The organism is Spirosoma fluminis, from assembly GCF_054778895.1.
This window is the reverse complement of record NZ_BAAGZD010000044.1, coordinates 31058-87626: the sequence shown is the minus strand read 5'-3', so window position 1 is coordinate 87626 and position 56569 is coordinate 31058. Positions and strand designations below refer to the sequence as shown.

Sequence of the window (56569 nt, the reverse complement as noted above, 5' to 3'; positions counted from 1 at the left end):
CGACTGCTCTGGCCAGCAATTGATTTATTCTCGTCGGCCCGCCGGAACAGGTACGGCATCACGGCTTCAACGGGACCGTAGGGAACGTACTTCGCTACGTTATAGCCCGCGTTAGCGAGATTGTAAGAGATATTGTCACTCATGCCCAACAGCTGCGCGAAATAAATATGCGTGTCGTTAGGAGCAATCCCTAGCCGACTCATTTGCTGCATGCAGTACTGGCAACTGTATTCATTATGGGTACCCAGGCAGATTGAGACGACATCCCGGTTTTCGAGGCAGTAATCAACAGCTGCGTTGAAATCCCGATCGGTGTCCTCCTTTGTGGCCTGGATTGGATCCTGATATTCACCTTCGTGAGCCCGTAGCCGCTCTTTTTCCAGATAAGCACCGCGTACTAGTTTGGCTCCAAGGTAATATCCCTTTGCGCGCGCTTCGTCAATATCCCGCCGGAGGTGATCAAGGCTTTCCCAGCGGTAAAATTGATACGTATTGTAAACAACGGGCCGTTCGTGGTTATACCGATCCATCATCTCGTAGGCGAGTGTGTCGATCGTATCCTGAATCCAGCTTTCTTCGGCATCGATGAAGATGCGCACATTCCGCTCGTAGCCACGGCGGCACAGCGTATCAACCCGCTTCAGGACCCGGTCGAACTCTGCTTTCTGCTCTTTATTCAACGAGTCGCCAATCTGAACGGCTTCGAGCAGATCCGTGGAGGCAAGTCCGGTGATTTTGAAGACAGAGAAAGGAATATCGGAGGATTCGCTGGCGCGCTCGATGGTGCGAAGGATTTCAAGCGTAGTTTCATCGAAACTTTTTTCGTTTTCCTCGCCTTCCACTGAGTAATCGAGGATGGTTCCGACGTGGGCGTTATGCAGTTGCTGGATGGTCTTTTCGGAATCGCTAATGCTTTCTCCCCCACAGAATTGCTCAAAAATTGTGTTCTTGATCAGGAATTTAATGGGAAGATGAAGTCTCAGCGCAATCTTTATGAAAAAAGTCCCTAAATTTACCAGCCATCCCTGATTCATCAACGCAAATAACCAGAAGGTCTTTCGAAGTTTGAAGTCCGACTGGGACGAGAAAGCAATCGAAGTGTCCTCAAATGAAACGGGTCGGAGGTCCGGTTTTACTTCTGCAAACCCCTGGACAGTGTCCGGCATTAGATTACTTCGGTTCGACATATCAGTGCTCCGTTTGGGCGGTGCTACTTCCATAGCGTTAGGTGCGCGTCGGTTAACGTGGCCGAAATATATAACGAAATTTCGGTCAATCGGTTAAACTTACCGGCGCGGCTTGTTCGATAAAGTAAAAACAGCTTTAGACAAATGAAGGAACCGGCTTGAAAAACAGCTGATTCCCTCTGCAAATATACCACAAAATACCAATTAAAAGTTCCCGATAGAGTATCCGTATTACTCGTCTATTACGCGTTTCTTATGAAGGTAGAATTAGCCGTAGAGCCGCTTGCCTCGTGGATTGAGACTAACGGCAAACCATTGATCATCGCTGGTCCCTGCAGCGCCGAGACCGAAGATCAACTAGTTGAAACCGCCCGCCAGCTGAAGGCGCTGGGCGCTGTTCATGCCATTCGCGCCGGGGTGTGGAAACCCCGCACCCGTCCGGGTAGCTTTGAAGGCATGGGCGAAGCGGCTCTGCCATGGATTCAGCGGGCTAAAGCCGAAACAGGCCTGCCATTTGCGGTTGAAGTCGCTACTCCAGAGCACATCGAACTGTCGTTGAAATACGGCGTTGATATTTTATGGGTTGGTGCCCGCACAACGGTCAACCCCTTTAACGTGCAGGAGATTGCAGATGCGCTACGTGGCGTCGATGTACCCGTACTGGTCAAAAACCCGGTAAATCCTGATCTGGCGTTGTGGGTTGGTGCGTTCGAACGGATCGCGGGCGCTGGTATCAAAAAGCTAGGCGCTATCCACCGGGGGTTTGCCACGGGTGAAGCCAGCAAATACCGGAACGTACCGATGTGGCAGATGGCCATTGAGCTCAAATCGATCTTCCCGCAACTCCCGATCATTGGCGATCCAAGCCACATGGCCGGTAAGCGAGCGTATCTGAACGAGCTGGCGCAGATGGCGATGGACCTTAACTACGACGGTCTGATTGTTGAATCACACATTGATCCCGATAAAGCGTGGAGTGATGCTGCTCAGCAGTTGACGCCAGCCGCCTTCGGCGAGATGCTGGATCACCTGCAGATCCGTCAGGTTGAATCACAAAACCTGGAGTTTCAGGGCTTCATGGAGCAATCACGGCGCAGCATCGATAACGTAGATCGCCAGATTGTGGAGATGCTTGCGGCTCGTATGGCCCTCGTAGAACGTCTGGCCGAATACAAACGGGATAATAACGTTACGTTGTTCCAGCCTGATCGCTGGAAGGAGATTTTGAAAACCCGTACCGAAATGGGACAGCGGTTAGGGCTGTACCCTGAACTGGTGGAAGAAATCTACAAGATCATCCACATGGAGTCAATTCGGAAACAAACCGAAGTGATGAACAGCCAGACTGTTTAGTTAACAAGAGACTTTTTGAAAAGGGGAATTACCAACAAGGTGATTCCCCTTTTCATTTCAGGGTTAGCACAACCGTCGATTTGTTATAGCCCGCAAAGCAGCCTAACCCACCCTGAATGTTGCTGGGAATCAATACCGGTTCGGCAAACGGATTTCCGGAGGCCTGGGCCTGTCGACCAACGGCATACTGATAATTATAGTAGGCCCGGTCGGTACTCAGCAGGCCGACAACAACTTTTGCCGATTTAAAATTACCCAGGAAGCTACCCGATGCGTTAGTGTTGGGTGTTCTACTATTTATAAAGGCGCGCTCTGAGGCCATTTTAGACCCCTGGCTGTTGTCGTCGGTTTGTAAGCTGCTCGTATTCGTATCGAAACGAAGCGTTCTGAATTCCACACGGCGGGTCGTATCCGGTTTACTGGTTACGTACTGAAAGGTGCCTGCTAACTGGTAAAAGTTCGTTTCAGCGGCTGGGTCCTGCCAATGCGCCCGTACGAAATAGCGACGCTGCTGCCGGATAATCTGGTTGACGATGGTCGAGTCAAAGTCCAGACTTTCTAGTTTAACGGAAGCGGGTATTGTACAACTGCTTTCGGCCCGCTCGCCCCCAGCAGTCTGTACAACCAGCTTATAGGTGCGGCCTGCGATGATCGGAAACCGACTGGCCGCTACGCGGTAATAGTCACTGGAGCTGATCTTATTTGTTTGGGTATACAAGGCCACCGTCCGGCCGCCTTCCGATAGGGTAACAACCGCGCCCGGAATATTGTCGTACGCACTCGTGTTGCTGCTGTCACTCAACACGGTTTGCGAACGTGATACTTTTACTGCCAGCACGGTGTCTTGCGGAGAAAGAAAGCACATGACCACTAATTTAGAGGCTTGTCGATTCAATAGCTCCGGGTCTACCTCGTTACGTAAGCTTCCGCAGCTTGCCAGAAACAAGCCGCAGGTGAGTAGTTGAGCAGCTATACAAACGGTAATACGATTGGGCACGACTAAATACGTTAAAACTTGAAGTTATAACTGACCGCAGGAACAACCGGAAAAACCGAGTAGCGGAACAGTCCAGTGCGTTGACCACCGCCTTCGCTGACCGATTCGAGCCGGTAAAAAAATGGGTTACGGCGGTTGTAGAGATTATAAACGCTAAACTCCCAGGTCCGTTCGTGGTGTTTCTTAGTCTTGTGAAACTGAATCCCAATATCCATCCGGTGATACGGCTCCGCCCGGAACGTGTTCTTTTGTGCGCCATAATCCTGCACACTTCGGTTGTTTTGAAATAAACTCTGGATCAGTTCATTTTTCGACGTATAGGAAAATGTGGTACCGGGCTGATACGAGGTATATATCCCAACTGGCATGGTCAAGGCCTGCCCCGTACCATACACCCATGTTCCCGACAACGTAATGCGCTTGTTCAGTTCGTAAATGCCGACCAGCGAAATGTCGTGTCGGCGATCGTAGCGCGGGTAAAACGGGCGACCATTGTTCAGTTCCGAAAATTGCCACTGCGTCCAGGATAAGGTATAACCCGCCCAGCCTGTGAAACGACCCGCCTTTTTTTGCAGTAAAACTTCCGCCCCATACGACCAGCCCCGACCCGCCGTTACGTTATCTTCCCACCGAATTTTCTCCGCCGACGTTGGATCACCAATTAGTAAAAAGCTGGCTCCTTCCTTGTAGTTGATGATGTTATCCATCGTTTTATAATAGCCTTCGATCGTCAGGGCTAAACCTTTGTCTGAAAAATCCCTGGCAATTCCGACGGCTACTTGCTGCGACTGTTGCGGTTTAACCCGGTCGGTGGTAGGTACCCATAAATCAGTTGGTAAGCCAATGCCCGTGTTCGACAGCAAATGAATGTATTGATTCATCAGGGCATACGACGCTTTTACCGATAAGTTCGGTTTGATCGTATACGCTGCCGACAGGCGAGGTTCGGGCCGTAGGTAAGCGACGTCTTTTTGCTGAAAATGACTCAGCCGGATTCCGCCGTTTACGCGCCAGCGATCCGTTGGCCGCCAGGTATCTTCGGCGTAAATGCCTGACTCCAGGACGTCAATGTTCTCAATGTTGATGGTATACTGGTTGATGTTGGCGTTCTGGAGCACAACCGCGCTGGGTGTAAAGCGGTGATAAATACTTTGCAGCCCCATCCGGATCGAATGCTGTGGAGTCGGGTAAAAATCGACGTCGTACTTGAGCGAAAAGTCACGGATACCTGAGTTGTACCGGAGCGAGAACGTATCGTTTCCGCTGCTATTCGTCTCGTCCGATGAGATCTGAAATTTGTAGTCGCTGAAAATCAGCGATAAGTTCGAAAACAACTTCTGATTGAAGAGGTGGTTCCAGCGTAAGGTTCCGGTCGCATTGCCCCAGCTCAGACCAACATCAGTGCCGAGTTCGGCATCGCGGGCGTAGAACCGGTCACGGCCGAAGTAGCCGCTCAGATATAGTTTGTTCTTCGCGTCGAGGTCGTAGTTTGCTTTGGCGTTCAGGTCATAGAAATAATAACCTGCCGTGGTTTGGCCATCGGTTTGGGCGCGAACGAGTGGAGCGGCTACTACGTCCAGATACGTACGCCGGCCGGAGACCAGAAAAGAGCCCGAACGTTGGCCCGGCTTCTTATTCTTCGTTAATGGCCCTTCCAGGACGAGACGTGATGCAATCAGGCCAATACCACCCTCACCGTGGAGTTTCTCCCGATTACCATCTTTCATGTTCAGTTCGATAACCGAAGACAGTCGGCCGCCGAACCGGGCCGGAAAGCCGCCTTTGGTTAATTCAACGCTTTTGAGCGCATCGCCGTTAAACACCGAAAAGAAGCCGAACAGGTGATTGGCATTGTACACAATCGCGTCGTCGAGAATGACCAGGTTCTGATCGGGGCCGCCACCGCGTACATAGATACCGGTTTGCCCTTCCGAGCCTTTCTGAACACCGGGCATCAGCTGCAGCACTTTCAGGACGTCTTTTTCGCCTAAAAAAGCCGGAATTTTCTTGATCTGAGCTACAGGCACATCAATGCGGCTCATCTGCGGACTCTCGCTTACTTTTTCATCTGAGCGTCCGGCTTTCACCTCCACCTCCGACAAAACGCGACCGGGAGTAAGCGTTACGTTCAGCGTAGTGTTTGCTTGTAGCCTAATCAACGGATCGGCTGTTTCGTAGCCGACAAATGAAAAGGCCAGCCGGATGCTATCCTGAGCGGGTAAGGTAAGGGAGTAAAAACCGTACGTATTCGTCGTTGTTCCGGTCGATGTGCCCGGCAGATACACATTCACGCCAATTAAGGCTTCCTGACTGCCTTTTTCGCGCACAAAACCACTTATCGTAACGCGTTGCCGAGTTGGATTCTGGGCCAGTAGACTACCCATGAACAGATAATGAATAAGAAAAAGGACGCATAAGCCTATCCGCATAATCCTGAATAATTCTAACTCGATACTCTGGCCTGGTTAACTAGGCCAGAGCCCTGAATCAGCCAGTTATACAAGCACTGGACTGGTAAATAATATGTTGTATACTAAAACGGTGTAGTTTCTTGACAATTGTTCACCTTTCCAAATCAAGTTCAAACAAAACACTTGATTACAAGGTAATAAACGCAGGAAAAGCACTGTGAATGAAACGACTGACAGACCATGCTTCAATACGATAAACTTTCGCTGAATATACCGGAAACCACCAAACCTCGCGTTGTCATCATTGGCGGTGGCTTTGGGGGAATGAATCTGGCTAAAAGCCTGCGCAATACGGATGTACAGGTCGTCTTGTTTGATAAACAGAATTATAATGGGTTCTGGCCGCTGCTTTATCAGGTAGCAACCGCCGGACTTGAACCGGATGCTATCGCCGAACCCTTCCGGAAGATGTTTGATGGGCACGATGATTTTCATTTTCGGATGGTTCGCGTAAACAAGATCGACACCGCTGCCCAGACGGTTACAACGCTCATCGGCGACCTGCACTATGATTACCTGGTGATTGCCAGCGGATCAAAATCCAATTTTTTCGGCAACGAGCAGATTCAGAAATATGCGTTTCCGCTCAAGACCATTCCCGAAGCGCTGAACATACGGAGTCAGTTTCTGCAATGCTTCGAACAGGCCAGCATCACGCGTGACCCGGCCGAACGAAGAAGCTTACTCACGTTTGTCATTGCCGGAGCGGGCCCGACTGGCGTCGAAATGGCCGGGTCGCTGGCCGAGATGCGCAAGCACGTTCTACCCGCCGACTATCCGGGCCTTGATTTCAGCGAGATGTGCATCTACGTAGTGGAAGGCATGGGTAAAGTTTTACCGCCTATGTCGGACGATGCGGGTAAGAAGTCACAGCAATATCTGGAAGATCTGGGCGTAATCGTTAAGTTAAATACCTTCGTTGAGTCGTACGATGGCGAAACGGTTACCTTCAAAGGGGGTGAGCAGATCAAAACCCAAACGCTGGTCTGGGGAGCCGGCGTAACGGGTGCCATGATCGATGGTGTTCCGGCTGAGTCGACCGAACGGGGTCGGATTCTGGTTGACCCAATAAACCGGGTGCAGGGCCTTACGAATGTATTTGCCATCGGCGACATTGCGTTTATGAAAACCGAAAAATGGCCCAAAGGTCATCCGGGCGTAGCGCAACCTGCTATCCAGCAGGGAAATCACCTGGCCAAAAATTTACGACGTATCCTCAAAAATGAACCCACTGAACCTTTTGAGTACTTCGACAAGGGGTCGCTAGCCATTGTCGGACGTAGTCGGGCGGTGGCCGATCTGCCCGGTAATATTCACCTCGGTGGGTTTATTGCCTGGATGGCCTGGTTGTTCGTACACATCTGGTACCTGGTAGGCTTCCGCAGTAAGCTGATTGTCTTCAGCAACTGGATGTACCGGCTGTTCACCTATCAGCGCGGTACGCGACTCATTATCCGGCCCTTCATTCGGAAAGATGATAATGTATCGAACGAAATTCTGATGAAGAACGAAGTGGCTTAATTACCAGATAGGCGCTTACGTGATTCGTCAGGCGACCGTCTCTGTCGTCATCCTGTTAAATTGTCTGGTATAACGTACTGATTATGATAACATCCGTATTCCGCACGGGTTTGCTGGTCAATACTGTACTTATTGGCTGGCTGACCAGTGCGTTCGCGCAAATTGCACCGCCGTCAATTAATCCCGATACGGTAAAGGGAAGTCCACTCGACCTCGGGAAGATGTGGACGTTTGACACGCCACCCAAAGAGTTTTTTCAGAAAACCTACAAATTCACCGCCGACGATAATTGGTTCGATGAAGCCCGGCTGGCCTCACTCCGTTTTGCCGATTACTGTTCCGCGTCGTTTGTATCGGCCAACGGTCTGGTCATGACTAACCACCATTGCGCCCGCGAGTCGGGGACGGGCGTAACGCGGAAAGGAGAGGATCTGAACGCAACGGGTTTTTTCGCCCGAACATTAGCTGAGGAACGGAAGGTAGACGGGTTGTTTGTCGATCAGTTGGTGAAGATTGAAGACATAACGAAGCGTGTGCAGGACGCCATGAGCAGCACGGCTTCGGCTCAAACGCAAGCCGACGAGGCCTTATTACAGGCGAGGGAGCAGGTTTTTTCGGCCATTAAACAGGAATACGCTACCAGGAGCGGCTGGCAGGGGCTTGAGCTACAGACCATCACGTTCTACAATGGTGGTCGTTACGCCCTGTATGGCTTTAAACGCTATACCGATGTGCGGCTGGTGTTCATGCCCGAACTGCAGCTCGGTTTTTTCGGGGGCGATTACGACAATTTCACGTATCCACGTTACGCCTTAGACTGTTCGTTTTTTCGGGTTTATGACAACGGGAAACCCTTACAGACCGCTCATTTTTTTAAGTTCAACATCAACGGTGTTCGTGACGGCGAACCAATTTTCGTAATTGGAAATCCCGGCCATACTGAACGACTCAAGACGGTGGCTGAACTAGAGTTTGATCGGGATGTCCAGACCCCGGCTACGATTCAACTGCTCCGGAATCGTTCGAACGCTTTGCAGATCTATAATGCAACGGCTAAAAACGACAGTGTGTTGAACGAAATCTTCAGCTACGAGAACAGCCTTAAAGCCTATAACGGGCAACTGGCGGGGTTGCGTGATCCGTATCTGATGGCACGTAAAGCCGCTTTTGAGCGACAGTTTAAAGCCGATGCGAAGGCGAAAGACCTACCAGCCGACCAACTGGCTACATGGGATGAGCTTACCGCCAGTATGACGCAATTACGCTCCTTATTCAAGGACGCCAATTACCTCGGCCCGAGTGAACGCACGATGGGTGAGCTACTGACATTCGCGAACGTAGCGACTCAATTCGGCGAGCTGGCCGCTTCTCGCCCCCAGGATGCCGAACGGGCCCGGTCGCTGATGGCACCGCCCGAAATAAAGAGCCGGGTTCTTGAAGAAGCGTACCTGGCTGCTCACCTGGCCGAAGCGCAGGCTGGTTTGGGAAGCGACGACCCGTACGTAAAAGCGGCTCTAACCGGGCCGAACGGCACCACCCGAACGCCGAAGGAAGCGGCCGCCTATCTGATCAAGAATACAAAATTAACTGACCCGGCTTTTGTCAGCGATCTGGTCACGCGCGCTGGTTCGATCGGCGTATCAGACGATCCGATGTTAGTCTTAGCCCGTATTGGGTTTCCGCGGTATCTAGCTGCAGCCCGTCAGGCTCGTCAGCTTGCGCAGCGGCAGGAGGTGTTGCGTGGCCAGCTAGGCCGGATGTTGTATGCTGTGTATGGTACCACTGTTCCGCCAGATGCTACCTTCTCGCTCCGGATCAACGACGGCATCGTCAAGAGCTACGACTATAATGGCACGAAAGCTCCTATTATGACAACCTTCGCGGGTCTGTACGATCGGAATTATTCGTTCGCCGACAAAGCCCCCTGGAATCTGCCCGCTCGCTGGAAGAATCCACCCGCCGAATTGCTCAAACAACCCATGTGCTTTATCACGACGAACGATATTATTGGCGGTAACTCCGGTAGCCCGATGATCAACAAGAACCTGGAGGCTGTCGGGCTGGTCTTCGATGGGAATATGGAAAGCTTACCGGGCGAGTTCATTTTTGTACCGGATGCGAACCGGAGCATCTCGGTTCATTCGGGAGGCATAATCGCAGCCATGCGGTATATCTATAAAGCAGATCGGTTGGTGAATGAGTTAACGGGAGGGGCCAGTCCGGCATCGCAGCCTAAACCCAAAACCCCCAACGCAAGCCGTTCGCGTTCGAGCCGATAATCCGCCAGAAAGACGACTTTTTCTGCGCAAACTGCCCGAAAGTTTCAGTACTTTCGGGCAGTTTGTGTTTCTGATTAATCGTATCCTACCATGACCAAGTCTGAAATTCCGGTCTTGCCGCAGTTCTTCGACCGTTATATCAATATTGCGGACAACGAAGACCTGATCGACGCCCTCACTGCCGTTACGTCCTTCGACCAACTGATTCCCGCCCAAACCCTGGAGGCCCTGGGTGATTTTCGCTACGCACCCGGCAAATGGACTGTAAAAGACATCCTTCAGCATGTTATTGACAACGAACGGATTATGACGTATCGGGCTATGCGGTTTGCCCGTAATGATAAAACGGCGTTACCTGGTTATGACGAAGAGCCATTTGCTCAATTTGCTCAGGCTAATCGGCGGAGTGTTCCTGATTTATACGAAGAGTATACCTTAGTCCGGCAGTCGAGCATTGCTTTGTTCAAAAGCTTCGATCGGGAAATGATGCTGCGCACTGGCGTCTGCTTTCACCAAACCATATCCGTTTTAGCGCTTGGCTACGTATTGGTTGGTCACGCAAAACATCATGCCAATATCATCCGGGAACGCTACGTACCGCTTCTGAATCAATAAACTATGTTAAAACGCTTTATCATTCTTTTTGCCGTCGCGGCTCAGACGGTTTGCGCCCAGACTAAATCGAAAGTTACTGTTACGGACCTGACCCGAATCAAACAAGTTGGGGGGATTGAGGTATCTCCGGATGGTCAACGGGCCGTGTATACGGTAACCACTATTGAGCCGAATCCTGACCAGAAAGAAGAGTACGACTACAAAACGCATGTATACCTGACAGGCCTGAAGGCGGGTGACGCTAAAGCGTTAACCCGTGGTCCGGAGTCGGCCCGGCAGGCCGTATGGTCGCCCGATGGGAAGAGTATTGCTTTCGTCCGTTCGGTAAAAGGCAAAAGTCAGATTTTCATTATGCCGCTTGACGGGGGCGAAGCCTGGCAGCTTACGAACAGTACGTATGGCGCTTCCAATCCACTCTGGTCGCCGGATGGAAAACGGCTGGCCTTTACGGGAAATGTAACGATGCCGCAAATGCTGACGGACTCGCTAATTAATCCAGGTAAGCGAACTCCATCGTGGTCGCTGGAAAAGCCGGGATTCGCCAGCAACGCCTTTATTAAGGAAGATAAAAAAGTAAAGCCGAATCCCGATGGCTCATTGGCCGAGATTCGGGCGTATTTGAACAAAGACGTAGAGGATAAAAAGGCGAAAGTGATCAACCGGCTGAACTTACAGGGCGAGTCGACTACCGAGCCGGAGCTGTCGTTTTCACAACTGTTTGCCGTTGATGTGCGCGAGGGAGCCGTCCCCAAACCGCTTACCCGTAGTTTTATGTCGTTCCAGTCGGCGACCTGGCTGCCGAACGGCGAAGGCCTGCTGACCGTCACAGACCGTGATTCGCTGATTCATCCTGATCGTGGGGAGGATAACGCCATCGTGTTTGTACCGGCCAACGGTTCCGGTAAATACGCAGTGGTGCTGGCGGAGGCTGGTAAAACATATGGTTCGCCCGAGATTTCGCCCGATGGAAAGCAACTCGTGTTTCTAACGAGTGCATCGGAAGGGGTTAACTTTTCGCAGATCGGCTTAGCCCGGTTAGCAGGGTATACCGCTTCGGATATTCAACTCGTTACGTTCGACCGGGCCGCTGGAAACATGGTCTGGGCAGAGACGATGGCGTCGGCAAAACCTAAAAAAGGGCCGACGTATTCAATTTACTTCACTGCTGCCGCTAACGGAGGTATACCGGTCTATCAACTCGATCCGGCCACTCGCCAGGTTACGCAGCTAACCGACTTTACGAGCGGTATCACGAGTTTCGACGTAAAAGGCAGCCGAATTGTTTTCAGCAAAACGGAAGTGATCAATCCATCGGAGCTTTACGTAGCCGATGCCGCGGCTAAAAACCAAACCAAGCTGAGCAATCACAACGCCTGGGTGGCAGAGCGGCAGCTTAGCTATCCGGAGAAGCGGACGTATAAAAATTCCATCGGTCAGACCGTCGATTACTGGATCATGAAACCCACGGCAGTAGAAGCCAGTAAAAAACATCCGCTTCTGCTCAATATGCACGGAGGTCCAACGGCAATGTGGGGGCCGGGCGAACCATCGATGTGGCACGAGTTTCAGTACATGTGCGCACAGGGATACGGTGTCGTATATGCAAATCCACGCGGATCTGGCGGCTACGGACTGAATTTTCAGCGTGCAAACATTAAAGACTGGGGTACCGGTCCGGCCGAAGATGTCCTGGCTGCGGCTACAGACGCGGCTACAGAAACGTGGGTCGATACGAGTCGACAGGTCATTACCGGCGGGTCTTACGCGGGTTATCTGACAGCCTGGATCGTTGGGCACGACAACCGGTTCAAGGCGGCTTTTTCGCAGCGGGGTGTGTATGACCTCACTACGTTTATGGGTGAAGGAAACGCCTGGCGGCTGGTGCCTAACTATTTTGGTGGCTATCCCTGGCAGGCCGAAGCGCAGAAGGTTCTGGACGCTAACTCGCCGTACACCTTTGTCGGGAATATCAAAACGCCGTTGCTCATTAAGCACGGTGAAAACGACCTGCGTACCGGTGTCATTCAAAGCGAAATGCTGTACAAGAGCTTGAAAATCCTGGGTCGTCCGGTTGAGTACGTTCGCATGCCCGGAGCAACGCACGAACTGAGCCGGACGGGCAACGTTCGCCAACGTATTGACCGACTGTTACGTATCTACGAATTCTTTGAGCGCTACGTCGGCCCCGACGCGCAGGGATTAACCCAGAAGTAATCGCCAGCTAGAAAGTTGATAAGGAATACCATCTGATTGACTAAACAAACATGAGTAAGAAAGAAGAAGCACTTCAGGACGCCCCCAAATTCCGGTTCTGGAAAGGGCAAATGGAAAGTAACGGACTAAAAATAAATGAAGTAAAAGAGCATTTCATCCGACGTCGTCATAACGGCGAGGTTTTGTTCGCCATGATTGAGGTCGACGCCGATACACCGGAGGGCGATAAAATTCCACCCGTTTGTTTCCTGAAAGGTCATGCAGCTTCAATTCTGGTTTGTTTAATTGATAAAGACACCAAGGAAAAATTTGTGGTGTTGGTCCGTCAGCGACGCATATCCGACGGGTCGCAAACCTATGAACACCCGGCTGGCATGGTCGACGCGAGCGACGCACCCGATGAGGTGGCGGCTCGGGAACTGGGCGAAGAAATTGGCTTGTCGGTTACAGCGGCTGAACTGACCAAACTTAACCCAAGATTGTGGTTTCCCAGTACCGGAACCAGCGACGAAGCTATGCATTTCTTTTACATCGAACGGGAGCTTCCGCGAAATGAGATCATGGCGTTTCACCACAAAAACATGGGTAACCAGTCGGAGTTCGAGCGCATAACGACGATTATAGCTTCTTTGCCAGAGGCTCATAAATTGGTCAATAACGTCAACGGGCTACTGATTCACTTTCTGTACTTAAAGCACGTTGGGGACTACGACACTATGAAGCTACTGTAATCGGTGGCTAACAACCTTCCCCGAAGCGCATAAGTTAGTACGTAATATTCACGGTATAATGAGTCATTTACTGTACCTCAAAGAGGTCGGCGATTACGATACATTGAAATCATTATAAATCAACTGCAATGGACGAATTTATGCAGGAGGCCATCCGTCAGGCTCAAAAGAGTTTGAGCGAAGGCGGTATCCCAATCGGATCAGCGTTAGTGAAAAACGGTGCGTTAGTAGCCTCGGGCCACAACAAGCGTGTGCAGGAAAACAACCCCATTCTGCATGGTGAGATGGATTGCCTCAACAACGCCGGTCGGGTTGGCTCATTTCGCGACACGGTCATCTATTCTACGCTGATGCCCTGCTATATGTGCGCCGGTACCATCGTACAGTTCAAAATTCCAAAAGTGATTGTTGGCGAGTCGCGGACGTTTGCCGGTGCCCGCGAGTTCATGGAACAGCACGGCGTTGAAGTCATTGACCTCGATCTTCCCGAATGCGTTGATATGATGAACCAGTTCATTGCCGAAAAGCCCACGGTCTGGAACGAAGATATTGGTGAGCTTTAAGAAAAGACGGTACGTCGTTCACATCCTAATTTCTCCGTATGTCGACCATTTTGTAAAATAAGACGACAACATCATCCTTAGTGTTTTCATTTCTTCCGGTAAGGCGTTACCTTGTCCGCTTTAAAAACAACCGTAACGTACTGAACTTGTGAAGATTTGTTGCCTTATGATGGCTACGGCTATGCTGTGGCTCGCACTGTCCATTGATGGAGTCGCGCAGCGCTCTGAAATCTGGCGCGAAAAACCCGGGACCTGGCTCTTGAACGTTGGTACTGGTCCCACGCACTACTCCGGCGACCTTACTGAGTGGGGAAACCTGGGCCATTTACAATTAGGTATTGCCTTAAACGCAGCCGCTGCGTACCGCTTTTCTCCGCAGTTAAGTTTTCGGGCCGAAGCGCAGGTCTATTACATTCGGGGTAGCCAGCAGAACACCCATCTGTACTACAATAACCTCTCCTTTAAAAGCATAAATCCAGACCTGTGGGTAGGTTTACAGTGGGACTTCTGGCGGGCCGACAACCGGAATCATGTTATTATTCCGTATGCCTTGGCTGGAGTAGGGCTGACGTACCTCACTCCTAAAGCCAGCTACAAAGGAAGAACGTATAGCTTGGCTCCCATGCAAACCGAAGGCGTTGCGTACAATCGGTTACCGCCAATTATTCGGTATGGGGTAGGAGTGCCCGTTCTGGCGACTGAACGATTCAAATTTCACCTCGAAGCCACTTATACGCACGTAATGAGCGATTACGTAGACGACGTGAGCACGGTTTATCCCGACCGTAGTCGAATGGAGCCCCTGGCTGCCGCTTTATCCGATCGTCGGGCCGAGATAGGACAGAAACCCAGCTTTGCCGGAGAGCAGCGTGGCAACAGTGCCCGAAACGACGGCTACTTCACGGTATCGGGCCGATTGATTTTTGTAATAAGCACGCCGAGCCAACGCAATTACCGCCGAATGTTTGGGCGTTAGGGTTTTGGGGGCTTTTGCCTTATTTTTGGCGCTAAACCCAGCGGCTTACCGCACTAGTCGAATGATTCCAGCTGTTTTTGTTGACGCACTTCAAGACGAACTTCAACTTACTCAATACGGGCAGTACCCACCTGAACTATACGATCCGATTCGATATATCATGGGCCTAGGTGGAAAGCGTATGCGCCCACTGATGACGTTACTAAGCGCTTATCTGTTTACGGACGAGTGGCCAAAAGCGGTTCGGCCGGCTTTAGCCGTTGAGGTGTTTCATAACTTTACGCTCATGCACGACGACATTATGGATCAGGCTCCTCTTCGTCGGGGGCAGCCTACGGTGCATGAGAAATGGAATCAGAATATTGCCATTCTGTCGGGCGACGTTATGCTGGTAAATGCCCATCAGCTTCTGCTTGATGTCGAAACTGACAAAATAAAACCTGTAATGGCTCGCTTTTCCCGTACGGCGGCTGAAGTCTGCGAAGGCCAGCAGATGGACATGAACTTTGAAACCCGGTGGGACGTAACGGAAGCGGAGTACATCGAAATGATTCGCCTGAAAACGTCTGTTTTGTTAGGCTATGCGCTCGAACTCGGTGGGTTAATCGCGGGGGCAGATGCGGCTACGAACCAACTTCTGTACGAAGGTGGGGTGAACATCGGGATTGGGTTTCAGTTAATGGATGACCTCCTGGACGTTTATGGAGACCCCGTCAAATTTGGCAAGCAGGTTGGGGGAGACATCATCGCCAATAAGAAGACGTTTCTGCTGATCGAAGCGCTGGAGCAGGCCAGCGGAACCGTAAGAAACGAATTAACGAGCTGGCTTAACCGAACGGAATTTGATAAAGCTGAGAAAGTACAGGCTGTTACGTCTATTTACGATCAGTTGGGCATCCGGCAGATTACCGAAGCCCGCATCAACGACTATTTCTCCCGCGGCTTTGCCAACCTCGACCAGGTCAACGCTGATCCGGCGCGGAAAACCGTATTAATTCAATTTGCCAAGCAATTGGTCGAACGAGAAAGCTAACATGAGCGTAACGCTGATCATCATTTTAATTACCGTCGGCATAAGCCTTTGGGCCTGGAACGACTATGCCGTAATGGATCGCTGGATTATGAACCCGTATCGGGTGGCCAATCGGGGCGAATATTATCGACTGCTGACGTCCGGTTTTCTGCATGCCGATTGGAGTCACCTGCTGTTCAACATGCTTAGCCTTTACTTTTTTGGCGGCTTCATTGAGCAGGTATTTGGGCTTTTGTTCGGGGCTAGCGGAGCCATTTACCTGATCGGATTCTACTTAGTCGGGATCATTGTATCGGATATTCCTACATTTTTAAAGTATCGCAACAGCCCGAACTACAACTCCCTTGGCGCATCAGGTGGCGTATCAGCTATTCTGTTTGCCGCCATTTTTTTCGCTCCCCTGCAGAAAATCTCTCTGCTGTTTATCCCGATCGGCATTCCCGGATTCATCTTCGGCGGTTTGTATCTGGCTTATTCTTATTACGAAGCCCGACGCGGGTACGGAACGATCAACCACGATGCCCACTTCTACGGAGCCTTGTTCGGTATCCTGTTTATGATTGTGGTGTATCCACCCGTTCTGCCGCAGTTTATTGAGCAGATTTCCGAGTGGAAGCTGTTTTAGTAGGAAGTCGGAAAGACATATATGGTCAAATTCTTTCGCCAGCCTTATCCTTCCGAAGAACGACCGTGGCGTCAACTGCGTAAAGCCGCCATCATTGGGTTGTTCGTCGGTGTATTTCTTGTGGTGTTTCAGCCCTTTGGCCTGAACAACTGGGAAACGGCAAACAAAGCATGGAAGGTCCTCGGCTTCGGTTTGGTTACCTTTCTGCTGACGGCTTTTAACTTCCTGTTCTGGCAGCAGCTTTTCCCGAAACAGTTTTCCGATCAGCACTGGACTGTAGGGCGCGAAATCCTGCTCGTTACGTGTAATATCCTCTTGATCGCTATTGGAAACCGGCTGTATCTGGAGTGGCTGTTGGGTAAAGGCCAGCACGGCGGCATGGACTGGACGAGTACCATTCTGGTTACGTTTCTGGTGGGCCTGTTTCCTGTAACAGGCTTGGTATCGCTCCGGTACATCACCCAGCTTAAGAAATACAGCCAGGCTGCGGACGAACTGCAAATTCATACTAACACCCCACCCGTTGATTCACAACCGGCCTCAGCTACTACTAACGAACCTGCCAGCGTGAACATGGTTCACGAGATGCTGACGCTGATTGCCGACAACGATAAAGACTTGGTTACGTTACCAACGCAGGATTTGCTGTTTATTGAATCCAGCGACAATTACTGTACTGTGGTTTACCTAAACCACGGTCAGCCAACTAAGCCTTTACTACGCAGCAGCCTGAGCCGCCTGGAGAGCCAAATCAGAGTTTCGCACATCGTCCGATGCCATCGCTCGTTCATCGTCAACCTTGATAAGGTAGAGCGAGTAACGGGTAACGCTCAAGGGTACAAACTTCATTTGTTGGGTGGACAACTTCAGGTGCCGGTTGCCCGCCGGTACAACGATACGTTGGTGGCTGAGCTTAAAGCTTTGTAGAACGTCCCACCGGCTTTGTCAAACGGCCTGATGCTTTGTCAAACTCCCCAAAGCCCTACTATTCAGCCCTTTAATTTGTAGTCAACGGCTTGGTCGCTGTACGTTTGTTGCATCAAATCGCAAACGTATAGACGCCATGAAAACGCTGATTACTGCCATCACCATCATCCACGTACTGTCTGGAACTGTTGCTCTGCTGATCGGGCTGGTACCCATGTTCTCGCAAAAGGGTAGCCGTCTTCACAACCGCACTGGACTCATCTACGTCTGGTGTATGATTAATGTTGCTATAACGGCTCTGCTGATGTGTGGGCTACAGCCTTTCAAAATGCTGCGGCTATTTCTGACGGGCATAGCCGTGTTCAGCTTCTACCTGTGTGTGACGGGCTGGCGCGTTACTAAGCAAAAAAAGTCAGGTCCTGAACAAGCCGATAAGCTGCTTACTTACGTAACGCTGGTGATTAGCGTAGCGATGATAAGCTTTGGAGCGTATCTGCTCACAAAAGGTATATCGGTTTTTGCTATCCTATTCCCATTTTTTGGGCTGCTGACTTTCCAGAATGCCTGGTTTGACTTTAAAAGTTTTGGCAAGACGCCCGCGAAAATGCATTGGTTTTATCATCACATCACGCGCATGGGCGGATCGTATATCGCTACGTTCACTGCCTTCTTGGTAAACAACGTATACCGGATGCTACCGGCAGATGCTCCGGCCTGGATTGGCACGATAGGTTGGATTGCACCATCTATCGTCGGGGGGATGCTGATTGCACGAACGATCCGCTATTACAAGAGTAAGTCTTCTCCTAAAAGCCCTGCTTTCGCTTAATCATACATCAGACAACAACATACTGCCATGAAATCCTTTCGCTGCATAATCTGTCTCCTGATACTGACTGTCGCCAACCTTGTCTCAGGACAAAATATTCCGCTACCCTTAACAGGTGTTGTTACTGATACAACAGGTGCACCGCTAGCTTTTGCCAGTGTGGGTGTTATCAATACGTCTGTGGGTACGGTCGCCGATGAAAATGGACGGTTCAGCTTGTACGTAACGGAAACGATTCACCCAGCCGATACGCTGCGAGTCTCCTTACTGGGTTACTCTGCCGTGAGTTTGCCAATGAACGCCGTTATAACCAGACTCGCTGCCAAGCCTGTTATAACACTTACACCCTTGTCGATTCAGTTGAATGAAGTAACGGTACGTTCGGCAGACTGGATAGTACGACAAACGGGCAACGACCGGATCCAGACGAAGATGAAAACGAACTTTGCTTTGTCGGGTAAACCCAGGCAAAATTTGGGTGCTGAGATTGGTCGGGTATTTCGCGTACCGAAACAAGGTGCATTTCTGGAAGAGTTTCGCTTTTACGTGAGTGCCAATAATTTCGACTCAACCCGGTTTCGAATTAATGTTTACACGCTACGGGGTAATTACCCTGCCAATTCGTTGTTGCAGCGACCGGTGTATGTTGATTTGAAAAAAGCAGAAAAAGGATGGATCACCGTTGATTTAAAAGCCTACAACCTATATGCGACAGACGACGTAGCGGTAAGTGTTGAGTGGGTTAATTACGGGGGAAAAGGGAGTTACCTGGGTATTCCAGTCACAATGCCATCCATCGGCGCTGTTCACTTATATAAATACGGTAGTCAAAGCCGCTGGAAAAAATTCAGTCAGATGTCTGCTTGTATGAATCTGGCGATGGTGTGTGCCCCCCGGTGACTACTTCGTCAGTAAGGTTTTGGCTACGGGGAGGGCGGCTTCGGCCCACAACCGCATTTGCCGACCTGAATAATGAAGACCATCGTTCGCAAATTGCTCCGTATCACCAGCGGCCTGGCGCGTCAGCGGGGTGATGTCAACGAAAGAAACGCCCATTTTTTGAGCTTCTTCTTTGGCAATGGTGTTAAAAGCGTCGATTTCACTCGCAATCTGTTTTTGATTTCGGCCCTGCGCAAACGGAGAAACGCCCCAGTCCGGAATAGACAGCACAAAAACGCGTCCCGGTTTACCGCCTGCAAAGCCGATTGCCGTTTGTAGTAGTTGATTGAACTCCGTACGGTAACGATCCTGACTTTGCCCCCGGTACTGGTTGTTAACCCCAATAAGTAGCGAAACCAGATCATACGTCTTTTTATTGCCACTGGCTCTGATGGCGTCCTGCAGTTCGGCCGTTGTCCAGCCAGTACGGGCAATAATGTCGGGGCTACCTACATCAACCCCGTCTTTCTGCAACATACTCGCTAATTGAACACTCCAACGATCATTAGCCGATACACTTTCTCCAATTGTATACGAATCACCTAATGAAAGAAATGAGTATGTTGACGCGTCAGCGTCAGGATTCATTGCCATAATGGATTCATCAGACTGTTGCGTACAGGCAACCAGAAGGAGTGCCTGTACCAGCGTACTAACAAGATTAAAAGGATTTATAAGACTCATTTGTTGAATAGCAATAACCCGTTTGTTTAAACAAACGTTGGCTAACCTAAATCGGATTTCTCTAACAGAATCCTGTAAATCCTTCTAATCTTGTTGAAATCCCGGTTCAAACATCCTGCTCCAGCAAGAACGCTTTAATAAATGGGTCAAGATCGCCATCGAGCACGGCATCCGTGTTAGATGTTTGATGACCCGTTCGGTGATCCTTCACACGCCGATCGTCAAGTACGTAAGACCGGATTTGGGAGCCCCACTCAATTTTTTGCTTCCCCGCTTCGACCTCGGCGCGGGCAGCGTTACGTTTCTGAACTTCTATTTCATAGAGCTTTGATTTCAACAGGCGCATCGCCACTTCTTTGTTCTGAAGCTGACTACGTTCCTGCTGACACTCAATAATTAGCCCTGATGGACGGTGACGTAACCGGACGGCCGTTTCTACCTTGTTCACATTTTGGCCACCCGCGCCCCCAGACCGGAACGTATCCCAATCAATGTCGGCGGGATTAACGTCAATTTCAATCGTATCATCCACTAACGGATAGGCAAACACCGATGCAAAAGACGTGTGCCGCCGGGCATTCGAGTCAAAGGGCGATACGCGTACAAGCCGGTGTACTCCGTTTTCCGATTTCAGGAAACCATAGGCCAATGGTCCGTCAACTTCGATAGTCGCTGACTTGATGCCTGCTGTATCACCTTCCTGATAATCGACCTGCTTAAGGCTATAGCCGTGTTTTTCTGCCCAGCGCATATACATCCGATAGAGCATGTCGGCCCAGTCCTGACTTTCCGTACCACCCGCGCCAGCGTTTATTTCGAGCACCGCACTAAGCTGATCTTCTTCATTGCCAAGCATTTTTTTAAGTTCAAGGTCTTCTAAAGTATCGGTCACTTTGCGACCTTCCTCGTCCACCTCTTCTTCCGTTACGTCGCCCGCTTCGTAGAACTCAAACAGGGTTTCAAGGTCGCCAAACTGGCCGTTCAATTTATCAAAGCCGCTAATCCAGCCTTTCAGGCCACGCACCTGCTTCATTACGCCTTCTGCCCGAGCGGCATCACTCCAGAATTCAGGCTGAAATGTTTGTTGCTCCAGCTCAGCTAGCTGCTCTTTCTTGGTGTCGTAGTCAAAGATACCCCCTCAAGGCCTCTACTCTGGCCCTCAAGTCGTTCAACTGGTCGGTTGTCATGAACTTGTCGTTACTGGTTTATGGTAAAAGAATGCAAAGATAGAACAAAAGAAGGCGGGTAAGAGGTTTGGCTCCGGTATCAACTTTTCAGTCTACCTTTGCGTTTCAAAATTGATAGCCATTACGTAGCCATTGAATTAAGTTATTAATTGTCATTGGTTGATTAAAACCAGGAACGACAATCAACGACTACGTAATGTCCACCTAATGACTAACTAAATCAAACTAATGGCTTCACAGTACGATGTAATCGTTGTGGGTAGCGGTCCAGGCGGTTACGTAGCCGCGATCCGGGCGTCGCAATTGGGTATGAAAACGGCCGTCATTGAGCGCGAGAGCCTCGGCGGCATCTGTCTCAACTGGGGATGTATCCCAACAAAAGCCCTGTTAAAATCAGCGCAGGTTTTTGAATACATTAAGCACTCGTCCGATTATGGTATTACCATCCAGGGTGAGTCGCAAGCCGATTTTGGAGCTGTTATTAAGCGGAGCCGGGGCGTTGCCGACAGCATGAGCAAGGGCGTCCAGTTCCTGATGAAAAAGAACAAAATCGACGTCATCAATGGCGTGGGTAAAGTGAAGCCCGGCAAAAAAGTAGATGTGACCAGTGGCGATGGAAAATCCACGGAGTACGAGGCAAAGCATATCATCATTGCTACTGGAAGCCGTGCTCGTCAACTACCAGCCGCCCCTTACGACGGTGAAAAAATCATTGAGTACCGGAAGGCAATGACGCTCGAAAAGCGCCCTGACTCCATGCTGGTGATCGGTTCGGGAGCCATTGGTGTTGAGTTCGCTTACGTCTACGCCAGCATGGGCACCAAGGTGACAATTGTTGAGTTCATGCCAAACATTGTACCCGTTGAGGACGAGGAAATCTCGAAAGAACTCGCTAAACAGTACAAGAAGTTAGGCGTAGAGGTATACACCAAAGCCGAAGTGACAAAAGTGGATACGAGTGGCCAGGGCTGTAAAGTGTTCGTGAAGACGCAGGATGGTGAGAAAACCTTCGATGTTGATATTGTTTTATCAGCTGCTGGTATTGTCGCTAACATCGAAAACATTGGGCTGGAAGAAGTAGGGATAACCGTTTACCGGGGTAAGATCGTTACGGATGATTATTACCGGACCAACGTAGAAGGATACTACGCCATTGGCGACGTAACGAAAGGGCAGGCGCTGGCACACGTAGCATCCGCTGAAGGAATCATCTGTATAGAAAAGATTGCCGGACTGCCGCACGTTGAACCACTTAACTACAACAATATTCCTGGCTGTACGTATTGCACACCCGAAATTGCGTCGGTTGGCTATACCGAAAAAGCGGCTCGCGAAGCGGGTTATGAGTTGAAAGTGGGCAAATTCCCCTTCACTGCTTCAGGCAAAGCTAAAGCGTCGGGTACGCCAGAGGGATTCGTGAAAGTAATCTTCGACGCCAAGTACGGTGAATTTCTGGGCGCTCACTTCATTGGCAACAACGTAACAGAAATGATTGCTGAGGTTGTAGCCGCTCGTAAACTCGAAACGACGGGCGAAGAGATACTCAAAACGGTTCACCCGCACCCAACTATGTCGGAAGCGATAAAAGACGCAACTGAAGCTGCTTACGGAGAAGCAATTCACCTGTAATGTACTTTAACTTTTGAGGACGATCAGCTGTCAGTTTAATCCGGCGCGAATTGAACTGACAGCTTTTTGGTTAAATTAAAAGAATCGGCAAATTAGTTTTAAATAAATTTTCTGATTCTTGTTATTATTTCTTACTTTTGCACTCCCAAACTCGGAGTGTAATACAACAACATACGAGGATGAAGGTCCGCTATGGTTTACATAACCTGGTAGAAACCACATCTGACTTTTCGGCAAACAGACCTTGCAGTATAAAGGTATTGTTGCTATGTAAGGTCAGGTGCAGCGCGCCCGGCCTTTTTTTATGTCGTTTATTGAGCCTGATTGATAGGCAGATATAGGAATCATCCGACAATCTCCCTACCTTTGCGGCCCGATTCGGAAGGTCCGAAATGGGAAGAGTACCTAAATTTTACCTGCTTACTTTAAACAAACACAGATGTCTGGTTTAATTGGCAAGAAAATCGGGATGACCAGCGTGTACAATGCGGACGGGCAGGCTCTGGCATGTACAGTGATTCAAACAGGTCCCTGTGTCGTAACTCAAGTTCGTAGCGTCGAGAAAGACGGCTACGCGGCTGTGCAACTGGGTTTCGGCGAAAAGAAAGAAAAGCACACCAACAAGCCGGAGTTAGGCCACTTCAAGAAAGCTGGCACTACGCCGAAGCGCAAACTCGTTGAATTCAAAGAATTTGACAAAGAGTTTAACCTTGGTGAAACGCTCACGGTAGCCGATGTATTCACGGAAGAAGATTTCGTCGATGTTGTCGGAACAGCCAAAGGGCGCGGTTTCCAGGGCGTTGTGAAGCGTCATGGATTTGGCGGGGTTGGCGGTCAAACGCACGGCCAGCACAACCGGGGTCGTCACCCCGGTTCGATTGGCGCCTGTTCGTTCCCTTCGCGGGTGTTCAAAGGTCTGCGCATGGCCGGTCGTATGGGCGGCAACCGCGTGAAAGTGCAAAACCTGCGCGTTCTACGTGTTATGCCTGAGCAAAACCTGCTCGTTGTTAGCGGTTCGATTCCAGGAGCCAAAAATTCATACGTTATTATCGAGAAATAGGCCATGGAAGTAATCGTATATAACAGCAAGGGCGAGGACACAGGCAAGAAGGTCACCCTTCCGGAAGAGGTTTTCGGTATTGAGCCGAACCAACACGCGATTTATCTCGACGTGAAACAATACCTGGCTAACCAACGCCAGGGAACGCACAAAGCAAAAGAGCGTGCCGAAAATGCGCACTCGACTCGTAAGCTGAAGAAGCAAAAAGGTACAGGTGGTGCTCGTGCCGGTAGTGCTAAATCACCCGTATTTGTTGGTGGTGGTACCATTTTCGGTCCCCGTCCCCGCGACTACAGCTTCAAGTTAAACAAGAAAGTTAAATCGCTGGCGCGCAAATCAGCATTAGCTGTTAAAGCGCAGGCTAATAACATTTCGGTAATCGATACCATTGCTCTCGAAGCTCCCCGAACGAAAGATTACATTCAGTTTTTAAGTGCCCTGAACGTAACCGGTCGTAAGACCCTTCTCATTCTGTCAGATGTAAACGCGAACGTTGTTTTGTCGAGCCGGAATGTGGAGAAAGCAAAGGTCACCACCGCTTCACAGGTTAACACCTATGATCTGATGAATGCTGACCAGCTGCTGATTAGCGAAGAGGCTTTGTCAACCATCCAAACGCTGTTCGACAAATAATATCATGAGCGTACTGAAACGACCAATCGTCACTGAAAAGATGACGGGCCTTAACAAGCAGGGGAAGTATGCTTTTGAGGTTGAGCTACGAGCCAACAAGCTCGAAATCGGCAAAGCCGTTGAAAAGATGTACGGTGTCAACGTTGAGTCTGTGCACACACTGCGGTCGCTGGGCAAAAAGCGTAGCAAGAACATTAACGGACGCGTTGTAACGGGTAAAACCCCAACTACCAAGAAAGCAATCGTAACGGTTGCAGAAGGCGAAGTAATTGATATCTACGCTGATCTGTAAACTAACATTGCTCTACCAATTATTCAGTCATGGGAGTTAAAAAACTAAGACCAATAACGCCAGGTACCCGTTTTCGCGTGGCACCTGACTTTGCGGAACTAACAGCCTCCAAGCCAGAGAAAAGCCTGCTGGAGCCCATCAAGAGAACCGGTGGCCGAAATAACGAAGGTCACCGCACTATGCGCTACATTGGTGGAGGTCACAAGCGGCACTACCGCATTATTGACTTCAAGCGCGACAAAGTCGGCCAACCTGCCGAAGTTTTGACTGTTGAATACGATCCCAACCGTTCAGCACGTATCTCACTGGTACAGTACGCTGATGGTGAGAAGCGTTATATCATCGCTCCTCAAGGTATTACCGTTGGTCAGACCGTTATGTCTGGCGAAGGTGCTACACCTGACGTAGGTAACGCTATGCCGTTAAATGCGATGCCAATCGGTACGATTGTTCACAACATCGAACTGACACCTGGTAAAGGTGGTGCTATGGCTCGCTCGGCTGGTACGTACGCTCAGTTAGTAGGTCGCGAAGATAAGTATGCTATTCTGCGTCTTCCTTCTGGCGAAACCCGCCGGGTGTTGAGCGTCTGCGTTGCTACGGTAGGTTCTGTGTCGAACCCTGATCACATGAACGTTGTGATGGGTAAAGCCGGTCGGAACCGTTGGTTAGGAATTCGCCCACGTACTCGGGCCGTGGTCATGAACCCTGTCGATCACCCGATGGGTGGTGGTGAAGGCCGGGCATCTGGTGGTCACCCCCGTTCGCGTAATGGCCAGTTCGCTAAAGGTCAGAAGACCCGCAAGAAGAATAAGGCATCGAATAGCATGATTATTAGCCGACGCAAAAAGTAACAGATAACAATGGCACGTTCACTTAAAAAAGGCCCATATATTGATTTTCGTCTGGACAATAAGGTACAGGCGCAAAACGAATCGGGTAAGAAATCGGTCATCAAAACCTGGTCGCGTCGTTCGATGATTTCGCCAGATTTTGTAGGCCACACGTTTGCTGTTCACAACGGCAACAAGTTTATTCCGGTTTACGTCACTGAGAATATGGTAGGCCACAAGCTAGGTGAGTTTTCACCAACGCGCAACTTCCGGGGGCACACCGCAAAGAAAGACAAGGGCAAACGATAAACTAAAGTTGTCTGGTTGTAAAGTCATAAAGTTGGCTTCGCTGATGAACACTCTACAACTGTACGACTTTACAACTCACAGTTTCAAATGGAAGCAGTAGCAAGACTTAGAGATGTGCCCACGTCACCCCGTAAGATGCGGTTGATCGCTGACTTAATTCGTGGTCAGCGCGTTAGCCGGGCGTTGGGTTTATTAAAGTATCAGCCGCAAGCCGGTGCCGCCGTATTGCAGAAAGTGCTGTTGTCGGCAGTTGCCAACTGGCAGCAAAAGAATGAAGATGAGCGCATTGAAGATGCCGATCTGTACGTAAAAACGATTTTTGTGGATGGCGGTCCGATGCTGAAACGGCTACGTCCTGCTCCCCAGGGTCGTGGTCACCGGATTCGCAAGCGGTCAAACCACATTACTATTGTGGTTGATAGTGTAGCTCAGACAGCATTGACTCAGGTAGAAGAAACCACCCCTGAAAACGAACAATAAGAAATGGGACAAAAAATAAATCCAGTTGGCCTACGACTTGGCATTGTTCGGGGCTGGGAATCGAGCTGGTACGGTGGTAAAGAATTTTCGGACAAACTTGTTGAAGACGAGAAAATCCGTAAATACGTAGCTGCCCGTATTCCAAAAGGCGCTATCGCCCGCGTAGTTATCGAGCGTACGTTGAAGCGCGTTACGTTGACCATTCACACGGCGCGTCCAGGTATTGTCATCGGTAAAGGCGGTGGCGAAGTGGATAAAATCAAAGAAGAGCTAAAAAAGATCACGGGCAAAGATGTCCAGATCAATATTTTCGAGATTAAACGCCCTGAAATCGATGCTAAACTGGTTGGGGAAGCAATTGCCCAGCAGTTACAGGCTCGTATTTCATTCCGCCGTGCCATGAAGCAGGCCATTCAATCTGCGATTCGGGTGGGTGCACAAGGCATTAAAGTAAAAGTATCCGGTCGTCTGGGTGGTGCTGAAATTGCTCGTTCAGAACAGTACAAAGAAGGTCGGGTTCCGCTTCACACCCTCCGCGCTGATATCGATTACGCTATTTCGGAAGCACAAACTGTCTATGGTAAAATCGGCATCAAGGTGTGGATTTTCAAAGGCGAAGTATACGGTAAGCGTGATCTGTCACCAGCAGCTATGATGAGCCAGGCGCAGGCCGGCGAACGTACTGCCAGTGCAAACGATCGTGGAGATCGCCGTGGTCCTCGTGGTGATCGCGATGGTAACGACCGTGGCGGCCGTGGCCGTGGTGATCGTGGTGGAAATGACCGTGGCGGTAACAATCGTGGTGGTGGCCAGGGCGGCAACCGTGGCGGTGGTAATAACCGCGGTGGTGGCCAAGGTGGTAACCGTGGCGGTGGAGGACCAAGACGATAAACGAGTTTCGGTTTTCAGTTTGCAATGTCGAATTTCTCTTGATAACGGCTTGTTAAACTGAAAGCCGCTAACTGCAACATGTAGACTTCTTACAAAGATGTTACAGCCAAAAAGAACAAAATTCCGTAAGCAGCATAAAGGGCGGATTCCAGGTATTGCCTCTCGCGGCCATGAAATCGCCTTCGGTACGTTCGGTATAAAATCCTTGGAGCCAGGTCGGATTACCGCTCGCCAGATTGAAGCCGCTCGTATCTCCGTAACGCGGGCAATGAAACGTGAAGGCCAGGTTTGGATTCGCATTTTCCCCGATAAGCCGATTACTAAAAAGCCAGCCGAAGTACGGATGGGTAAAGGTAAAGGTGCTCCCGAATATTGGGTAGCTGTAGTGAAGCCCGGCACGATTATGTTCGAAGCAACGGGCGTTGATTTAGCAACGGGTATGGAAGCCCTGCGCCTTGCCGCTCAGAAGTTGCCAGTTCGGACCAAATTTGTGGTTCGGCGTGATTATCAGGAGCAAGGCGACGAGTAGTATCCTTAAGCGACGAACAAGATGAAAAAAGAAGATTTAAAAGGATTGTCAGCTGATGAGCTCCGCACGGAGATCAGTGCCGAGCAGGACCGACTGTTGAAGTTAAAGTTTGCTCATGCGGTATCTCCCATTGAAAACCCAATGCGCATTCGTGAGAGCCGTAAACGGATTGCTCGTATGCACACGGAATTGACGGTTAAATCGGCACAAGCCTAATAAGATACGACAATGGAAGAGCAACAAGCACCAGCACCGCAGGCAGAAGAACAAGCTCCGGCGGTTGCAGCAACAGAACAGCCGCAGGTAGCCGCCACTGCAACTCCTACAACAGGTGATGCAAAACCGGCGTCAGAGCGGAACGCTCGGAAGGAGCGTGTTGGAAAGGTGACTAGCAACAAGATGCAGAAAACGATCACGGTAGCCATTGATCGTAAAGTAAAGCATCCCTTGTATGGCAAGTTCCAGCACAAAACAAAGAAGCTGACAGTTCACGATGAGAATAATGAATGCGGTATCGGTGATACGGTTCGCGTAATGGAAACTCGTCCGCTGAGCAAGAATAAACGTTGGCGTTTAGTCGAAATCATCGAAAAAGCAAAGTAAGCCATGGTACAGCAAGAATCTAGGTTAGGTGTAGCCGATAACAGTGGCGCTAAAGAAGTGCTGGTTATCCGCGTCTTGGGTGGTACGGGCAAGCGGTATGCGTCAGTCGGTGACAAGATTGTCGTAACGGTTAAGCAAGCGCTGTCATCCAGCAGCATGAAGAAGGGTACGGTATCGAAAGCCGTTGTCGTCCGTACGAAGAAAGAAATACGTCGTAAAGATGGTTCATATATTCGCTTTGAAGACAACGCAGCCGTATTGCTTAATAATAACGATGAGCCACGTGGCACCCGGATTTTCGGTCCTGTAGCCCGTGAGTTGCGCGAGAAGCAGTTCATGAAAATCGTATCGTTAGCCCCAGAGGTACTGTAAATAATGGAGAAGAAAATAACGCTGCCGAAACATAAATTCCACATCAAAACGGGCGATACGGTTCTCGTGATTGGTGGAAACTCAAAAGGCCAGCGCGGGGTTGTGAAAGAAGTAATTGTGGAGAAAGATCGTGCTCGGGTCGAGGGCGTCGCCATTATTACTAAACACACGAAGCCGACTGCTTCAAACCCGCAGGGAAGCCTGGAAAAAACGGAAGGGTCAATCCACATTAGCAATCTGCAATTGATCGATCCTGCTACGGGCGAGCCGACTCGCACAGGCCGTAAGTTGAACGATAAAGGGAAGCTGCAACGCTTCTCGAAGAAGACAGGTAATTTCGTTCCTGACTCGTTCCGTAAGTAACACTAAGAAAGGTCTAATAAGATGGCAACGCCAAGACTGAAAGAAAAATATGTAAATGAGGTTGTACCTCAGTTGAAGGACAAGTTCCAGTATAAGTCGGTTATGCAAGTACCGCGTCTGAGCAAAATTGTCATCAATAAAGGTATAGGAGCCGCAGTCGCTGACAAGAAGCTGGTAGACGTAGGCGTTGAAGAGCTTACAACCATCACAGGTCAGAAAGCTATTCCTACTTTATCGAAGAAAGCGGTATCTAACTTCAAACTGCGGGAGAAAATGCCTATTGGTGCGAAGGTAACGCTGCGCGGTGAGCGGATGTATGAGTTCCTGGATCGGTTGACGACGGTTTCGTTACCACGAGTACGGGATTTCAAAGGCATTAGCGATAAAGGATTTGACGGGCGTGGCAACTACACCTTCGGGGTACAGGAGCAAATCATCTTCCCTGAAATCAGCATTGATAAAGTAGCTCGTATATCGGGAATGGACATCACATTTGTGACAACAGCCTCGACAGATAACGAAAGCTATGAGCTGCTGAAAGCAATGGGTATGCCGTTCGCAAACGCTGGAAAAAAATAACCAACCAACATGGCAAAAGAATCAATCAAAGCACGAGAACGGAAACGTGAAGCGCTGGTAGCCAAATATGCTGCAAAGCGGGCCGCTCTGAAAGCCGCAGGTGATTATATTGGACTGGATAAACTGCCCAAAAATGCATCGCCTGTACGGTTGCACAACCGTTGTAAGTTAACGGGTCGCCCCCGCGGATATATGCGCAAGTTCGGTATCTCACGGGTTACGTTCCGCGAGATGGCATCAGCAGGTAAGATTCCAGGCGTAACTAAGGCAAGCTGGTAAGTTCCAGAGGCCATTTCCATTTGTAATTCAGTTTCCGTAATTTTGCGAACTTTCTTGGGAACAGGGGTTTGCAAGTAACGCAACGCTAAGAATGAATACAGATCCAATAGCAGATTTTCTGACTCGAATCAGAAACGCTATCCGGGCTAAGCACCGGGTTGTGGAAATTCCTGCTTCCAATATAAAGAAAGAGATTACCAAAGTTTTGTACGACAAAGGCTACATTCAGAACTATAAGTTCGATGACAGCACTCCACAGGGCATTATCAAAATTGCCTTGAAGTACAATCCAACAACGAAGCAACCTGCGATCGTTGACCTACAGCGGATCAGCCGTCCTGGTCTACGTCAGTATCGGGGAGCCGATCACCTGCCACGTATTCTGAACGGCTTAGGTGTAGCCATCATCTCAACTTCTAAAGGTGTGATGACAGACAAAGAGGCTAAGACGTTGAACGTCGGGGGTGAGGTATTATGTTACGTATATTAACCCGAACTGAACGATGTCACGTATAGGTAAGAAACCCATCACCCTGCCCAGCAACGTTACGTTGTCTATCGACGATCAGAACATCGTCACTGTAAAAGGGCCAAAAGGTACGCTGACCCAATCAATTGATCCGGATATTTCGGTTGCGGTTGAAGGTGGTCAGATTCAGGTGAGCCGTCCTACCGAGCAGAAACGGCACAAGGCCCTGCACGGTTTGTATCGCTCGTTAGTGAATAACATGGTCACTGGCGTAAGTGAAGGCTTCAAATTGGATCTAGAAGTAATCGGGGTTGGTTATAAAGCTTCTGTAACGAACAATGTTCTAGAGCTGCAACTCGGTTACTCTCACAACGTATATGTTGCTGTTCCAGCAGAAGTTAAAGTAACTGCTGTTACCGAGAAAGGACAGAATCCCAAAGTTTATCTTGAAGGATCGGATAAGCAACTTTTAGGCGATGTAGCTGCAAAGATTCGTTCACTGCGTAAAGTAGAGCCTTACAAAGGTAAAGGTATTCGTTTTGTGGGCGAGCAGGTTCGCCGGAAAGCTGGAAAGTCTTCATCGAAGAAATAAGGTCTTTATTTGTCATTGATTGTTGTTGGTTGGTGAGTGATTACTTAAGCGAATAATGATCAATGACTAAACTGACCACTACTTAAATTTTAAATCGCCTATTTGGTCGGAATCAAATAACATGGCAACGAATAAACAAGAAAGAAGACAGCGGATCAAGTTTGGTATCCGGGCAAAGGTTTCCGGAACAGCTGAGCGTCCTCGACTGTCAGTTTTTCGCTCGAACAAAGCAATTTATGCACAATTAATCGACGACGTTGCTGGCAATACGGTAGCATCTGCCTCGTCGGTTGAGTTGAAGAGTGAGATAGAAGGTAACACTGTTGAAACCGCGAAAAAGGTTGGACAACGGTTAGCTGAAAAAGCAGTTGCTAAAAATATCAACGCCGTCGTGTTTGATCGCAACGGCTACTTGTATCACGGTAAAGTAAAAGCATTGGCCGACGCAGCCCGCGAGGGTGGCCTTAAGTTCTAAGCAATGAACACGAACGCAGCAAGACCGACAAAGTTTAACGAAGCCGACCTGAAAGAAAAGGTGGTGGCCATCAACCGCGTAGCGAAGGTGGTAAAAGGTGGTCGCCGGTTTAGTTTCTCGGCGATTGTCGTCGTCGGCGACGGTAACGGTGTCGTTGGTTATGGATTGGGTAAAGCCAATGAAGTAACTGACGCTATTGCCAAAGGAGTTGAAGACGCTAAGAAAAACTTAGTACAGATTCCTCTTCTGAAGCATACAGTACCTCACGAGATGGAAGGTAAATTCAGCGGTGGTTTTGTTCTGCTGAAGCCTGCAGCTCCGGGTACAGGAGTTATTGCTGGTGGTGCTATGCGGGCCGTTCTTGAATCGGCTGGCGTACGTGACGTACTGGCAAAATCGAAAGGATCATCTAACCCGCACAACGTAGTAAAAGCGACTCTTGACGCGCTGCTGAAAATGCGGTTGCCTCACCAAGTAGCTTTCCAACGTCAGGTTAGCTTAGCTAAAGTGTTTAACGGTTAAAACAGGAGCAACAGACATGGCACGGGTACGTATCACACAGGTCAGAAGCACCATTGACCGTCCGCAAACGCAGAAGAATGCAATCAAGTCGTTAGGCTTGGGTAAAATCAACCGGAGTGTTGAACTTGAGTACAATGATGCATTGAAAGGTGCACTTACGAAGGTCCAACATTTAGTAAAGGTTGAAGAAATTTAAGTATCTTTGTGATTCTTTTGGCTCTCAAGCTATCGTGAATAAGTATTTACACGAATAGGAGAATCAAAAGAATCATTTTTTAAATAATAACACAATGAATTTAAGCAACCTTAGACCGGCAAAAGGTTCCGTCAGAGAGCGCAAGCGAGTCGGACGCGGGCAAGGCTCTGGTATGGGTGGTACTTCCACCCGGGGTCACAAAGGGGCGCAATCGCGCTCAGGTTACAGCCGCAAGACACACTTTGAAGGTGGCCAGATGCCCCTTCAGCGTCGTGTTCCCAAGTTTGGCTTTAAGAACATTAACCGTGTTGAGTACAAGCCGCTGAATCTTGATTCTATTCAGGCACTTGTTGACGAAACCAAGACGACTGTAGTTGACATCGACTTCTTACGTCAGCATGGCTTGATTAGTAAGAATGACTTGGTGAAGGTGTTGAGCCGTGGTGAACTCACAGCAGTTGTTGAAGTTCATGCGCACGCTTTTTCATCCAGTGCGAAAGAAGCTATTGAGAAAGCAGGCGGTAAGGCCATCGTGCCAACCAAACAGGCGAAAGAGGAAGCAGCGAACTAAGTTGTGAGCATGGCAATAGCCGACCTATCATATGAACCGACTCATCACCACGTTTAAAAATATTTTTGCAATTGACGAGTTGCGGAGTCGAATCCTCAACACGCTGTTGTTTATTACAGCGTTTCGTCTTGGTTCGGCTATCGTGCTGCCGGGCGTTGACCCTAACAAGCTAAACTTAAATCCGCAGGGATTACTTGGTTTGTTGGATACCTTTCTGGGTGGTGCTTTCAGCAAAGCGTCAATTTTTGCGCTGGGCATTATGCCGTATATATCGGCTTCTATTGCCATTCAGTTATTAACGCTGGCACTACCTTATTTCCAGAAAATGCAGAAAGAAGGTGAATCTGGGCGTAAGCGGTTAAATCAGATTACTCGGGTACTTACCATTGGGGTAACGGCGGTACAGGCGATCACTTACATCCGTACTACCATACCACAAGAAGCTCTTCTGATTGACCGTGGACTATTCACAATTTCTTCTTTATTCATCCTTACGTCAGGTACAATTTTTTGTATGTGGCTCGGTGAGCGTATAACGGATAAGGGCATTGGTAACGGAATCTCAATGATTATTATGATTGGGATTGTGTCACGCCTTCCGGGCGCTATTATCGGTGAACAGCAATCCCGTGGTTCAGCAGGTATTCTGATTTTTGTACTGGAGCTTGTCGCCCTTTACTTTGTTGTAATGGGGGCGGTTGTGTTGACGCAGGCTGTTCGACGTATCCCGATTCAATACGCCAAGCAAGTAATCGGTAATAAAGTAGTCGGTGGTCAACGGCAGTACCTGCCTTTGAAGCTTAACGCGGCAGGAGTTATGCCGATCATCTTTGCGCAGGCATTGATGTTTATTCCGACTTATCTTGCTGGTCTCTTTGCTGAGAAAAGTGACTTTGCCGCGGGTGTTCAGAATGCTTTCCAAAGCTACACGACCTGGCAGTACAACGTTTTGTTCGCCTTATTGATCATTGTCTTTACCTTCTTTTACACCGCTATATCGGTTAACCCAACTCAAATTGCCGACGATATGAAGCGGAGCGGTGGGTTTATCCCTGGTGTGAAGCCTGGTATTCAGACCTCTGAATATATTGGGACTGTTCTTGACCGGATCACTTTACCAGGTGCTATCATGTTAGCTATCGTAGCAATCCTGCCGGCAATTGCGAACCTATTTGGTATGACAAGCGGGTTTGCTCAGTTTTTCGGTGGGACATCGCTGCTAATTATGGTAGGCGTTGTATTAGATACGCTGCAACAAGTGGAGAGCTACTTGCTGATGCGTCGGTATGAAGGATTAATGAAGTCAGGACGTGTTCAGGGTAGAACAACCGAGACAGTAGCTGCCTAACTTAGAATGGCCGGTTCAGATAAGAAGGACAAAGTAATTTTTATCAGGAGTGATGAAGAAATCACTTTGATAAAAACTAGTGCGCAAGTTCTGGGAAAAGCTCATGCTGAAGTAGCTAAACTAATTCGGCCGGGAATCGCTACAAAGGAACTTGATAAGGTTGCCGAGACGTTTATTAAAGATAACGGTGGCATTCCGTCTTTCTTAGGGTATAACAAGTTTCCTGCTTCGTTGTGTATATCGGTTAATGACGTAGTGGTACATGGATTTCCTAGCCGCTATGAACTTCGCGATGGAGATATTATCTCGATTGATTGCGGAGTTAAATTAAATGGGTATCACAGTGATAGTGCGTATACGTATCCAGTTGGTGAAGTGAATCCTTCGATAAGAAGATTGCTCTCGCGGACTAAAGAATCTCTTTATGTTGGTTTAGAAAAAGCCGTAGAAGGGAATCGTGTCGGTGATATTGGCTACGCTATTCAGTCCTATACAGAAAAGTTTGGGTATTCTGTTGTTCGGGAGCTGGTTGGGCACGGTGTTGGGGAAAACTTACATGAAGCTCCGGAAGTACCCAATTACGGCAAACGAGGACAAGGCCCCAAATTACTTGAAGGTATGATCTTAGCTGTGGAGCCTATGATCAACTTTGGTAAGAAGGGGGTAGTACAGGAACGAGATGGTTGGACTATTCGTACGATTGACAGAAAGCCGTCGGCTCATTTCGAGCACACTGTTGCTGTACGAAAAGGAAAATCAGAAGTGTTAACAACCTTTGAATATATAGAAGCAGTCACCGCGAACACGAGCCTGATGGTCGATACACCGGAACTGATGGCAGCATAAAGCGAACATGGCAAAGCAAAATTCTATAGAGCAGGATGGAGTTATTTTAGAAGCGTTATCAAATGCAATGTTCCGGGTTGAACTTGTGAATAAGCATGAGGTAATCGCTCATATATCCGGTAAGATGCGTATGAATTATATAAAAATCTTACCTGGAGACCGCGTGAAATTGGAGATGTCGCCTTACGATTTAAGTAAGGCACGGATTGTGTACCGGTATAAATAAATAAGGAACCATGAAGGTCAAAGCGTCGATTAAGAAGCGCAGTGAAGACTGCATTGTGATCCGTCGGAAAGGGAAACTGTACGTGATCAATAAAAAGAATCCCCGTTATAAACAAAGACAAGGCTAAGAATGGCACGTATTGCAGGTGTTGATATTCCAGATAAGAAGCGCGGAGAAATTGCGCTTACCTACATCTACGGTATTGGCCGTAGCCGGGCTAAAAAAATCCTGATTGATGCAGGAATAAGTGTTGACAAAAAGGCCAGCGAGTGGTCGGACGATGAGGCTAGCGCCGTGCGTAATGCAATTTCGAACGAATACAAAGTGGAAGGTCAGCTCCGTTCTGAAGTTCAGCTGAGCATCAAGCGTTTGATGGATATTGGTTGCTATCGGGGTCTGCGTCACCGGAAAGGTTTACCTGTTCGTGGACAGCATACGAAGAACAACTCACGTACTCGGAAAGGTAAGCGTAAGACCGTAGCAAATAAGAAGAAAGTTACGAAGTAATTAATAGGTCATTAGTAGCGATTACTGATGATGACTACCTAAAAAGATGGCTCAAGCAAAACGCAAAGACAAAGCGAAAAAGCGGGTGGTGGTTGTTGAACCAGTTGGTCAGGTACATATCCGGGCTACGTTCAATAACATCATTATCTCGATCACCAACATGAACGGCCAGGTTATCTCCTGGGCGTCAGCGGGTAAAATGGGCTTCCGTGGCTCAAAGAAAAATACCCCTTATGCTGCTCAAACGGCCGCTCAAAACTGCGCAGCTGTCGCACATGACTTAGGCATGCGCAAAGCAGAAGTGTTCGTGAAAGGTCCTGGATCAGGTCGTGAATCGGCTATCCGCACCATTCAGAACTCTGGTATCGAAGTAACCACAATCCGTGATATTACCCCGCTGCCGCACAATGGATGCCGGCCGCCAAAACGTCGTCGCGTATAATTACGGATGGCATGAATAGGGGCAGGTGACATTAAGTTGTGTCTGTCCGATGTTTCACAATATTCATTCATTGAACGAATGGCACGTTATATTGGGCCAAAAGCCAAAATTTCGCGTAAGTTCGGCGAGCCGATTCTCGGCCCCAGCAAAGCGCTTCAGAAAAAGAATTATGGACCGGGTATGCACGGTCGGGGTCGTAAACGGAAGCAATCTGAATACGCACTCCAATTGCTGGAAAAGCAAAAGGTAAAGTATACGTATGGCATTTTGGAACGTCAGTTCCGGGCCTTGTTTCACCGCGCTCAGGTACGTGAAGGTATCACCGGGGAAAACCTGTTGAAGTTGTGCGAAGCACGTCTTGACAATACTGTCTATCGTCTAGGTATCGCTTCTTCGCGTCGGGCTGCTCGTCAGCTTGTATCGCATAAGCATATCATCGTCGACGGTGAGGTAGTTAACATTCCTTCTTACTCTTTGAAGCCGGGTCAACTGATTGGCGTTCGCGAAAAGTCGAAGTCGTTGGAAGCTGTGACCTCTAGTTTATCAGCACGTAATATTAAGCGCTATAACTGGGTTGAATGGGATAATCAACAGATGACGGGTAAATTTATTAGCTACCCTGAGCGTGATCAAATTCCAGAAAACTTCAACGAGCAGGCAATCGTCGAATTGTATTCGAAGTAGTGAATTGGCTGGCAGAACTCGAATGGGTTCTGCTGCTATTATATATAGTTTGGTTAGCTCATTATTAGACGTTTGTCAGCTACTCACAGACGTAACACTGCAAGCGTTTAAGCAAGTGAGTAATCAAACAGTATTTGAGTCTTCACGCCAAGGCAGAGAACTGCTGTAAACAATACGAAACGTATGTCAATTTTAGCGTTCCAAATGCCCGACAAAGTCGTAGTGGAGAAAGCCGACGACTTTCACGGGGTGTTTGAATTCAAACCCCTTGAAAAAGGATACGGTGTAACGATTGGTAACGCGCTTCGGCGTATTCTGTTATCATCCCTGGAAGGATACGCTATCACAAGCGTAAAATTTCCGGGTGTGTTGCACGAGTTTTCTTCCATTGAGGGCGTAGTTGAAGATGTGACCGAAATCATTCTGAACCTGAAGATGGTTCGCTTCAAGAAGATTTCGGACATGGTTGACAACAAAATCACTGTCAACATTAAGAAGCAATCGGTTTTGAAAGCCGGAGATATATCTAAGTTCTCTCCATCGTTTGAAGTGCTGAATCCTGAACTGGAAATTTGCCACATCGACGATACCCGGGATTTAGAAATGGAAATTTTCGTGGAGAAGGGCCGGGGCTACGTCCCTGCTGATGAACCGCGGGCCAATGAACTGCCGTTTGGACACATTCCAATCGATGCTATTTACACGCCGATCAAGAATGTAAAATATAGCGTTGAGAACACTCGGGTTGAGCAAAAAACGGACTATGAACGCCTGCTGCTGGATATCGAAACAGATGGCTCGATTCACCCGGAAGAAGCGTTGAAAGGAGCGGCTTATATTTTGATTCAGCACTTCATGCTGTTCTCTGATCAATCTATGACCTTCGAAACGGCTAAGCCGGAAGAGGAAAATGTGGTTGATGAAGAAGTACTGCACATGCGGAAACTCCTGAAGACGTCATTGGCAGATCTCGATTTGTCAGTACGTGCCTATAACTGCCTCAAGTCAGCCGATGTACGCACATTGGGTGATCTGGTTCGGTTAGAGATTTCTGACATGATGAAGTTCCGTAACTTTGGTAAGAAGTCGCTGACGGAGTTGGAGCAACTGGTTGCTGAGAAGAACCTGACGTTCGGTATGGACGTCGCTAAGTACAGACTAGACGAAGATTAATCGATATTCGACCGGTGCGTCAGTTGTGAAATTCACGCACCGGTTTTGATTAACCAAAACAATGAGACACGGTAAAAAAGATAATCACCTAAGCCGGACGCACTCGCACCGCGAAGCGATGTTGCAGAACATGGCCTCGTCGCTCATCCTGCACAAGCGTATTGAGACGACAGTTGCGAAGGCGAAAGAGCTTCGTAAGTTCGTAGAGCCAATTTTAACGCGGGCTAAAGACGATACCTACCAAAATCGTCGGATGGTGTTCCAGACGCTGACGAACAAGGAAACAGTTAAAGAACTGTTTGGAATAGTAGCTGATAAAATTGCCAGCCGTCCGGGTGGCTATACGCGCATCATTAAATTAGGTAATCGTTTAGGCGATAACGCTGAGACTTGCCTGATTGAGCTAGTCGATTTCAACGAAGTTCTGATTGCAGCCGCTACCGAAAAAGCAACTGCGACTACCAGAACTCGCCGGAGCCGTCGGGGTGGGTCTAACCCGGCAGCAGCTGCTGGCGCAGCTCCAGTAGCTGCCGCTGAAGTAGCAGAAGCTCCAGCAGCCGAAGAAGCACAGGCAACGGAAGTAGAAGATACTACGCCGGTAGCTGAAGCACCCGCTGCTGATACAACAGATGAAACACCCTCTACGCCGGAAGCGTCGGCTGACGACGAAACCAAACAGAGCTAATGGTTGAAAACCGTTGTTCATACGAAATAGGGGTTAACCGTTAGGGTTAGCCCTTTTTTTTAATAGTTCAAGTTTAAAAAGCACCTATGAAACATACACGGCAACCCGAGGCTTTGCTGGTTCTGCAAGACGGCTCTGTTTATCGGGGATTGGCTTTAGGGAAAATCGGTACCGCTGGAGGTGAAATATGCTTTAACACCGGTATGACCGGTTATCAGGAGATATACACTGATCCGTCGTATTATGGACAAATAGTTATCAATACTACTTCACACATTGGTAATTATGGTGTATTAAACAACGCGGAACAGGAGTCGAACGGCGTGAAAATTCGGGGAATGGTTTGTAACTTTTTCTCGAACATTCATTCGCGGTACACAGCTGACGGTTCGTTACAAGACTACTTTGAACGAGCTAATATTGTCGGCATTCACGGGGTGGATACCCGGCAACTGGTGCGGTACATTCGCTCGAAAGGCGTAATGAACTGCATTGTCTCTTCCGAAATATTAGATCCGGCTGTACTGCTGGCCGAGTTAAACAAAGTGCCGGATATGGAAGGCTTAGAGCTTTCTTCGGAAGTGTCTACACAGGAAGCCTATGAAGAGGGTGATCCAGAAGCAAAGTTGCGTGTAGCTGTCCTCGACCTGGGGGTTAAGCGCAGCATCCTGAGCAACTTCAACGAACGCGGTGTTTTCTGTAAAGTATTTCCCGCCCGCAGCTCTTACGAAGAATTAGCCGCCTGGAGGCCCAACGGATATTTCATTGCCAATGGCCCCGGTGATCCTGCTGCTATGCCGTACGCCGTCGAGACGGTAAAACAGGTTTTAGATGAAGAAAAACCTGTATTCGGTATCTGCTTAGGCCATCAGATTTTATCCCTAGCCAGTGGTATCTCAACGTATAAGATGCACAATGGTCACCGTGGCTTAAACCACCCCGTTAAGAACCTGATTACCGGTCATTGTGAAGTCACTTCACAAAACCACGGATTTGCCGTTCAGGCGGAGGAAGTGATGGATCATCCAAACGTTGAATTGACGCATATCAATCTGAATGATAAAACGATTGAGGGGATTCGCCGGAAAGACAAACCCGCCTTCTCAGTACAATACCATCCTGAATCGTCGCCAGGACCGCATGATTCGCGGTATTTGTTCGATCAGTTCGTGACAATGATGAATGAATAAAGAAAAGCCCAGACTATCTCTGGGCTTTTTTAGTTAGTCGGGTTTCGCCAATACTCACGGCTCCATATCCGTTGGAATGGCCAGTGACGGCTTGTTAACGTAATGGGTAAATAAGCATGGGCTTGCTTGAGAGATTGTTGAAAGTAAGCCTCATCGTCCGTTAAAATAAGTGACTGATACGTATGTCCATCTTTAACGGTAAGGTCTGCAAAAGGCAGTTCCGGTTTCCAATTAAAGTGCGTCAAAGCTAATTTGTCTTTCAACAGCGCACTGGAAGGCAACACCGAAACCTGTTGGGGAGTTACCCGAAAATAACCCTGTGATACGTCAAGCGCGTACTGAAGGTAAGCTTTCAATACCCTAGGTCCCTCGTTTAAAGTATCTTCCACAGCAAGCTCATTGGGCCAAAGGCTAGTCACGACGTAAACCTGTTCGCGGGCCCGAGTTATAGCTACGTTCAGGCGATTTTCACCACCCTGTGTGTTCAGGCTTCCAAACTGCATTGATAATCGACCACGATGATCTGGAGCATAGCCAACCGAGAAGATAATAATATCGCGTTCGTCACCTTGTACATTCTCGATGTTCTTTACAAACAGTTGAGGGATCTGCGTATGAAGCGACTGAGTTTCGACTAAATCCTGGATTAGTTGCTGCTGAGGGTAATTGAAGGTGACTACTCCGACCGAATGATCGCGGTATTTGACGGCTAGCTGGTTCAACAGCCGAACAATGGCTTCGGCTTCTGCTTCATTAGTTTGCTGATGCCACGTTCCGCTAACATTCTGGTAATGGATAGCTGGCTTGTGATCATTGACTTCCTGAAAGTGGGGGAGGAGAGAAAGCTTGTTTTGATAAAAGTATTTGTTTGAAAAGGTAATCAAATCAAGAGACCGGCTCCGATAGTGCTCTGTCAGTGAAACCTGGGGTAAATACTGGGCACCTAACTCAAGCAGTGATTCTACTTCTAAAGCCGCAGGTGTTTCGTCTTCGGACGATAGTTCGTCCAGGCGAATTCGATATAAATCTGTGGGACGGAGTTGCTGGTTATCACCCGTAATCACAATCTGCTTTCCGCGCGCGATAGCTGGAATACCGTTCTCCGCAAAGCATTGCGAGGCTTCATCAAAAATAACGAGATCGAACAAATCGTTTCGTAGCGGAAACATGGCGGATACGGATTCAGGCGAGGCAAGCCAGCAGGGCACCAGCCTGAACACTTCATCCGCAAACGATTCCATCAGCTTCCGGATGGGCCAGACGTTACGTTTCTTGGTTGTCTGATGCAGCAAGTCGCGGTACGTTACTCTGTTATTTAAGCGGTTAAGTGTTAAGTTACGGTACGTTTGTTCGCGTAATTTCACCAGGAGAATGTCGCGGCTGAGGGCCTGCTTACGCTGAACGCTTTGCTGCAACGTCTGCTCAGTTTGCGCCAGTTTCAACGAGGAAACGCTACGTAGTTCGGGATGCTTACGTTCAAGATGGTCGAGCCAGGTCAGGCGCAAGCTGTTCAGAAATAACGCTGACCACGTACCGGCGGCATGAGTAGTCAAACGATCAACAACCAGTTGCTCCGTTTCCGAAAAGCTGTTTTGCAACCGATCGGCTTCGACGAGCAAATCAAAATCCTGCTGAAGAACTGGCGGAAGCGATTCGGCATACGTATCGTCCTGCCAAACTTGGTCGAGCTGTCCGTTCGTTAAGTAGGTGCCTGCTTTCTGCCGCTGTTCCGCAACAGCACTCGTATGGGCAAGTAAGGCGGTTATCGTTTGAATGAACTCCGGATGGGGTAAGTGAATCAGCAGCGACAGACCCCGTAGTGATTGTAAGTCCGTAATACGTTGTAATACGTACCGGGCCTTTCGGATTAATCGCATACTTGCCGGGCTATCCGGTAACGATAAGTCCGCCAACAACGGGGCTGCTTTTTGGTAGAGAACGTCAAGCTCAATACGCTTCTCTAGTTTTATCCATAACGTCTTTAAATCGCTTTCTGCCAGCGTAAGCCCATTTGCCAAAGCTGTTTGTTGGACTTGATTTTTGCCCGAGTTGGTTAATAGCCACCAGTTCCAGTGCGTCCAGGTCGATCGGGCTGCGCGAGCGTCGGCTAACAGCACCTTGAATGCGAGAAGATCAGTACTCGCCAGCGTAGCTTCCGGGCCGGGCGACAGAAGTGCGTTTTCCCAGGATTGAGCCAGCTCACCGAGGTAGACTTCATCGACATGTAAGGCGGCATGACTCGGGTGCCTATGTAAATACTGGACAAGCTGCCAGAAACTAGCTGGATTTGATACGTCAGGAAGTGCCAGCAGAGCCGTTAACTCCCGGTCATGAGCTTGCCAGGTAACTACTTGATCCAGCGCAAGCACTTCGCCTAACAACCCGTTGGTTTGAGCATCCGTTGTTAGTCTGGTTTCTCGCCATAACGTAATGGCCTGCTTGATTTTCTGTAAGTCAGAACTTGTAAACTGAGCGAAGTTGACCCGGTTCGCCCAGGCGTGCTCTGACCCTAGCCGTTGGCAGTACGCGGCATAGTCATCCAAACGCCGGATAAAGTTATCCACATCCGGCAATTTAAATTGTGGATAAACGTCATTTAAGGGAATAAACGGATCACTTGCCCGGCTGGTCAGATACAGTTCTTTCGGGGAGATGCCGCCTTCGCTAGTGTCAAAAAGCGCCTGTTTGAAAGCCGCTAGTTCAGCAACTGCTTCATCAATGCGACGGCTTTCAGTATCAAAATCTCGTTCGAGCAGTACGGCGTTGAGGTTGTTGTTTTGTTGCTTATAGGCTTCTATTTGTTCGATTTGCGCAGCCAGCTGAGCGTACAGACTTCGGCGGTCATCCTGAAAATCGTGGACTAAGGCCAGAAACGCACTCATGCCTACCTCGTTCAAACGCTCTGCAACAACGTCGAGGGCGGCTCGCTTCTGACAAACCAGCAACACCCGCTTACCGGCTGCCGCAGCGTCGGCCATCAAATTCGCAATCAACTGGGACTTACCTGTTCCCGGTGGACCTTGAACCACCAGAGATTGACCCGATTTGACTGCGCGTAAAGCAGCCTCCTGCGACGCATCCATTGGCAGGGGCGTGTGGATAAATCGCTCCGGGAGAGTAGAAACAGCAGCTAAAGAAACGGGTGAAGACTGAAGGTCATCCGTTACCTCATCGGTTTCATCGAGTTGATGGTTGTTGATCAGTTCATCGTAATCCGGTACGAGAAAAGAACCCGCCTGGGGGAATATACCAAGAACGGCTTCGGGATGCAGTTTCAACTCGCCGGTACGTGCTAACTGATCCAGATCTTTAGCCGTCTGCTTATCAAAGAACTGAAGTTTGTCAGCGAATAAATCCTGGTTAAAGTTGATTTCGAGCGGACTCTCTTTTAGCCACTCATACAGTTGCGTGCGAAACACCAGCGAATCTTTATCAAAGTCGTCGGCGCTTTTTTCAATGACCTCGTCGGGGATCGTTACGTGATTGAATTGGCCATACGCCAGAACCAGCGTCGGATTTAGGAAGGCCAGTTCGTCACCGCGACGAGTCAGCTTCCAGAATTTCCCTTGCTGTTCGAGCTGCACCGGAAAGAATAGGAGCGGCCCATGAACCACCGTCCCATCCAGAAATTTACCCCGGACGAACGGCCAGCCAACGTATAAATCTTCGGTGCCCCGTTCTTCTTCAATAAAGCGCGCTGTGCGGTTAATACGTCGAAGCCGACGGCTCACATCGTTGCTACGTTCCTGACGCGGATCAAGCACTTCACACACAGAAATTGACCCTTTGCGAGCGATCAAATCCGCGATAATGCTAAACGATGGCTTATTAAGAAGGAAATCGGTTTCGTGCAAATCCAGAAACTGACCGGCTGGTAGGCCCGAGAGCAAAAGCAGGCGGTTGCGGCTGCTGAGATTCGTTAATCGCCGGCGAAGGACTTTAAGTACGGATGGTTGAAGCGGTATTTTCACAGGAGCTAAACCAAGATGTAAACGTTTCGTACGTATCGTTTTGCAGAATTACGTAATAAACGTTTACATCCCATATATCCAGCTATTCTATGCCTTCTTGCTTCGGCCGTTCAGGAATCAGCCAGGACGCCAGAATACTTACCGCTAAAATCGAAACGATGATGTACAGCGAATAAACAGGTTTGAAGCCTATTCCTACCAGCCAATGTTCGGCCAGCATCTTAACGCCAATAAACGTAAGCAGCACCGCCAACCCAACTTTCAGGAACCGGAACTGGCTCATGATACTGGACAGGAAGAAGAACATGGACCGCAGCCCCATAATGGCGAATACGTTCGAGAAAAATACGATGTACGGATCTTTCGTAATCGAAAAAATAGCGGGAATAGAATCGACGGCAAAGACTAGGTCCGTAAATGCAACCACGATAACGATGATGAATAAAGGCGTTACGAACAGTTTCTGGTCCGATTTCCGACGGATAAAGAAGTTATCTGTTACGTTACGCTTATACACATTCAGGTATTTACTGGCAAACCGAACTACCGGATGACTGCTCGGTTCAATTTTTTCGTCTTCATCGCCCTGGAAGAACAATTGAACGCCCGTATAGACCAGAAATGCCCCGAAGAGGTACATGATCCACTCGAAGCGCTGGATGAGGGCCGAGCCTACAAAAATGAAAACAAAGCGCAGAACAATCGCTCCAAGAATCCCCCAGACCAGAATTTTCTTGTAATACCGCTCCCGAACGCCAAACGAGCTGAAAATTAGGATAAACACAAAGATATTATCGGCCGAAAGCGAGTATTCCACCAGATAGCCCGTGATATACTCCAGGGCCATATTCGACTGGAAGCGGTCCAGACTAGTGGCAAAATCACCCGGCACAAAATCGACATGGTTGGCGTATCGGTCACGAATTTCCTGAAGCCGCGCCATATCGGTTATGCCATGCACCAGATAGCCGTAATTCTTCAGGAAGAAGTAAAAGGCAATGGATAAAGCAACCCAGACTGCACTCCAGAAAGCCGCTTCTTTGAACGAGACAACGTGACTCTGACGCTTTGAGAAAGCGCCCAAGTCTAACGCCATTACCAGAAGAACGAAGGCCGCGAAGGCGAGAAAGAAAGAAGTTTCGCTTGAAAACATACGTAGTCAGCAGGACCATACAGCTTAACCTTGTCCGGCCTGAGAAGTTGGTTAATTGCGGGTAAAGCTACACCCAATCTGCTGAATGAACGGAGTTGATGGCTAAAATATTGGCATACTCAACCCTAGTTATTAGTTTTGACTTATGTTTAATTCTAAAAAAGTGATTGTGGTTATGCCGGCTTACCGGGCGGCCCTAACGCTGGAGCGTACGTACCGTGAGATTCCCTTTGACCTGGTAGATGATGTTATTCTGGTCGACGATGCCAGTCCTGACAATACGGTTGAAGTCGCTCGTCAACTCGGCATCCGCCACGTAATCCGCCACGATAAAAACAAGGGTTACGGAGGAAATCAAAAAACCTGTTACGCTAAAGCGCTTGAACTGGGGGGCGACATTGTTATTATGCTCCACCCCGATTATCAGTATACCCCCTTGTTGCTGCCAGCCATGATTTCTATTATTGGCAATGGATTGTATCCGGTGGTGTTTGCATCGCGTATTCTGGGGAAAGGTGCGTTGAAAGGCGGTATGCCGATGTACAAATACATCGCCAACCGCTTTCTGACGTTTACGCAAAACATCCTCATGAATCAGAAGCTATCAGAATACCATACTGGATATCGCGCTTTTTCCGGGGAGGTATTACGTAACCTCGACTTCACGCACAACTCCGACGATTTCATTTTCGACAACGAAATGATCGCTCAGGTTTTTTTTAAAGGCTACGAAATTGCGGAGGTGACCTGTCCCACAAAATATTTTGAAGAAGCCTCCTCCATCAATTTTCGTCGTAGTTCAATTTATGGCCTCGGGGTGCTGAAAACATCCTTGTTTTATATGCTTACAAAACTTGGACTGATGCGCTGGAAGGTATTGCAGTAACGTACTGCGGTTGCGTCACTACGGCCTCCAGTACCATCGATTCGAGGGTCAGACCTGGCCCGAATGCGCAACTTAGAATGTTCGGTCGCTCCGGATCAACCTCGGCCTGACCAGTTGCTAACTCGTTCCAGATTTCTTTCAGCACGAACAGGACCGTTGCTGACGACATGTTGCCGTTTCGACGTAACACTTCGTAGGCGTACCGATCGTCCTGGGCCGTAATGCCAAGCTGTTCTTCAATTACTTCGAGAATACGCCGTCCGCCGGGATGCAGGGCGTAATAGCCGATGTCGTCGAGCGTTAGCTGACACTGGTTGAGTAGCCGATCCATCAGTTGACCGATGCCTTGCTGAATAAACGTTGGAACCTGCGACGTTAACGTCATCTCGAAGCCAAAATCACTAATGTGCCAGGCCATAGCCTCTTTGCCTTCGGGCAGAAGATCGCAGTAGAATGACCGCAGTCGGAACGAATGGGCCGGGCGCGGTCGGCTTTCAACCAGCACAGCCGCTGAACCGTCAGCAAACAAGGCGTTAGACAGCAGATGGTCAGTTTCTGTTTTTTTCTGAAAGTGAATGGTACAAAGTTCAACGCATACAACCAGCACTTTTGCGTCAGCATCGGCCCGAACGATCGCATCGGCGGTTTTAAGCCCGTTGAAAGCTCCGTAGCAGCCCATAAAATTGATCGCCAGCCGCTGGGTTGACGTAGGTAACCCCAGCGCTTCGATGATCTCTATATCAGGCCCCGGTGCGTACAGACCCGTGCAACTGACCGTGATCAGATGAGTGATGGACTGCGGATCGAACTCCGGGTAACTCTCAAAACAGTCCTGTATGGCTTTCAGGGCAAGCGGAACCGCTTCATGTCGGTAAACGCCCATACGCTGGCCCACGGTCGGAAATGGCTCCATACCGGGCGTATTCGCATAAAAGGTATATTCTCCTTTGGGCCGGATATAATCCGCCAGAACAGAATGCCGTTGGTCAATACGTGTATGCCGATAGAGCGCCATGAGCCGTCGGCTGTCACGCTCATCCAGTTGAAGCACATCGGCCATAAACTCGGCTGCATTCTGTTGAGTAGAAGAATAGGCCGGCACGGCCGTACCAATGCCGTTAACGTAACCGCTTACCTGATTTCGCATTTTGTGGGTATTCCCGCTGCTACGGGTTATAGACTTATGTACAAACGTCGGACACATCCTATAACTACGTGTTGTACGTAAAGTTCTGTAATTTGGTCGCTCCTTATGTGAATTGATAATGACCCTGCGTACTATCTGGTTACACCTGCGCGTACCGTTTTCGTTCTTTCTACTTCCCATCTATTGGTTTGCCCTTAGCCAATCGCCATCGCCAAATCTATGGCGGGCTATCGTAGTGCTGCTGACCGTACATTTGCTCCTGTATCCTGCCAGTAATGCTTATAACAGTTATTTCGACAAAGACGAAGGAAGCATCGGCGGGTTAGAAACACCCCCTCCGGTTAGTAAAGAGTTATACTGGGTATCGTGGGCAATTGATGGATTGGCGCTATTAATCGGCGCGTTTGTGAACTGGTCGTTTGTCGTTTATCTGCTTGTGTACGGATTCATCACAAAGGCTTATAGCCATGATCGCATCCGGTTAAAGAAGTACCCTATTTTCAGTTGGCTGCTTATCAGCGTTCTACAGGGAGGCATTACGTACGTAATGACCTATGTATCGATCAATAATCTGCCAGTATGGGCGGCTTTTCAACCGAGATTGTTGTTTGGCGGCCTGTTGGGCGTACTGAATCTAATGGCTCTTTACCCCGTCACGCAGGTGTATCAACACGAAGAAGATGCTCGCCGGGGTGATCGAACGATTAGCCTGCTGCTTGGTATTCGGGGCACATTCGTATGTGCTACGCTTATGTTTACGCTGGCCATCGTAGCGTTTTACCTGTATTTTGGCGAGAGCTATTATTTCTATCTGTACGTCCTGTGTCTATCGCCTGCGGTCATTTACTTTCTTCGCTGGTTTCTTCAGGTGTACCAGGACGAGCGGTGGGCAAATTATAAAGCAACTATGCGAATGATGTGGATTGCCGGCATATGCCAGAATTCTTTTTTCATACTTCTTGTGTTTTTAACTCATTCGTAGTCAGAATTTAGCGTCAGAAAGGCCTGGTCTGGAAAAATATTTTTAACGTCAGGGCTTGACAAACGCTAAAATCGCCCTAAATTTGCATCCACAATTCGCCACCACAACGGCGGATATGTAATGCGAAAGTAGCTCAGCTGGTAGAGCGCGACCTTGCCAAGGTCGAGGTCGCGGGTTCGAACCCCGTCTTTCGCTCCACGAAAAGGCACCGCCCGACGGTGCTTTTTTCGTAAACGCCGGGATGGTGGAATTGGTAGACACGCCGGACTTAAAATCCTGTGGGCCACAAGCCCGTGCGGGTTCGACTCCCGCTCCTGGTACTTGTTGTTATTGAAAAGCCTTCGTAAATTGATTTACGAAGGCTTTTTTGTTTTTAATGATTCGATCCCACAAGCTTTAAATCTGAGTACAGATCAGTTACCCAACATCTCGGCTCAAACGATACCTAACAAAAAAAGTCGTTTCCGTAGAAACGACCTTCAATCCGATCTATAGGCTACAGGACCTTAGGTGATCCCGGATGAGAATACATTAGAAAAGATCTTTGATGTCAATCCGACGATGTAGATGCTCTTCGTCTTTGAAGGGCAGCATAACCATAACCTGGCCGTGTTCGTGCACCGCTTCAATCTGGTCAGCATCGATAAAGGATGGGATGTCCAATACCCGTAAGAACATAGGTACGGCCAACCGCTGACTTGCGCCATCTTCTTCCTGACTGACTGAGGTACTTACTAACAATGTATATAATACGAGCTTGGTGCCTTCTACTAAAACGTTAAATGAGTTAGCACTTACACCCGGAGCTGACAGGGTAATGATTAGGCGTTCATCTTCGCGCTCGACGTTCATAGTCGTCTGGCTCGAACCACCGTATAGGGTATTGAGTAAATCGATCTGTCCACCCGTCCCCTGAAACACATTTTCTATCGCTTTCATAGGAGTTGCTGTTTACTGTTCAAGTACTATCTATTAATCAAACGCCGTGCCTAATCGGATTCAACAAAATATATACGCCAAGCTGTCAGCGTTAGATGTGTTTTTTAGCAAGAAAATGCCGTTTTGGCGCGTTCAAGGCCTCATTGGAAAATAGTAAGCCATTATTGCTGGTGTGTAATACTGTTGCTGATTGTGGGCTTTGTGTGGTTTTACTTCCACAAACAGCCACAGTTGCGGAAGCTGGAAAAGCGTGGTTTTCCTGTCATTCAAGCCGTATCTTTGCTGTATCATGCACATACGAATCGGAACGCGCAGCAGCCGCCTGGCGGTGTGGCAGGCGGAACACATACAAACGCTTCTGCAATCGAGCGGTCTAACATCAGAACTGGTGTTTATTGAAACCAAAGGGGATCAGGTGCTCGACCGGTCATTATCCAAGATTGGCAGCAAGGGTTTATTCACCCAGGAGCTGGAAGATCAACTGCGGGACGGATCGGTCGATATTGCCGTGCATAGCGCGAAAGATTTGCCTTCAACGTTGCCCCAGGGGTTAGAGATTATTGCGTTTACCGAGCGCGAACGGGTTAACGACGTATTGGTAAGTCGTAACCCGAACGTATCGCTGCAGGGTGGGGAAGAGTTTCGGATTGGTACGTCATCGACGCGACGGGTGGCTATGCTCAAGCATTTTTGCCCACACCTGCCCACGGTTGACATGCGGGGTAATCTGCAGACCCGGATTCGTAAACTGGATGAAGGCCACTGCGACGCCTTACTGCTTGCTTACGCGGGCGTGCATCGGATGGGGTACGACGATCTCATTGTTGAACACCTGCCCCCGGTAGACTTTACCCCCGCCGTTGGTCAGGGCAGCATTGCTGTTGAAGCAGCTGCTACGTTAGACAGAGCCATTCGGGAAGCCATTACGCAAGTCGTTGATCACGAACGAACCGCTGCCTGTTTGCGCGCTGAGCGGGCTTTTCTGGCGCGGCTCGAAGGTGGGTGCAGCATTCCAACCTTCGCGCTCGCCGATTGGACCGACGAGCAGACAGTACAGATAACGGGTGGTTTGATAAGTTTAGATGGCAGCCAACTGCTACGCGATACGTTGTCGGGACCGGCTGGCGAGAGCGCTTCGATAGGTCATGCGTTGGCCGAGAGTATTCTGGCCAAAGGAGGAGACGAAATTTTGTTACGTATCCGGGAAGCGTTATGATCATAGAAATTGCCCAGACCGATGAGCAGATCCGGCAGTGTCTACCAGCACTACTGCTGTTACGTCCGCATCTGACGCCCGAGGAAGCTGTTGAGCGAATCCGGTATCAGCAGGAAAACGAACGGTTTACGCTGGCGTTTGTTCAGGATGGCGAAGGGCCTGCCCCGGCCGTGATCGGCTACCGTACCATGCACCTGCTGTACAGCGGTAAGACGCTGTACATCGACGATCTGACTACCTTAGCGGACGCTCGGGGGAAGGGGTATGCCGGGGCTTTGCTGGACTATGTCATTGAAGAGGCCCGGCAGGGAGGGTACCAATGCGTTTCGCTGGATTCGGGGCATAGTCCGGCCCGGTATGATGCGCATCGACTCTATCTGAACAAACGGTTTTACATTGCTTCCCATCATTTTAAAATGGATTTATGAGCCAGCTTAGGTTGGTTTGTCTGTTCGCTTAATCTCTACTACGTGTAATGAACCTGTTCCGAATCAGTTGGAGTAACCTGACCGATAAACCCCTGAGTAGCTTTCTGAGTGGCTTGCTGATGACGTTTGGCATCACCATTATCTCGCTGCTGCTGTTGCTTAATAAGCAGCTGGACGATCAATTCCGCAAGAATATCAAAGGAATTGACATGGTGCTTGGCGCGAAAGGAAGCCCGTTGCAACTGATTCTGTCGAGCATTTACCAGATTGATTCGCCAACCGGTAATATTCCGCTCGATGAAGCGCAGCGACTCACCCGTAACCCCATGATTAAAACGGCGATCCCGCTGGCCATGGGCGATAATTACCGCTCATTTCGCATCGTCGGAACTGACAAACAATACCTCGACCACTTTGGGGCTACGGTTAGTCAGGGAAAGCTTTTTCAGCAGGATCTTGAAACGGTTATCGGGCCAAGGGTGGCCGAAGTAACGGGCCTGAAAATTGGTGATACGTTCGCGGGGTCGCACGGACTTGATGCCGAAGGCGAAGAGCATGCCGACTCAAAGTACAAAGTTGTGGGCATTCTGAATGCTACCAATACGGTCACGGATCAGCTCATTCTTACGCCCGTATCGAGTATATGGGCTATCCATAATCACGAAGAGCACGAAGCCGAGGGGCCGGGCCATGAAATGGAAGAACATGAAGAAGATCATGCGGACGAACCCCGCGAGATCACGAGCATACTGGTGAAGTTTCGGAACCCGATGGGTATGATGCTCAAACGCGGCATAGACCAGAACTCGAAACTACAGGCCGCTTTGCCGAGCATCGAAATCAATCGGCTATTTTCGTTGCTTGGGGTGGGCGTTGAAACGTTACGTGGCTTAGCCGTTGTGATCATGCTGATTTCCGGCATCAGTGTGTTTGTATCGCTGTACAACTCGCTGAAAGAACGGCGCTACGAAATGGCACTTATGCTCTCGATGGGAGCGACGCGGGCGCAGTTGTTTGGTATGCTGCTGCTGGAAGGGCTTGCGCTGGCGTTAATCGGCTTTGGGTTGGGTATTGTGTTAAGCCGGGTTGGTTTATGGTTGTTTTCGAACAGTGTCTCCTCTGAATACCATTATAATCTGGCCGTTTTTGGCATCTTACCCGAAGAGTGGGGCCTGTTGGGCGTAGCTGTGCTAATTGGGTTGGTAGCGGCCGCTCTGCCGGCTATCGGTGTCTACCAGATGAACATTTCCCGCACGCTGGCCGAAGACTAGAAATTTAACTGATCACCGAAAAAGACAATAGCTCCACTTGTCTTGACGAGAATAGTTATTTACTTATTCTTAGAGAAGTTTTATAACTAGAATTATGTTATTTGATTATATCCGATTAGGTATCTAATCTGACCATATCCCAATCCTCATTATTGTACAAAATCCATTCAAGTGCTTTTCTACGATGGTAAACAAGACCTTCATTAATTGAGGTTGAGTTACCCTGTAGTCTTTCATTTACGCAGTACCAGTGCAAACAATAGTAGCGATCCAGTATAGTGTATAATTCATCGACTGATCTCAATTCTAGTCTGTTCAGTTTGCCTGTATCTTCGTTATTTTTTATATCCGGCAGCAAAGAAGCCATGTAGTCTTCGACATCCCTGTCTTCGGATAAATTACCAACCATGCTCGTTGCCCACATCAATGCCCATAGCGATTGTAAATACCATCTAAACGTTACAATATCTTCGCTTTGAGAATCTTTATCATACAGCGTACTGCGCTCCTTTTCTGAGAGAAATTGTGACAAATCTTTGTCTTCTATCCATTTTTTAATGTGAACAGGTGAGTTACCAAAAGACAAATAAATCAACGCTAACATTATGGCCATCCGCCCTCGAATATCACGTATCTCCCTAAGTGAATATATATCAAGTACTGGAAGTGAACTAGGGATTTGATAGCCTTTTTCTAATAGAGACTGACTTACCTTCTTTCTTATTTGTTGCACGGTGACCCCGCTCATAAATCCTGTTGTATAAGTGATGATATGTTAACTGGTGTTACTTTATGGGGAATTAACTTAACTTAAGAAGCGATTTTTTATCCTACTACGTTATATATCACGGCGGGGACCGTCTTATTTTTGAGTGTTACCTCGCCGATACGTTCGCAGGTGAACGATTCGCCAATCTGATCATGGGCGGATTCAGTAATAACGATCTGGCCTGGGCGGGCAGCCGTTTGCAGGCGCTGCGCCATATTCACAGCATCGCCAATAACGGTATAATCTAACCGACGTAACGTAGCTGAACCAATATTCCCCGATACCATTTCTCCGGTATTGATACCAATGGCAACCTGTGGGTGGTAGTTGGGGTGATTAGGTAGATTATCTTCAAGACCCATCACCTGATTGCGAACAGCAAGCGCGGCTTCAATGGCCCGATCCAGGTGATACTCGCCCCGGAAAACGGCCATAACGGCATCGCCCATGAATTTATCGACGTAGCCGCCCTGGGCGATGATTTCCTTTACCATTACGTCGAAGTAGCGATTAACAAGCTTGACGACTGTATCGGCTGATTCGCGCTCAGAAATGGCCGTAAAGCCGCAGATATCGATAAAAACAACTGTGGCGACAACCGTTTCGCTGGCCGATAGCGCCGTTTCAAACTCAGGCTGGTTCATGAACGTCAGCACCGATTCGTCTACATACATCCGCAAGATGTTGTTTTCTTTGATGGCCTGCAGCGTCTGACGGAGTTGCTTTACGTACTCCATGGTTTTCTGCATAGTCGCTTCCAGGTCTTCGAAGTTGACAGGCTTGGTCACAAAATCGAAAGCTCCCCGGTTCATGGCCGTGCGAATGTTTTCCATATCGCCGTAGGCCGAAACAATCACGGCCTTTAGCATCGGTTTGTTTTCGTGGAGCTTAACCAATAGCGTCAGGCCATCCATACCCGGCATGTTGATGTCGGTCAGCACCATGTCGATGTCCGGCTGCTGATCTAAAACGGCCAGTGCTTCGAGGCCGTCGTGAGCAAAGACGAACTCGTATATTTTTTCCCGGATCTGCCGCCTGAACTTTTGCTTGATGAGGAGTTCAAGATCTGTTTCATCATCAACCACCAACACTTTAGCCGTCATGCTATACTTCGAAGTTTTTGTTTGAGGACTGAGAAGTCGAGCGGTTTGGTTAAGAAGTCGTTCGCCCCCAGCGAAACCGCCTGTTGTTCCGAATTGGCATCGCCGTAGGCCGTAATCATCATCACAACCGGCGGAGGAGGAACGTTAAAATCCTGCCGAATGTGACGCAGAAGCTCAAAGCCACTCATGCCGGGCATGTTAATGTCCGACAGAATCAGAATCACTTCTGACGCGTGGGTAGTTAGATACGTTAACGCTTCTTCGCCCGAATTCGCAAAGTTTAACTCAACTTCACCACTGCGGATTTCGCGCCGAAACCGTTGCTCGAACAGGTCTTTTACGTCAGTTTCGTCGTCGACAACTAAAATTTTCATCTGTAGGAAGGTTTGGTCAAAGATAAACAATTTGGGGCGAGTCAGCCGCATGGATTAGCCAGGGAGCTGTACATAAAAAGTGGTTCCCTGACCAGTCGTACTTTCGACACGTAACGTACCATTATGCCCTTTGGTAACGATGTCGTAACTCATGGATAAGCCCAGTCCCGTTCCCTGTCCGGTGGGTTTGGTGGTGAAAAAAGGCTGGAAGATCTTCTCGCGAATAGCTTCCGGAATACCCGTACCATTGTCGCTGACCAGTAGCTCTACTGAGTTACCAACCCGCCGGGTGTTTACCGTAACGGTGGGCTGATAGTTGGGCTCGCCCTGCTTGTGGCGCTGCTGGACGGCATAAAAAGCGTTGGTGAACAAATTCAGCAGCACCCGGCCCATGTCCTGGGGGACCAGACTGATGGACCCAATAGATGCATCAAAATCCGTCACCAGCTTGGCGTTGAAAGTCTTGTCCTTGGCCCTAAGGCCATGATAGGCCAGCCGCAGATACTCGTCGGCCAGGGCGTTGAGGTCAGTGGCCTCCCGCTGCCCACTGCTGGCTCGGGAGTGCTGCAACATACCCCGCACGATGCTGGAGGCCCGTCCGCCGTGGTGGCTGATCTTCTGCAGGTTCTGCTTGAGGTCTTCCAGCAGTTCGGCTTCGAGTTGGGTATCGGGCTGGGGCTGAGTTTGTTCCTGGGCGAGTTCATCGATGAGTTCGATGCTGACCTCGGCGAAGTTGTTGACGAAGTTGAGGGGGTTCTGAATCTCATGGGCAATGCCCGCCGTCAGCTCGCCCAGCGACGCCATCTTCTCGGTTTGGACCAACTGATTTTGCGTGGCTTTTAGCTCCTCTTGTTGCCGTTGAAGCTGACTATTCGCCCGTTGCTGCTGTCGGTTACTACGCCATAGTACGACGGCTACGATGCCCAACAGTCCTACACCCACCAGCGACGAAATAAGCCATTGCTGCTGCCGACGGTCTTTTTCGGCTTGCAGAGCGGCCTGAGTTCTGCGTTCAGTATTCCGGGTATTCTGCTGGAATAAGGCGAGTTGTTGCTGCGTTCGGCGACCCGATAACGTATCGTTGTAATTGATGTACGTTTGCTGATACTGAAACGCCCGCTGGAAATTGCCTTGCCGGGCATACGCCTGAGCCAGCACCTGACTTGCATCACGGGCCACTTCTTTATACTCGATTTGCCGACTCAGATTCCAGCTTTGAAGACCGTAGTAAATGGCACTATCGATACGTCCCGTTTGATAATGGAGTTTGGCCAGCGTCGTTTGTGACCAGGCCACAATTTCGTACTCGCCACTCATCATTTTCTGACGTAACGCCCGATGCGCCAGTTCAGATGCTTCGTCGTAGCGACCTTCTTCCACCCGCACAGCCGCCAGGTTACTTTCCGGACCCGCCTGTAATCGGTCGCTGCCAATTCGACGAGCCAACCGAACGGCCTTGGTGAAATAGCGGGCCGCTTCATTGGTGTTTCCTTCCAGCCGGTACAACTCGCCAATGCCGTTCAGCGAGATGCAGATGCCTTTGGTATTGTTTGTTTTCTCAAACTGTTCGAGGGCGGCCGTGTGGTATTGGAGGGCCTGCGTATAGTCGCCCAGCAGCGAATAAATCGCGCCCAACTGCCAGGTGTTGCGTTCAATCAGCGATTGGTCAGTTACGTCTTTGGCCAGCCGCAGGCTTTGTAGAGTCATCTCCAGCGCCGGTACGTAATCGCCCCGTTGTACCTGCACCCAGCTCAGATAACTTAACGTACGGGCTGTGCCCAGGCGGTTTTTCGACTGGTCGAAGCGCTGGCGGGCCTGAGTCAGATAGGCGGTTGCCATCTTGTAGTCATTCTTGGTGCTGTGAGCGGCACCCAGTGCCAGCAGGCCATTGGCCTCCCCAACCGGGTACTTTAATCGTCGGGACAAATCCAAAGCCTGCTGGCCTAGTTGGAGTGCTTCTATGTAATCATCGGGACGTATTACGTCCGACAGCTTAACTAGCAGGTTGACCCGAACCGTGTCTGGTTGTTGGTGAGCCCGAAGTTCACTGCGTAGACTATCGGCCTGGGTTGTCTGCGCGGCCACCGAACGACCCGCCAGCATAGCCAATACTATCGATGCGATAAGGCGACTGATCATTCGTAATGCTATTGACGAATTGAAACTATGGTTAAGTTCCGAGAGAACCATTACGCAGGCAGTTGAATGGTAAACGTAGTGCCCTGACCTTCCTGACTTTCTACAGCTAACGTACCGCTATGTCCTTTGGTGACAATGTCATAAGCCAGCGAGAGGCCTAAGCCCGTGCCTTCACCAGTAGGTTTGGTCGTAAAAAAGGGCTGGAATATTTTGTCCTGTACCGTCTCGGGAATGCCGGTGCCATTATCCGTGACGGTAACCTGAGCCTGCCCGTCCACGCAG

The 56569-nt window shown here is 49.2% G+C and carries 62 protein-coding genes, 2 tRNA genes and 1 pseudogene (1 of these 65 only partly in view); 51 read left to right on the top strand and 14 right to left on the bottom strand.

The genetic code is table 11. The features are described 5' to 3' along the window. On the bottom strand, positions 1–1166 hold the 5' portion of the coding sequence (locus ACYVBJ_RS26735) for a proline dehydrogenase family protein (RefSeq protein WP_460985435.1). Its footprint begins 55 nt before the window's first position; 1166 of the gene's 1221 nt are visible here — the first part of the coding sequence; it begins with the start codon at positions 1164–1166; the stop codon falls past the left edge of the window. Positions 1167–1442: 276 nt separating this feature from the next. On the opposite strand from ACYVBJ_RS26735, the gene ACYVBJ_RS26730 reads away from it, so the two are divergent. Next, positions 1443–2540 (top strand): chorismate mutase, encoded by a 1098-nt coding sequence (locus ACYVBJ_RS26730; protein ID WP_460985353.1) that lies wholly within the window; start codon positions 1443–1445, stop codon positions 2538–2540. 52 nt (positions 2541–2592) lie between these two features. On the opposite strand, the gene ACYVBJ_RS26725 is transcribed toward ACYVBJ_RS26730, so the two are convergent. Continuing rightward, positions 2593–3537 (bottom strand): DUF4249 domain-containing protein, encoded by a 945-nt coding sequence (locus tag ACYVBJ_RS26725; protein WP_460985352.1) that lies wholly within the window; start codon positions 3535–3537, stop codon positions 2593–2595. Positions 3538–3548: 11 nt separating this feature from the next. Continuing rightward, positions 3549–5921 (bottom strand): TonB-dependent receptor, encoded by a 2373-nt coding sequence (locus ACYVBJ_RS26720; RefSeq protein WP_460985351.1) that lies wholly within the window; start codon positions 5919–5921, stop codon positions 3549–3551. A gap of 267 nt (positions 5922–6188) precedes the next feature. Here ACYVBJ_RS26720 and ACYVBJ_RS26715 point away from each other — a divergent pair, with 267 nt between their 5' ends. From ACYVBJ_RS26715 to ACYVBJ_RS26660, 12 genes are all read left to right on the top strand, one after another. Beyond that, positions 6189–7529 carry an NAD(P)/FAD-dependent oxidoreductase gene (locus ACYVBJ_RS26715; RefSeq protein ID WP_460985350.1) on the top strand — a complete coding sequence of 447 codons (1341 nt, stop codon included), beginning with the start codon at positions 6189–6191 and terminating at the stop codon, positions 7527–7529. Between the two features lie 83 nt (positions 7530–7612). Further along, on the top strand, positions 7613–9808 hold the full coding sequence (locus ACYVBJ_RS26710; protein WP_460985349.1) for a S46 family peptidase: 2196 nt from the start codon (positions 7613–7615) through the stop codon (positions 9806–9808). Positions 9809–9898: 90 nt separating this feature from the next. Next, entirely contained in the window at positions 9899–10423 is a 525-nt protein-coding gene (locus tag ACYVBJ_RS26705; RefSeq protein ID WP_460985348.1) for a DinB family protein, read from the top strand. Positions 10424–10426: 3 nt separating this feature from the next. Further along, positions 10427–12637 carry a S9 family peptidase gene (locus ACYVBJ_RS26700; protein ID WP_460985347.1) on the top strand — a complete coding sequence of 737 codons (2211 nt, stop codon included), beginning with the start codon at positions 10427–10429 and terminating at the stop codon, positions 12635–12637. Between the two features lie 50 nt (positions 12638–12687). Then, complete coding sequence (locus ACYVBJ_RS26695; protein WP_460985346.1) at positions 12688–13368, top strand: NUDIX hydrolase; 681 nt, start codon at positions 12688–12690, stop codon at positions 13366–13368. 128 nt (positions 13369–13496) lie between these two features. Further along, complete coding sequence (locus ACYVBJ_RS26690; RefSeq protein ID WP_460985345.1) at positions 13497–13931, top strand: nucleoside deaminase; 435 nt, start codon at positions 13497–13499, stop codon at positions 13929–13931. Positions 13932–14079: 148 nt separating this feature from the next. Next, the gene (locus ACYVBJ_RS26685) at positions 14080–14907 is read left to right on the top strand and encodes a hypothetical protein (protein ID WP_460985344.1); all 828 of its coding nucleotides are present in this window, start codon (positions 14080–14082) and stop codon (positions 14905–14907) included. Positions 14908–14968: 61 nt separating this feature from the next. Continuing rightward, positions 14969–15940, top strand: a complete 972-nt coding sequence (locus ACYVBJ_RS26680; RefSeq protein WP_460985343.1) for a polyprenyl synthetase family protein — start codon at positions 14969–14971, stop codon at positions 15938–15940. A 1-nt stretch (position 15941) separates the two neighbouring features. Further along, on the top strand, positions 15942–16565 hold the full coding sequence (locus ACYVBJ_RS26675; RefSeq protein ID WP_460985342.1) for a rhomboid family intramembrane serine protease: 624 nt from the start codon (positions 15942–15944) through the stop codon (positions 16563–16565). A gap of 21 nt (positions 16566–16586) precedes the next feature. After that, positions 16587–17492, top strand: a complete 906-nt coding sequence (locus ACYVBJ_RS26670) for a LytR/AlgR family response regulator transcription factor (protein WP_460985341.1) — start codon at positions 16587–16589, stop codon at positions 17490–17492. Between the two features lie 136 nt (positions 17493–17628). Next, positions 17629–18321 (top strand): DUF2306 domain-containing protein, encoded by a 693-nt coding sequence (locus tag ACYVBJ_RS26665; RefSeq protein ID WP_460985340.1) that lies wholly within the window; start codon positions 17629–17631, stop codon positions 18319–18321. Positions 18322–18348: 27 nt separating this feature from the next. Then, entirely contained in the window at positions 18349–19221 is an 873-nt protein-coding gene (locus ACYVBJ_RS26660) for a carboxypeptidase-like regulatory domain-containing protein (RefSeq protein WP_460985339.1), read from the top strand. Here ACYVBJ_RS26660 and ACYVBJ_RS26655 read toward each other — a convergent pair whose 3' ends face one another. Beyond that, a complete protein-coding gene (locus ACYVBJ_RS26655) occupies positions 19222–19854 on the bottom strand; it encodes an SGNH/GDSL hydrolase family protein (protein ID WP_460985434.1) in 633 nt (210 codons plus the stop codon). 196 nt (positions 19855–20050) lie between these two features. Then, positions 20051–21131, bottom strand: a protein-coding gene (gene prfB, locus ACYVBJ_RS26650) for a peptide chain release factor 2 (protein ID WP_460985338.1) whose coding sequence is annotated in 2 segments (ribosomal slippage) — positions 20051–21070 and positions 21072–21131 — 1080 coding nt in all. Because the reading frame shifts where the segments join, the coding sequence is not laid out codon by codon here. A 228-nt stretch (positions 21132–21359) separates the two neighbouring features. Here prfB and lpdA point away from each other — a divergent pair. The 31 genes and pseudogenes from lpdA to carA all read left to right on the top strand — a co-directional run bounded on the left by lpdA (position 21360) and on the right by carA (position 39909). Then, positions 21360–22760 (top strand): dihydrolipoyl dehydrogenase, encoded by a 1401-nt coding sequence (gene lpdA, locus ACYVBJ_RS26645; RefSeq protein ID WP_460985337.1) that lies wholly within the window; start codon positions 21360–21362, stop codon positions 22758–22760. A 439-nt stretch (positions 22761–23199) separates the two neighbouring features. After that, entirely contained in the window at positions 23200–23820 is a 621-nt protein-coding gene (gene rplC, locus ACYVBJ_RS26640; RefSeq protein ID WP_460985336.1) for a 50S ribosomal protein L3, read from the top strand. A gap of 3 nt (positions 23821–23823) precedes the next feature. Further along, the gene (gene rplD / locus ACYVBJ_RS26635; protein WP_460985335.1) at positions 23824–24453 is read left to right on the top strand and encodes a 50S ribosomal protein L4; all 630 of its coding nucleotides are present in this window, start codon (positions 23824–23826) and stop codon (positions 24451–24453) included. A 4-nt stretch (positions 24454–24457) separates the two neighbouring features. Continuing rightward, entirely contained in the window at positions 24458–24745 is a 288-nt protein-coding gene (gene rplW, locus ACYVBJ_RS26630) for a 50S ribosomal protein L23 (RefSeq protein ID WP_460985334.1), read from the top strand. Positions 24746–24774: 29 nt separating this feature from the next. Next, the gene (rplB, locus tag ACYVBJ_RS26625; protein ID WP_460978345.1) at positions 24775–25599 is read left to right on the top strand and encodes a 50S ribosomal protein L2; all 825 of its coding nucleotides are present in this window, start codon (positions 24775–24777) and stop codon (positions 25597–25599) included. A gap of 9 nt (positions 25600–25608) precedes the next feature. Beyond that, positions 25609–25887: a 30S ribosomal protein S19 gene (gene rpsS, locus ACYVBJ_RS26620; protein ID WP_020600951.1), complete on the top strand. Its 279-nt coding sequence runs from the start codon at positions 25609–25611 to the stop codon at positions 25885–25887. Between the two features lie 87 nt (positions 25888–25974). Beyond that, on the top strand, positions 25975–26367 hold the full coding sequence (gene rplV, locus ACYVBJ_RS26615; RefSeq protein ID WP_460985333.1) for a 50S ribosomal protein L22: 393 nt from the start codon (positions 25975–25977) through the stop codon (positions 26365–26367). Positions 26368–26370: 3 nt separating this feature from the next. Next, on the top strand, positions 26371–27258 hold the full coding sequence (gene rpsC, locus ACYVBJ_RS26610) for a 30S ribosomal protein S3 (protein ID WP_460978346.1): 888 nt from the start codon (positions 26371–26373) through the stop codon (positions 27256–27258). Positions 27259–27355: 97 nt separating this feature from the next. Beyond that, a complete protein-coding gene (gene rplP / locus ACYVBJ_RS26605; protein WP_381526260.1) occupies positions 27356–27787 on the top strand; it encodes a 50S ribosomal protein L16 in 432 nt (143 codons plus the stop codon). A gap of 21 nt (positions 27788–27808) precedes the next feature. After that, complete coding sequence (gene rpmC / locus ACYVBJ_RS26600) at positions 27809–28003, top strand: 50S ribosomal protein L29 (protein ID WP_460985332.1); 195 nt, start codon at positions 27809–27811, stop codon at positions 28001–28003. Between the two features lie 138 nt (positions 28004–28141). Further along, a pseudogene (gene rpsQ / locus ACYVBJ_RS26595) lies at positions 28142–28390 on the top strand (30S ribosomal protein S17); the annotation flags it as partial. A gap of 3 nt (positions 28391–28393) precedes the next feature. After that, complete coding sequence (gene rplN, locus ACYVBJ_RS26590) at positions 28394–28762, top strand: 50S ribosomal protein L14 (RefSeq protein ID WP_164034777.1); 369 nt, start codon at positions 28394–28396, stop codon at positions 28760–28762. 3 nt (positions 28763–28765) lie between these two features. Then, a complete protein-coding gene (rplX, locus tag ACYVBJ_RS26585; RefSeq protein ID WP_460985331.1) occupies positions 28766–29125 on the top strand; it encodes a 50S ribosomal protein L24 in 360 nt (119 codons plus the stop codon). Positions 29126–29146: 21 nt separating this feature from the next. Then, complete coding sequence (gene rplE / locus ACYVBJ_RS26580) at positions 29147–29704, top strand: 50S ribosomal protein L5 (RefSeq protein ID WP_460978349.1); 558 nt, start codon at positions 29147–29149, stop codon at positions 29702–29704. Positions 29705–29713: 9 nt separating this feature from the next. Continuing rightward, positions 29714–29983 (top strand): 30S ribosomal protein S14, encoded by a 270-nt coding sequence (rpsN, locus tag ACYVBJ_RS26575; protein ID WP_077919287.1) that lies wholly within the window; start codon positions 29714–29716, stop codon positions 29981–29983. 91 nt (positions 29984–30074) lie between these two features. Next, positions 30075–30473 carry a 30S ribosomal protein S8 gene (gene rpsH, locus ACYVBJ_RS26570; RefSeq protein WP_460978350.1) on the top strand — a complete coding sequence of 133 codons (399 nt, stop codon included), beginning with the start codon at positions 30075–30077 and terminating at the stop codon, positions 30471–30473. Between the two features lie 13 nt (positions 30474–30486). Further along, entirely contained in the window at positions 30487–31044 is a 558-nt protein-coding gene (gene rplF / locus ACYVBJ_RS26565) for a 50S ribosomal protein L6 (protein WP_460985330.1), read from the top strand. Positions 31045–31165: 121 nt separating this feature from the next. Next, the gene (gene rplR / locus ACYVBJ_RS26560) at positions 31166–31519 is read left to right on the top strand and encodes a 50S ribosomal protein L18 (RefSeq protein WP_460985329.1); all 354 of its coding nucleotides are present in this window, start codon (positions 31166–31168) and stop codon (positions 31517–31519) included. Between the two features lie 3 nt (positions 31520–31522). Next, positions 31523–32041: a 30S ribosomal protein S5 gene (rpsE, locus tag ACYVBJ_RS26555; RefSeq protein WP_163941476.1), complete on the top strand. Its 519-nt coding sequence runs from the start codon at positions 31523–31525 to the stop codon at positions 32039–32041. A gap of 16 nt (positions 32042–32057) precedes the next feature. After that, positions 32058–32237: a 50S ribosomal protein L30 gene (gene rpmD / locus ACYVBJ_RS26550; RefSeq protein ID WP_460978353.1), complete on the top strand. Its 180-nt coding sequence runs from the start codon at positions 32058–32060 to the stop codon at positions 32235–32237. A 94-nt stretch (positions 32238–32331) separates the two neighbouring features. Next, positions 32332–32808, top strand: a complete 477-nt coding sequence (rplO, locus tag ACYVBJ_RS26545) for a 50S ribosomal protein L15 (RefSeq protein ID WP_460985328.1) — start codon at positions 32332–32334, stop codon at positions 32806–32808. A 31-nt stretch (positions 32809–32839) separates the two neighbouring features. Next, complete coding sequence (gene secY, locus ACYVBJ_RS26540) at positions 32840–34156, top strand: preprotein translocase subunit SecY (protein ID WP_460985327.1); 1317 nt, start codon at positions 32840–32842, stop codon at positions 34154–34156. Between the two features lie 6 nt (positions 34157–34162). Further along, a complete protein-coding gene (gene map, locus ACYVBJ_RS26535) occupies positions 34163–35002 on the top strand; it encodes a type I methionyl aminopeptidase (protein WP_460985326.1) in 840 nt (279 codons plus the stop codon). Between the two features lie 7 nt (positions 35003–35009). Continuing rightward, positions 35010–35228 carry a translation initiation factor IF-1 gene (infA, locus tag ACYVBJ_RS26530; protein ID WP_381526289.1) on the top strand — a complete coding sequence of 73 codons (219 nt, stop codon included), beginning with the start codon at positions 35010–35012 and terminating at the stop codon, positions 35226–35228. 10 nt (positions 35229–35238) lie between these two features. After that, positions 35239–35355, top strand: a complete 117-nt coding sequence (gene ykgO / locus ACYVBJ_RS26525) for a type B 50S ribosomal protein L36 (protein ID WP_009284800.1) — start codon at positions 35239–35241, stop codon at positions 35353–35355. Positions 35356–35357: 2 nt separating this feature from the next. After that, positions 35358–35735: a 30S ribosomal protein S13 gene (gene rpsM / locus ACYVBJ_RS26520; protein ID WP_460985325.1), complete on the top strand. Its 378-nt coding sequence runs from the start codon at positions 35358–35360 to the stop codon at positions 35733–35735. 46 nt (positions 35736–35781) lie between these two features. After that, positions 35782–36177 carry a 30S ribosomal protein S11 gene (rpsK, locus tag ACYVBJ_RS26515; RefSeq protein ID WP_171737784.1) on the top strand — a complete coding sequence of 132 codons (396 nt, stop codon included), beginning with the start codon at positions 35782–35784 and terminating at the stop codon, positions 36175–36177. A 78-nt stretch (positions 36178–36255) separates the two neighbouring features. Next, the gene (gene rpsD, locus ACYVBJ_RS26510) at positions 36256–36861 is read left to right on the top strand and encodes a 30S ribosomal protein S4 (protein ID WP_460978357.1); all 606 of its coding nucleotides are present in this window, start codon (positions 36256–36258) and stop codon (positions 36859–36861) included. Between the two features lie 183 nt (positions 36862–37044). Further along, entirely contained in the window at positions 37045–38034 is a 990-nt protein-coding gene (locus ACYVBJ_RS26505; protein ID WP_460978358.1) for a DNA-directed RNA polymerase subunit alpha, read from the top strand. Positions 38035–38095: 61 nt separating this feature from the next. Continuing rightward, positions 38096–38719 carry a 50S ribosomal protein L17 gene (rplQ, locus tag ACYVBJ_RS26500; RefSeq protein ID WP_460985324.1) on the top strand — a complete coding sequence of 208 codons (624 nt, stop codon included), beginning with the start codon at positions 38096–38098 and terminating at the stop codon, positions 38717–38719. A gap of 86 nt (positions 38720–38805) precedes the next feature. After that, complete coding sequence (carA, locus tag ACYVBJ_RS26495) at positions 38806–39909, top strand: glutamine-hydrolyzing carbamoyl-phosphate synthase small subunit (protein WP_460985323.1); 1104 nt, start codon at positions 38806–38808, stop codon at positions 39907–39909. Positions 39910–39938: 29 nt separating this feature from the next. Here carA and ACYVBJ_RS26490 read toward each other — a convergent pair whose 3' ends face one another. Both ACYVBJ_RS26490 and ACYVBJ_RS26485 read right to left on the bottom strand, forming a co-directional pair. Next, a complete protein-coding gene (locus ACYVBJ_RS26490; RefSeq protein WP_460985322.1) occupies positions 39939–43880 on the bottom strand; it encodes an AAA domain-containing protein in 3942 nt (1313 codons plus the stop codon). 82 nt (positions 43881–43962) lie between these two features. Beyond that, positions 43963–45033, bottom strand: coding sequence for a TerC/Alx family metal homeostasis membrane protein (locus tag ACYVBJ_RS26485; protein ID WP_460985321.1), 1071 nt, complete (start codon positions 45031–45033; stop codon positions 43963–43965). 145 nt (positions 45034–45178) lie between these two features. Here ACYVBJ_RS26485 and ACYVBJ_RS26480 point away from each other — a divergent pair, with 145 nt between their 5' ends. Continuing rightward, positions 45179–45919: a glycosyltransferase family 2 protein gene (locus tag ACYVBJ_RS26480; RefSeq protein WP_460985320.1), complete on the top strand. Its 741-nt coding sequence runs from the start codon at positions 45179–45181 to the stop codon at positions 45917–45919. On the opposite strand, the gene ACYVBJ_RS26475 is transcribed toward ACYVBJ_RS26480, so the two are convergent. Continuing rightward, entirely contained in the window at positions 45879–47066 is a 1188-nt protein-coding gene (locus tag ACYVBJ_RS26475) for a type III polyketide synthase (protein ID WP_460985319.1), read from the bottom strand. The genes ACYVBJ_RS26480 and ACYVBJ_RS26475 overlap by 41 nt on opposite strands. 118 nt (positions 47067–47184) lie before the next feature. Between ACYVBJ_RS26475 and ACYVBJ_RS26470 the strand changes: the two genes are divergently transcribed. The 3 genes from ACYVBJ_RS26470 (at position 47185) to ACYVBJ_RS26460 (ending at position 48368) form a co-directional block, all read left to right on the top strand. Then, positions 47185–48048 (top strand): UbiA family prenyltransferase, encoded by an 864-nt coding sequence (locus ACYVBJ_RS26470; RefSeq protein WP_460985318.1) that lies wholly within the window; start codon positions 47185–47187, stop codon positions 48046–48048. Between the two features lie 122 nt (positions 48049–48170). Further along, positions 48171–48246, top strand: a tRNA-Gly gene (locus ACYVBJ_RS26465). 37 nt (positions 48247–48283) lie between these two features. After that, positions 48284–48368: transfer RNA gene (locus ACYVBJ_RS26460), tRNA-Leu, on the top strand. 211 nt (positions 48369–48579) lie between these two features. On the opposite strand, the gene ACYVBJ_RS26455 is transcribed toward ACYVBJ_RS26460, so the two are convergent. Continuing rightward, a complete protein-coding gene (locus ACYVBJ_RS26455) occupies positions 48580–48987 on the bottom strand; it encodes an Hsp20/alpha crystallin family protein (protein WP_460985317.1) in 408 nt (135 codons plus the stop codon). A gap of 289 nt (positions 48988–49276) precedes the next feature. Here ACYVBJ_RS26455 and hemC point away from each other — a divergent pair, with 289 nt between their 5' ends. The 3 genes from hemC to ACYVBJ_RS26440 are packed head-to-tail and all read left to right on the top strand — an operon-like array spanning position 49277 to position 51902. Next, positions 49277–50203, top strand: coding sequence for a hydroxymethylbilane synthase (gene hemC, locus ACYVBJ_RS26450; protein ID WP_460985316.1), 927 nt, complete (start codon positions 49277–49279; stop codon positions 50201–50203). Further along, a complete protein-coding gene (locus ACYVBJ_RS26445) occupies positions 50200–50631 on the top strand; it encodes a GNAT family N-acetyltransferase (RefSeq protein ID WP_460985315.1) in 432 nt (143 codons plus the stop codon). The genes hemC and ACYVBJ_RS26445 overlap by 4 nt, the downstream gene beginning before the upstream one ends. 47 nt (positions 50632–50678) lie before the next feature. Beyond that, positions 50679–51902 (top strand): ABC transporter permease, encoded by a 1224-nt coding sequence (locus tag ACYVBJ_RS26440; RefSeq protein WP_460985314.1) that lies wholly within the window; start codon positions 50679–50681, stop codon positions 51900–51902. A 115-nt stretch (positions 51903–52017) separates the two neighbouring features. Here the strand turns inward: ACYVBJ_RS26440 and ACYVBJ_RS26435 are convergent, their stop codons facing one another. From ACYVBJ_RS26435 to ACYVBJ_RS26415, 5 genes are all read right to left on the bottom strand, one after another. Continuing rightward, positions 52018–52650, bottom strand: coding sequence for a DUF4272 domain-containing protein (locus ACYVBJ_RS26435; protein WP_460985313.1), 633 nt, complete (start codon positions 52648–52650; stop codon positions 52018–52020). A gap of 77 nt (positions 52651–52727) precedes the next feature. Beyond that, entirely contained in the window at positions 52728–53774 is a 1047-nt protein-coding gene (locus ACYVBJ_RS26430) for an adenylate/guanylate cyclase domain-containing protein (RefSeq protein ID WP_460985312.1), read from the bottom strand. Beyond that, positions 53771–54148, bottom strand: coding sequence for a response regulator (locus tag ACYVBJ_RS26425; protein WP_460985311.1), 378 nt, complete (start codon positions 54146–54148; stop codon positions 53771–53773). The genes ACYVBJ_RS26430 and ACYVBJ_RS26425 overlap by 4 nt, the downstream gene beginning before the upstream one ends. Positions 54149–54202: 54 nt before the next feature. Continuing rightward, positions 54203–56287, bottom strand: a complete 2085-nt coding sequence (locus ACYVBJ_RS26420) for a tetratricopeptide repeat-containing sensor histidine kinase (protein ID WP_460985310.1) — start codon at positions 56285–56287, stop codon at positions 54203–54205. A 50-nt stretch (positions 56288–56337) separates the two neighbouring features. Next, the coding region (locus ACYVBJ_RS26415; protein ID WP_460985309.1) for a sensor histidine kinase at positions 56338–56569 on the bottom strand (232 nt) is incomplete at its 5' end.

Coding starts and splice junctions, on each gene's coding strand:
- ACYVBJ_RS26730 (WP_460985353.1), top strand. CDS start 1,443: ATGAAGGTAGAATTAGCCGTAGAGCCGCTTGCCTCGTGGATTGAGACT.
- ACYVBJ_RS26720 (WP_460985351.1), bottom strand. CDS start 5,921: ATGGGTAGTCTACTGGCCCAGAATCCAACTCGGCAACGCGTTACGATA.
- ACYVBJ_RS26715 (WP_460985350.1), top strand. CDS start 6,189: ATGCTTCAATACGATAAACTTTCGCTGAATATACCGGAAACCACCAAA.
- ACYVBJ_RS26710 (WP_460985349.1), top strand. CDS start 7,613: ATGATAACATCCGTATTCCGCACGGGTTTGCTGGTCAATACTGTACTT.
- ACYVBJ_RS26705 (WP_460985348.1), top strand. CDS start 9,899: ATGACCAAGTCTGAAATTCCGGTCTTGCCGCAGTTCTTCGACCGTTAT.
- ACYVBJ_RS26700 (WP_460985347.1), top strand. CDS start 10,427: ATGTTAAAACGCTTTATCATTCTTTTTGCCGTCGCGGCTCAGACGGTT.
- ACYVBJ_RS26695 (WP_460985346.1), top strand. CDS start 12,688: ATGAGTAAGAAAGAAGAAGCACTTCAGGACGCCCCCAAATTCCGGTTC.
- ACYVBJ_RS26690 (WP_460985345.1), top strand. CDS start 13,497: ATGGACGAATTTATGCAGGAGGCCATCCGTCAGGCTCAAAAGAGTTTG.
- ACYVBJ_RS26680 (WP_460985343.1), top strand. CDS start 14,969: ATGATTCCAGCTGTTTTTGTTGACGCACTTCAAGACGAACTTCAACTT.
- ACYVBJ_RS26675 (WP_460985342.1), top strand. CDS start 15,942: ATGAGCGTAACGCTGATCATCATTTTAATTACCGTCGGCATAAGCCTT.
- ACYVBJ_RS26670 (WP_460985341.1), top strand. CDS start 16,587: ATGGTCAAATTCTTTCGCCAGCCTTATCCTTCCGAAGAACGACCGTGG.
- ACYVBJ_RS26665 (WP_460985340.1), top strand. CDS start 17,629: ATGAAAACGCTGATTACTGCCATCACCATCATCCACGTACTGTCTGGA.
- ACYVBJ_RS26660 (WP_460985339.1), top strand. CDS start 18,349: ATGAAATCCTTTCGCTGCATAATCTGTCTCCTGATACTGACTGTCGCC.
- ACYVBJ_RS26655 (WP_460985434.1), bottom strand. CDS start 19,854: ATGGCAATGAATCCTGACGCTGACGCGTCAACATACTCATTTCTTTCA.
- lpdA (WP_460985337.1), top strand. CDS start 21,360: ATGGCTTCACAGTACGATGTAATCGTTGTGGGTAGCGGTCCAGGCGGT.
- rplC (WP_460985336.1), top strand. CDS start 23,200: ATGTCTGGTTTAATTGGCAAGAAAATCGGGATGACCAGCGTGTACAAT.
- rplD (WP_460985335.1), top strand. CDS start 23,824: ATGGAAGTAATCGTATATAACAGCAAGGGCGAGGACACAGGCAAGAAG.
- rplW (WP_460985334.1), top strand. CDS start 24,458: ATGAGCGTACTGAAACGACCAATCGTCACTGAAAAGATGACGGGCCTT.
- rplB (WP_460978345.1), top strand. CDS start 24,775: ATGGGAGTTAAAAAACTAAGACCAATAACGCCAGGTACCCGTTTTCGC.
- rpsS (WP_020600951.1), top strand. CDS start 25,609: ATGGCACGTTCACTTAAAAAAGGCCCATATATTGATTTTCGTCTGGAC.
- rplV (WP_460985333.1), top strand. CDS start 25,975: ATGGAAGCAGTAGCAAGACTTAGAGATGTGCCCACGTCACCCCGTAAG.
- rpsC (WP_460978346.1), top strand. CDS start 26,371: ATGGGACAAAAAATAAATCCAGTTGGCCTACGACTTGGCATTGTTCGG.
- rplP (WP_381526260.1), top strand. CDS start 27,356: ATGTTACAGCCAAAAAGAACAAAATTCCGTAAGCAGCATAAAGGGCGG.
- rpmC (WP_460985332.1), top strand. CDS start 27,809: ATGAAAAAAGAAGATTTAAAAGGATTGTCAGCTGATGAGCTCCGCACG.
- rplN (WP_164034777.1), top strand. CDS start 28,394: ATGGTACAGCAAGAATCTAGGTTAGGTGTAGCCGATAACAGTGGCGCT.
- rplX (WP_460985331.1), top strand. CDS start 28,766: ATGGAGAAGAAAATAACGCTGCCGAAACATAAATTCCACATCAAAACG.
- rplE (WP_460978349.1), top strand. CDS start 29,147: ATGGCAACGCCAAGACTGAAAGAAAAATATGTAAATGAGGTTGTACCT.
- rpsN (WP_077919287.1), top strand. CDS start 29,714: ATGGCAAAAGAATCAATCAAAGCACGAGAACGGAAACGTGAAGCGCTG.
- rpsH (WP_460978350.1), top strand. CDS start 30,075: ATGAATACAGATCCAATAGCAGATTTTCTGACTCGAATCAGAAACGCT.
- rplF (WP_460985330.1), top strand. CDS start 30,487: ATGTCACGTATAGGTAAGAAACCCATCACCCTGCCCAGCAACGTTACG.
- rplR (WP_460985329.1), top strand. CDS start 31,166: ATGGCAACGAATAAACAAGAAAGAAGACAGCGGATCAAGTTTGGTATC.
- rpsE (WP_163941476.1), top strand. CDS start 31,523: ATGAACACGAACGCAGCAAGACCGACAAAGTTTAACGAAGCCGACCTG.
- rpmD (WP_460978353.1), top strand. CDS start 32,058: ATGGCACGGGTACGTATCACACAGGTCAGAAGCACCATTGACCGTCCG.
- rplO (WP_460985328.1), top strand. CDS start 32,332: ATGAATTTAAGCAACCTTAGACCGGCAAAAGGTTCCGTCAGAGAGCGC.
- secY (WP_460985327.1), top strand. CDS start 32,840: ATGAACCGACTCATCACCACGTTTAAAAATATTTTTGCAATTGACGAG.
- map (WP_460985326.1), top strand. CDS start 34,163: ATGGCCGGTTCAGATAAGAAGGACAAAGTAATTTTTATCAGGAGTGAT.
- infA (WP_381526289.1), top strand. CDS start 35,010: ATGGCAAAGCAAAATTCTATAGAGCAGGATGGAGTTATTTTAGAAGCG.
- ykgO (WP_009284800.1), top strand. CDS start 35,239: ATGAAGGTCAAAGCGTCGATTAAGAAGCGCAGTGAAGACTGCATTGTG.
- rpsM (WP_460985325.1), top strand. CDS start 35,358: ATGGCACGTATTGCAGGTGTTGATATTCCAGATAAGAAGCGCGGAGAA.
- rpsK (WP_171737784.1), top strand. CDS start 35,782: ATGGCTCAAGCAAAACGCAAAGACAAAGCGAAAAAGCGGGTGGTGGTT.
- rpsD (WP_460978357.1), top strand. CDS start 36,256: ATGGCACGTTATATTGGGCCAAAAGCCAAAATTTCGCGTAAGTTCGGC.
- ACYVBJ_RS26505 (WP_460978358.1), top strand. CDS start 37,045: ATGTCAATTTTAGCGTTCCAAATGCCCGACAAAGTCGTAGTGGAGAAA.
- rplQ (WP_460985324.1), top strand. CDS start 38,096: ATGAGACACGGTAAAAAAGATAATCACCTAAGCCGGACGCACTCGCAC.
- carA (WP_460985323.1), top strand. CDS start 38,806: ATGAAACATACACGGCAACCCGAGGCTTTGCTGGTTCTGCAAGACGGC.
- ACYVBJ_RS26485 (WP_460985321.1), bottom strand. CDS start 45,033: ATGTTTTCAAGCGAAACTTCTTTCTTTCTCGCCTTCGCGGCCTTCGTT.
- ACYVBJ_RS26480 (WP_460985320.1), top strand. CDS start 45,179: ATGTTTAATTCTAAAAAAGTGATTGTGGTTATGCCGGCTTACCGGGCG.
- ACYVBJ_RS26475 (WP_460985319.1), bottom strand. CDS start 47,066: ATGCGAAATCAGGTAAGCGGTTACGTTAACGGCATTGGTACGGCCGTG.
- ACYVBJ_RS26470 (WP_460985318.1), top strand. CDS start 47,185: ATGACCCTGCGTACTATCTGGTTACACCTGCGCGTACCGTTTTCGTTC.
- ACYVBJ_RS26455 (WP_460985317.1), bottom strand. CDS start 48,987: ATGAAAGCGATAGAAAATGTGTTTCAGGGGACGGGTGGACAGATCGAT.
- hemC (WP_460985316.1), top strand. CDS start 49,277: ATGCACATACGAATCGGAACGCGCAGCAGCCGCCTGGCGGTGTGGCAG.
- ACYVBJ_RS26445 (WP_460985315.1), top strand. CDS start 50,200: ATGATCATAGAAATTGCCCAGACCGATGAGCAGATCCGGCAGTGTCTA.
- ACYVBJ_RS26440 (WP_460985314.1), top strand. CDS start 50,679: ATGAACCTGTTCCGAATCAGTTGGAGTAACCTGACCGATAAACCCCTG.
- ACYVBJ_RS26435 (WP_460985313.1), bottom strand. CDS start 52,650: ATGAGCGGGGTCACCGTGCAACAAATAAGAAAGAAGGTAAGTCAGTCT.
- ACYVBJ_RS26430 (WP_460985312.1), bottom strand. CDS start 53,774: ATGACGGCTAAAGTGTTGGTGGTTGATGATGAAACAGATCTTGAACTC.
- ACYVBJ_RS26425 (WP_460985311.1), bottom strand. CDS start 54,148: ATGAAAATTTTAGTTGTCGACGACGAAACTGACGTAAAAGACCTGTTC.
- ACYVBJ_RS26420 (WP_460985310.1), bottom strand. CDS start 56,287: ATGATCAGTCGCCTTATCGCATCGATAGTATTGGCTATGCTGGCGGGT.